Annotated in this window: 45 protein-coding genes, 4 tRNA genes and 1 pseudogene (1 of these 50 running past the window's edge); 42 read left to right on the forward strand and 8 right to left on the reverse strand. The window is 40.6% G+C overall.

Translation table 11 applies throughout. The features are described 5' to 3' along the window. Positions 1–767 precede the first annotated feature (767 nt). The 5 genes from WDB87_RS07330 to ihfA all read left to right on the forward strand — a co-directional run bounded on the left by WDB87_RS07330 (position 768) and on the right by ihfA (position 6301). Positions 768–1823: a DUF2066 domain-containing protein gene (locus tag WDB87_RS07330; protein WP_337849473.1), complete on the forward strand. Its 1056-nt coding sequence runs from the start codon at positions 768–770 to the stop codon at positions 1821–1823. Beyond that, positions 1823–2533, forward strand: a complete 711-nt coding sequence (gene hda, locus WDB87_RS07335; protein WP_198401346.1) for a DnaA regulatory inactivator Hda — start codon at positions 1823–1825, stop codon at positions 2531–2533. The genes WDB87_RS07330 and hda overlap by 1 nt, the downstream gene beginning before the upstream one ends. 82 nt (positions 2534–2615) lie before the next feature. Further along, entirely contained in the window at positions 2616–3596 is a 981-nt protein-coding gene (gene pheS / locus WDB87_RS07340; RefSeq protein WP_286246835.1) for a phenylalanine--tRNA ligase subunit alpha, read from the forward strand. 15 nt (positions 3597–3611) lie between these two features. Continuing rightward, on the forward strand, positions 3612–5999 hold the full coding sequence (gene pheT, locus WDB87_RS07345; protein WP_337849474.1) for a phenylalanine--tRNA ligase subunit beta: 2388 nt from the start codon (positions 3612–3614) through the stop codon (positions 5997–5999). A gap of 2 nt (positions 6000–6001) precedes the next feature. After that, positions 6002–6301: an integration host factor subunit alpha gene (gene ihfA, locus WDB87_RS07350; protein WP_002960690.1), complete on the forward strand. Its 300-nt coding sequence runs from the start codon at positions 6002–6004 to the stop codon at positions 6299–6301. 113 nt (positions 6302–6414) lie between these two features. On the opposite strand, the gene WDB87_RS07355 is transcribed toward ihfA, so the two are convergent. Further along, positions 6415–7215 carry a DUF2989 domain-containing protein gene (locus WDB87_RS07355; RefSeq protein WP_286246884.1) on the reverse strand — a complete coding sequence of 267 codons (801 nt, stop codon included), beginning with the start codon at positions 7213–7215 and terminating at the stop codon, positions 6415–6417. Positions 7216–7389: 174 nt separating this feature from the next. On the opposite strand from WDB87_RS07355, the gene WDB87_RS07360 reads away from it, so the two are divergent. From WDB87_RS07360 to ccoG, 10 genes are all read left to right on the forward strand, one after another. Next, on the forward strand, positions 7390–8832 hold the full coding sequence (locus WDB87_RS07360) for a glyceraldehyde-3-phosphate dehydrogenase (RefSeq protein WP_286246886.1): 1443 nt from the start codon (positions 7390–7392) through the stop codon (positions 8830–8832). Between the two features lie 200 nt (positions 8833–9032). Beyond that, positions 9033–10160, forward strand: a complete 1128-nt coding sequence (locus WDB87_RS07365; protein ID WP_337849475.1) for a M14 family metallopeptidase — start codon at positions 9033–9035, stop codon at positions 10158–10160. 158 nt (positions 10161–10318) lie between these two features. Next, the gene (locus WDB87_RS07370) at positions 10319–11986 is read left to right on the forward strand and encodes an alanine/glycine:cation symporter family protein (protein WP_337849476.1); all 1668 of its coding nucleotides are present in this window, start codon (positions 10319–10321) and stop codon (positions 11984–11986) included. A 59-nt stretch (positions 11987–12045) separates the two neighbouring features. Beyond that, positions 12046–12372, forward strand: coding sequence for a hypothetical protein (locus WDB87_RS07375; protein WP_286247686.1), 327 nt, complete (start codon positions 12046–12048; stop codon positions 12370–12372). Between the two features lies 1 nt (position 12373). Then, positions 12374–12655, forward strand: coding sequence for a YeaC family protein (locus WDB87_RS07380; protein ID WP_004587239.1), 282 nt, complete (start codon positions 12374–12376; stop codon positions 12653–12655). After that, positions 12645–15326 carry a DUF349 domain-containing protein gene (locus WDB87_RS07385; protein WP_337849477.1) on the forward strand — a complete coding sequence of 894 codons (2682 nt, stop codon included), beginning with the start codon at positions 12645–12647 and terminating at the stop codon, positions 15324–15326. The genes WDB87_RS07380 and WDB87_RS07385 overlap by 11 nt, the downstream gene beginning before the upstream one ends. Before the next feature lie 93 nt (positions 15327–15419). After that, on the forward strand, positions 15420–15977 hold the full coding sequence (locus WDB87_RS07390) for a DUF1439 domain-containing protein (RefSeq protein WP_286246896.1): 558 nt from the start codon (positions 15420–15422) through the stop codon (positions 15975–15977). A 115-nt stretch (positions 15978–16092) separates the two neighbouring features. After that, entirely contained in the window at positions 16093–17412 is a 1320-nt protein-coding gene (locus WDB87_RS07395) for an ABC1 kinase family protein (RefSeq protein ID WP_337849478.1), read from the forward strand. Between the two features lie 57 nt (positions 17413–17469). Further along, the gene (locus tag WDB87_RS07400; RefSeq protein ID WP_286246899.1) at positions 17470–18888 is read left to right on the forward strand and encodes a sigma-54 interaction domain-containing protein; all 1419 of its coding nucleotides are present in this window, start codon (positions 17470–17472) and stop codon (positions 18886–18888) included. Between the two features lie 144 nt (positions 18889–19032). Further along, positions 19033–20415 (forward strand): cytochrome c oxidase accessory protein CcoG, encoded by a 1383-nt coding sequence (gene ccoG / locus WDB87_RS07405; protein ID WP_337849479.1) that lies wholly within the window; start codon positions 19033–19035, stop codon positions 20413–20415. 180 nt (positions 20416–20595) lie between these two features. Here the strand turns inward: ccoG and WDB87_RS07410 are convergent, their stop codons facing one another. From WDB87_RS07410 to WDB87_RS07420, 3 genes are all read right to left on the reverse strand, one after another. Then, entirely contained in the window at positions 20596–21006 is a 411-nt protein-coding gene (locus WDB87_RS07410) for a hypothetical protein (protein ID WP_337849480.1), read from the reverse strand. A gap of 183 nt (positions 21007–21189) precedes the next feature. Continuing rightward, positions 21190–22104: a M14 family metallopeptidase gene (locus WDB87_RS07415; RefSeq protein ID WP_337849481.1), complete on the reverse strand. Its 915-nt coding sequence runs from the start codon at positions 22102–22104 to the stop codon at positions 21190–21192. Positions 22105–22167: 63 nt separating this feature from the next. Beyond that, complete coding sequence (locus tag WDB87_RS07420; RefSeq protein WP_286246906.1) at positions 22168–22752, reverse strand: hypothetical protein; 585 nt, start codon at positions 22750–22752, stop codon at positions 22168–22170. Between the two features lie 297 nt (positions 22753–23049). On the opposite strand from WDB87_RS07420, the gene WDB87_RS07425 reads away from it, so the two are divergent. The 3 genes from WDB87_RS07425 (at position 23050) to WDB87_RS07435 (ending at position 27683) form a co-directional block, all read left to right on the forward strand. After that, positions 23050–25539 (forward strand): UvrD-helicase domain-containing protein, encoded by a 2490-nt coding sequence (locus WDB87_RS07425; protein WP_337849482.1) that lies wholly within the window; start codon positions 23050–23052, stop codon positions 25537–25539. A gap of 78 nt (positions 25540–25617) precedes the next feature. After that, positions 25618–27285 (forward strand): cyanophycinase, encoded by a 1668-nt coding sequence (locus tag WDB87_RS07430; RefSeq protein ID WP_337849483.1) that lies wholly within the window; start codon positions 25618–25620, stop codon positions 27283–27285. Positions 27286–27434: 149 nt separating this feature from the next. Further along, a complete protein-coding gene (locus WDB87_RS07435) occupies positions 27435–27683 on the forward strand; it encodes a hypothetical protein (protein WP_286246911.1) in 249 nt (82 codons plus the stop codon). A gap of 57 nt (positions 27684–27740) precedes the next feature. Here the strand turns inward: WDB87_RS07435 and WDB87_RS07440 are convergent, their stop codons facing one another. The 3 genes from WDB87_RS07440 to WDB87_RS07450 form a co-directional block, all read right to left on the reverse strand. After that, positions 27741–28064 carry a hypothetical protein gene (locus tag WDB87_RS07440; protein ID WP_337849484.1) on the reverse strand — a complete coding sequence of 108 codons (324 nt, stop codon included), beginning with the start codon at positions 28062–28064 and terminating at the stop codon, positions 27741–27743. Positions 28065–28154: 90 nt separating this feature from the next. Beyond that, positions 28155–28231 (reverse strand) — tRNA-Pro (locus WDB87_RS07445). A gap of 136 nt (positions 28232–28367) precedes the next feature. Next, positions 28368–28991 (reverse strand): arylesterase, encoded by a 624-nt coding sequence (locus WDB87_RS07450; protein WP_337849485.1) that lies wholly within the window; start codon positions 28989–28991, stop codon positions 28368–28370. Between WDB87_RS07450 and WDB87_RS07455 the strand changes: the two genes are divergently transcribed. The 24 genes and pseudogenes from WDB87_RS07455 to WDB87_RS07570 all read left to right on the forward strand — a co-directional run bounded on the left by WDB87_RS07455 (position 28992) and on the right by WDB87_RS07570 (position 56903). After that, a complete protein-coding gene (locus WDB87_RS07455) occupies positions 28992–29705 on the forward strand; it encodes an ABC transporter ATP-binding protein (protein WP_337849605.1) in 714 nt (237 codons plus the stop codon). Next, entirely contained in the window at positions 29695–32196 is a 2502-nt protein-coding gene (locus tag WDB87_RS07460) for an ABC transporter permease (protein WP_337849486.1), read from the forward strand. The genes WDB87_RS07455 and WDB87_RS07460 overlap by 11 nt, the downstream gene beginning before the upstream one ends. Before the next feature lie 128 nt (positions 32197–32324). Then, on the forward strand, positions 32325–32849 hold the full coding sequence (gene ruvC, locus WDB87_RS07465) for a crossover junction endodeoxyribonuclease RuvC (RefSeq protein ID WP_055018724.1): 525 nt from the start codon (positions 32325–32327) through the stop codon (positions 32847–32849). A 2-nt stretch (positions 32850–32851) separates the two neighbouring features. After that, positions 32852–33469, forward strand: coding sequence for a Holliday junction branch migration protein RuvA (gene ruvA / locus WDB87_RS07470; protein ID WP_337849487.1), 618 nt, complete (start codon positions 32852–32854; stop codon positions 33467–33469). Positions 33470–33476: 7 nt separating this feature from the next. Further along, the gene (gene ruvB / locus WDB87_RS07475; RefSeq protein WP_286246945.1) at positions 33477–34484 is read left to right on the forward strand and encodes a Holliday junction branch migration DNA helicase RuvB; all 1008 of its coding nucleotides are present in this window, start codon (positions 33477–33479) and stop codon (positions 34482–34484) included. A gap of 1315 nt (positions 34485–35799) precedes the next feature. Beyond that, positions 35800–36504 (forward strand): protein TolQ, encoded by a 705-nt coding sequence (gene tolQ / locus WDB87_RS07480; protein WP_004587273.1) that lies wholly within the window; start codon positions 35800–35802, stop codon positions 36502–36504. Then, positions 36491–36922, forward strand: coding sequence for a protein TolR (gene tolR, locus WDB87_RS07485; RefSeq protein ID WP_004587274.1), 432 nt, complete (start codon positions 36491–36493; stop codon positions 36920–36922). Before tolQ ends, tolR begins: the two co-directional genes overlap by 14 nt. 4 nt (positions 36923–36926) lie before the next feature. Further along, a complete protein-coding gene (gene tolA / locus WDB87_RS07490) occupies positions 36927–37853 on the forward strand; it encodes a cell envelope integrity protein TolA (RefSeq protein WP_286246948.1) in 927 nt (308 codons plus the stop codon). A gap of 9 nt (positions 37854–37862) precedes the next feature. Next, positions 37863–39221 carry a Tol-Pal system beta propeller repeat protein TolB gene (gene tolB, locus WDB87_RS07495; protein ID WP_337849488.1) on the forward strand — a complete coding sequence of 453 codons (1359 nt, stop codon included), beginning with the start codon at positions 37863–37865 and terminating at the stop codon, positions 39219–39221. A gap of 36 nt (positions 39222–39257) precedes the next feature. After that, positions 39258–39800, forward strand: coding sequence for a peptidoglycan-associated lipoprotein Pal (pal, locus tag WDB87_RS07500; RefSeq protein ID WP_004587277.1), 543 nt, complete (start codon positions 39258–39260; stop codon positions 39798–39800). 13 nt (positions 39801–39813) lie between these two features. After that, on the forward strand, positions 39814–40563 hold the full coding sequence (ybgF, locus tag WDB87_RS07505) for a tol-pal system protein YbgF (protein WP_337849489.1): 750 nt from the start codon (positions 39814–39816) through the stop codon (positions 40561–40563). Between the two features lie 219 nt (positions 40564–40782). Then, positions 40783–40858 (forward strand) — tRNA-Lys (locus tag WDB87_RS07510). Between the two features lie 73 nt (positions 40859–40931). Further along, positions 40932–41007, forward strand: a tRNA-Lys gene (locus WDB87_RS07515). A gap of 150 nt (positions 41008–41157) precedes the next feature. Continuing rightward, on the forward strand, positions 41158–42198 hold the full coding sequence (gene nadA, locus WDB87_RS07520) for a quinolinate synthase NadA (RefSeq protein ID WP_337849490.1): 1041 nt from the start codon (positions 41158–41160) through the stop codon (positions 42196–42198). Between the two features lie 166 nt (positions 42199–42364). Continuing rightward, positions 42365–42454, forward strand: a tRNA-Ser gene (locus tag WDB87_RS07525). A 191-nt stretch (positions 42455–42645) separates the two neighbouring features. After that, positions 42646–43782, forward strand: coding sequence for a CRISPR-associated ring nuclease Csm6 (gene csm6, locus WDB87_RS07530; protein ID WP_337849491.1), 1137 nt, complete (start codon positions 42646–42648; stop codon positions 43780–43782). Positions 43783–43852: 70 nt separating this feature from the next. Beyond that, entirely contained in the window at positions 43853–47296 is a 3444-nt protein-coding gene (locus WDB87_RS07535; RefSeq protein ID WP_337849492.1) for a type I restriction endonuclease subunit R, read from the forward strand. Continuing rightward, complete coding sequence (locus WDB87_RS07540; protein ID WP_337849493.1) at positions 47297–47962, forward strand: virulence RhuM family protein; 666 nt, start codon at positions 47297–47299, stop codon at positions 47960–47962. Positions 47963–48085: 123 nt separating this feature from the next. Beyond that, positions 48086–48181, forward strand: a pseudogene (locus WDB87_RS07545) (hypothetical protein); the annotation flags it as partial. A 282-nt stretch (positions 48182–48463) separates the two neighbouring features. Next, positions 48464–50047 carry a type I restriction-modification system subunit M gene (locus WDB87_RS07550; protein ID WP_337849494.1) on the forward strand — a complete coding sequence of 528 codons (1584 nt, stop codon included), beginning with the start codon at positions 48464–48466 and terminating at the stop codon, positions 50045–50047. Further along, positions 50044–51246 carry a restriction endonuclease subunit S gene (locus WDB87_RS07555; RefSeq protein WP_337849495.1) on the forward strand — a complete coding sequence of 401 codons (1203 nt, stop codon included), beginning with the start codon at positions 50044–50046 and terminating at the stop codon, positions 51244–51246. The genes WDB87_RS07550 and WDB87_RS07555 overlap by 4 nt, the downstream gene beginning before the upstream one ends. Positions 51247–51282: 36 nt before the next feature. Beyond that, positions 51283–53400: a hypothetical protein gene (locus tag WDB87_RS07560; protein ID WP_337849496.1), complete on the forward strand. Its 2118-nt coding sequence runs from the start codon at positions 51283–51285 to the stop codon at positions 53398–53400. Further along, positions 53393–56206 carry a DEAD/DEAH box helicase gene (locus WDB87_RS07565; RefSeq protein ID WP_337849497.1) on the forward strand — a complete coding sequence of 938 codons (2814 nt, stop codon included), beginning with the start codon at positions 53393–53395 and terminating at the stop codon, positions 56204–56206. Before WDB87_RS07560 ends, WDB87_RS07565 begins: the two co-directional genes overlap by 8 nt. A gap of 4 nt (positions 56207–56210) precedes the next feature. Beyond that, positions 56211–56903: an amino acid adenylation gene (locus tag WDB87_RS07570; protein WP_337849498.1), complete on the forward strand. Its 693-nt coding sequence runs from the start codon at positions 56211–56213 to the stop codon at positions 56901–56903. 158 nt (positions 56904–57061) lie between these two features. Here the strand turns inward: WDB87_RS07570 and WDB87_RS07575 are convergent, their stop codons facing one another. Continuing rightward, positions 57062–57671, reverse strand: the 3' portion of a protein-coding gene (locus WDB87_RS07575) for an ABC transporter substrate-binding protein (RefSeq protein ID WP_337849499.1). The gene runs 458 nt beyond the window's last position; only the last 610 of its 1068 coding nucleotides appear in the window; the start codon falls outside the window, past its right edge — the gene reads right to left on this strand; it ends in the stop codon at positions 57062–57064.

A 57671-nucleotide genomic window follows, 5' to 3' on the forward strand; every position in this document is an offset into this window, starting at 1 on the left:
TGTGAAAGTAGGACATTGCCAGGCTCCAAATACGAGAAAGCCGCTTCAGAAATGAAGCGGCTTTTTTGCGTCTGTAAGAAAGTGAAAATATTAGCTATCAGCCGTCAGCTGCACAGCGTCAACCTGTACTTCGTTGCCTGGGTTGAGTATCACGAAACCCACGGGTAAAAGAACGCGACGACCACCTCAGTGCCCAGTGAATCCCATTGAAAAACATTAAGAGTACTTTGCTATGTGGCTCACTACCGCTGTGGGCACCACGACATTCTACTGCGTAGCGCACCGACTCTAAATACACGAAAGCCGTTTCATTTCGAAGCGGCTTTTTTACGTCTTCATACAAGCGAAATTCGCACACATAATACATTCACTTCTAAACCTATCATGTAGGTCGGGCGAGCAAAGCGACACCCGGCGCTAAAAATCATCGATAATAATTATAGTGTTCTTATTTCACGAGTTGGGTTATCAGATTTTATTCACACAGTCTCCCCCACTTTGGTAGCGTGGGCTGAATATCACTAAACTCTAGGATAAAGCACACTACATAATCATAATATTGCTTTTAAAGTTTATTGTGTGCGTTCTGTATATTCGCCTAGCCAATGAATATCCCCTTTGTATATTACTAAGAGGCAGTTTGTTTCTGTATTTAAGTTTTAAAATAAACGTATTTATTCAAAATAACTAGATTACAAATATAATTTTGCTTTGTTACTGGCTTTGATTTAGGATCAAAACAGTTTAAAACCAAGAACTAATAACCAGTGTATAGATTATTAATTAGTGCCATATCATTTATATTTTGTTTCTCTGTGTCGGCAGTTGAAGTAACTGATCTGTATCAAGATATATTAAAAGTCGATGATAAAAGTCGAGACACGCGTTTAGCCGCTAGCCGCAAAGCATTACTCAATGTGTTAGTAAAGGTAAGCGGGGATGAATCCGCAGATCAAAATAAGCTTGCTCAGCAGCGCACCAAAAACATTTCTGATTACATGCTCAAGTTTGAATACGATGAAAAAGCAAACGGACAGCTTCATCTCGTTGTTAAGTTTGAAGCGCGTAAAATCAATGAATTAATTAAAGAATTAAATTTACCTCTTTGGGGTGTTCAACGCCCATTAGTTGCTATTTGGTTAGGTATTGAGGATAACTGGCGCAGAGAGCTTGTTACACAAGAGAGTTATCCCCAGTTAGAGCAGCTTATATACGATAAAGCCGGACGACGTGGTTTACCTGTTGTAGTGCCACTATTAGATTTACAAGACCGACGTTTGGTTGGCATTCCTGAGGTATGGGGTAATTTTTCGGAGCCTGTTGAAGAGGCGTCGCGCCGTTATAGTGCCGAGCGCAGCATTACAGCACGCATGTATCAAGCTCCCGACAGCGAAACTTGGATTTTAGACTGGCGTTTTACTAATGATGATTTATTTGATTCAAACCGTCTTGAAGGTGATAAACAACAAATAGTAGGTCAGATGATAGACAGCTTAGCGTTGGGTTTAGCCAATGAATACGCAATCGACCCTAACGCGTATTATGAGCAGGCTGCGGCTACGCTTACCTTAAAGGGTACTCAAAGCTTTGTCGACATTGAACTTGCCAAACGTCGCCTACAAAGTTTGAGTGTAGTGACGCAAGCAACCATAATGCGCAAAACCCCAGAATTTGTCGAATTTAAGCTTAACCACACCGGTAGTGTAGGAGATCTTAAAAAGGGCCTTGGGCTTGATAGTGCATTTAGAGATTATGTAGACCCACGCGCATTTTACCATGTTGTAGACAAAAACAGTCTTGAGTATCAATGGGTCGGTGAGTAATGCTAAGCGCTGAGCCTATGCAAATGGCACTACCTGTTACATTGCCTGACGATGAAACATTTGCATCTTACTTTGGTGGGGAAGACTCTTTAGAGGTAAATCACCTTAAAGCGAGTTTTTCAAAGCTTGCCAACAAATTTCAATACACCTATTTGTGTGGCTTAGGCGATTCTGGTAAATCTCACTTATTGTACGCTACTTGTATACAAGCCCAAGAACGGGGCTTGTCAAACATGCTTTTGTCTATGCGTGAAGTTATCGATTTTGGCCCTATGGTGTTAGATGGCTTAGAAGCACTTGACGTATTATGCATTGATGATGTGCACTTAGTCGCTGGCAATGATGCCTGGGAAAAAGCCCTTTTTAACTTTTTTAATCGCTTTAATGAGCCCGGAAAAATGTTAGTGGTTACGGCGGATTTGCTCCCTGATATGCTTAATATCAGTTTGCCCGACTTAGAGTCTCGGCTAAAGTGGGGAACCACCTTTCAAATTCGATCTATGAGTGATGATGATAAAGCACAAGCGCTTGTTAAGCGAGCTCATATGCGTGGGCTTGAACTAAGTGATGAATGCGCACGCTTTTTATTGACTCGCTTAAGTCGTGATATGCGTGCTTTATTAGACGTATTAGACAAATTAGATCACGCATCAATGGCCGCACAACGAAAATTAACAATTCCCTTCATAAAATCAACGTTAAAGCTGTAGTAGGTCTAGAATCTAGACCCTGCTTTCAGTTATCATTAGTCAACAAAATTGTAATCACCTTCTGTGAAAGATCAGGTATCGAATGAACTTAGAAAATATTTTAGCGCAAGCACTTGAGGCAGTTGCCAGTGCCAGTGAAATCGCGCAACTAGAAGAGATCAGGGTTAATTACCTTGGTAAAAAAGGCGAAATCACAAGCTTACTTAAAACACTGGGTAAAATTGCTCCTGAAGAACGCAAAGAAGCAGGCCAAGTAATTAACCAAGCTAAGCAAGATGTACAAGTAGCAATTAATGAAAAGCGTGAGCTTTTAGCAAGTAAAGCGCTTGAAGAAAAGCTAGCTGCTGAAACAATTGATGTAACTTTACCAGGGCGCGTAATGCCTACAGGTGGCCTTCATCCGGTAACACGCACAATTGAGCGTATTGAAAGCTTTTTTGGCGAGCTAGGCTTTGCTGTTAAATCAGGCCCAGAAGTAGAAGATGATTTTCATAACTTTGATGCGTTAAATATTCCTGAGCATCACCCAGCGCGTGCTGATCACGATACCTTTTATTTTAATCCTAAGTTAGTACTGCGTACCCAAACAAGTGGTGTGCAAATTCGTACTATGGAAACAGAGCAACCGCCACTGCGAATTATTTCGCCAGGTCGAGTATATCGTAACGACTACGACCAAACGCATACTCCGATGTTTCATCAGGTAGAAGGTTTAATGGTTGATACTGATGTAAGCTTCACAGAGCTTAAGGGTATTTTACACGACTTCTTACGTAACTTTTTTGAAGAAGATATGGAAATTCGTTTCCGTCCTTCATTCTTCCCATTTACAGAGCCTTCAGCTGAAGTAGATGTTATGGGTAAAGACGGTAAATGGCTCGAAGTATTAGGTTGTGGCATGGTTCACCCTAACGTACTTAAGTCAGTAGGCATTGACCCAGAAAAATACACCGGTTTTGCTTTTGGTATGGGCGTAGAGCGCTTAACCATGCTGCGCTATGGCGTAAACGACTTACGTGCATTTTTTGAAAATGACTTAAAATTCCTAAACCAGTTCCGTTAAGAGTGAAAATATAAAATGAAATTTAGTGAAAAGTGGTTAAGAGAGTGGGTAAATCCTGCTATTGATACGCAAGCTCTTTCGGAACAGCTTTCTATGGCTGGCCTTGAGGTTGACGCAGTTGAGAGCGCGGCAGCGGATTTCAATGGCGTAGTAGTTGGTGAAGTTGTTGAGTGCGCACAGCACCCAGATGCAGATAAACTTCGCGTTACTAAAATCAATGTAGGTGGCGATGAGCTACTTGATATTGTGTGTGGTGCGCCAAACTGCCGCCAAGGCATTAAAGTAGCTGTTGCAACTGTTGGTGCTGTTTTACCGGGCGACTTTAAAATCAAAAAAGCCAAATTGCGCGGTCAGCCATCACACGGCATGCTGTGTGCTTTTGTTGAGCTAGGTATTAGTGAAGAAGGCGACGGTATCATGGAGCTACCAAGTGATGCGCCAATTGGTGCAGATCTTCGTGAATACTTAGGCCTTGATGACAGCATTATTGATGTTGACTTAACGCCAAACCGTGGTGACTGTTTAGGTATAAAAGGCCTTGCTCGTGAAGTAGGTGTTTTAAACAGCATTGATGTAAATGTATTAGCTATTCCAGCAGTTACTCCAGCAATTGACGATAAAGTATCCATTGAGCTGGTGAACGAAGAAGCATGTCCTCGCTACCTTGGTCGAGTGATAAAGGGTATTAGCCTTGATGCAGAAACACCGCTTTGGATGGTTGAAAAGCTTCGCCGTAGTGGTATTCGCTCAATTGATCCTGTTGTTGATGTTACTAACTATGTATTACTAGAGCTTGGCCATCCAATGCATGCATTCGATTTAAGTGCAATTGAAGGTGGTATTAAAGTTCGTAATGCCCATGCAGGCGAAGAGCTAGTATTACTTGATGGTAATACTGCAAAACTGAACGAATCAACACTTGTGATAGCCGATCATAATAAAGCACTTGCGATTGCAGGTATTTTTGGTGGCGAGCAATCAGGTGTAACAGAAAAAACGTCTGATATTTTATTAGAAAGCGCGTTTTTTAACCCGGTCGCGATTGCAGGTCAAGCCCGTAGTTACGGTCTACATACCGATGCATCACACCGCTATGAGCGTGGGGTAGATTTTGCTCTTCAACATGATGCAATGGAGCGTGCAACTGCTTTATTACTTGATATTGTTGGCGGCGAAGCAGGACCTGTTGTAGAAGCGGTGGCTGCTGATAAACTGCCAAAAGTGACAGAAGTACGCCTCCGTCGTGCGCGTTTAGACCGTGTAATTGGTCATCATATTGATGATGCTAAAGTGACTGATATTCTAACTCGTTTAGGGTTAGACGTTAAGTTTGAAAACGACAGCTGGAGTGCTGATATTCCAAGCTACCGTTTTGATATTTCTATTGAAGAAGACTTAGTTGAAGAAGTTGCGCGTGTTTATGGTTACAACAGTATCCCAAATGTTGCCCCTACTGCAAAGTTAAAAATGACTACGCATGATGAGTCTACAATTGCACTTAGCAAGTTTCGCAATGTATTAGTGACACGTGGCTACCAAGAAGCAATTACGTACAGCTTTGTAGACCCTAAAGCACAAGCAATTATACACCCGCAAAGTACACCGCTTATACTGCCGCACCCAATTTCAATTGAAATGTCGGCTATGCGTGTAAGCTTAATGCCAGGGCTTTTAGCATCGGTTGCGTATAATCAAAATCGTCAACAACCACGTATTCGTTTATTTGAGCATGGTCTTAAATTTATCAGCGATGACAGCGCAGAAAATGGCCTGCAGCAAGTGCCTGTTATTGGCGGTGTGATCACCGGCCTTGCACACGGCGAGCATTGGGTTGAGCAAAAACGTAACGTTGATTTTTACGACTTAAAAGGTGATGTTGAAGCCTTATTAGCAATCACCAACGATACAAGCCGTTTTGAAATTAAAGCAGAGCAGTCAGACGGTTTACACCCGGGCCAATCAGCGGTAATTTATGTTGATGGTAAAAAGGTAGGATTTTTTGGTGCTCTTCATCCTCAGGTGCAAAAATCGTTAGATATCAATAACGCAACTTTTGTATTTGAAATTGAAATGTCTGCAATAGAAAAAAGAAATTTACCGCAAGCTGTAGGGGTTTCAAAATTCCCTTCAAATCGCCGCGACATCGCGATTTTAGTGGCTGACAGCGTTAATTCAGGTGATATTTTAAGCACAATAGAAAAAGTTGGCGGAAATCAATTGGTTGACCTAAACTTATTCGATGTGTATAAGGGCAAAGGTATTGAGCCAAATTATAAGAGTTTGGCGATTGCTCTAACACTGCAGGCGGTTGATAGAACACTCGAAGAGAAAGATATCAATCTGGTAGTTGATAACGTGGTGGCCACATTGGCCGAAAAGTTTAATGCATCGTTGAGGGACTAGATATGGCGCTTACTAAAGCCGACATAGCTGAACACCTATTTGAAAAGCTCGGGATCAATAAAAAAGATGCCAAAGATTTAGTTGAAGCGTTTTTTGAAGAAATCCGCTCAGCGCTTGAAAAAGGCGAGCAGGTTAAGCTCTCTGGATTTGGTAACTTTGATCTTCGTGATAAAAAAGAAAGACCAGGCCGAAACCCGAAAACAGGAGAAGACATTCCTATTTCGGCGCGCCGCGTGGTGACCTTTAGACCAGGTCAAAAGCTTAAAACCCGTGTAGAAGTGGGTACAAGCAAAGCAAAATAAAAAAGGGCAGCGTAAGCTGCCTTTTTTATTTAAAAACCATTTGGCGACACGTTTAACCCCGCAAAATGATTAAGAATTATTGCGGGCTGAGATAATGCCAGGGTTTTGCTTACCTAAAATTCTCGTGGCGATACAAACTCACCGTTTTGTATTTGCTCATACGTTTGTTGAGCAAGGGAATCGAGTGCGTCTAAATTTTTACCATCGCTCATAAGTTGATGCTCAATTGGTAATAAATCTATATTCTCAATACCAGCGCTTTGCGCCACTTTCGAAAAAATATAAGCGTGTTTATATTTATCGTGCTTATAAAACAAGCTGATTAACGAGGCATACACTTCAGGGTTTGGCTGTTGGCCTGGTTTATTTAGCTCAAGCGTTTTGTAAAGCAAATCAATCGTTTTTTCATCATCAAATTTAATGTAATAAGAAGCGAGGTAAAACTGCATCTCTGCACTACTTGTTACGCTTTCATCATTTTCTAATGCAAGTAACCGTGTTAGTGCACTTTGTTCATTATTACGTGACCAATGATAGTAAAGCAAACCAGGGTGGTTTGTGTTTTTTGTGTCTTGATAAAGTCGTGTCATTTCTTTAAGGCTTGTAAGTTGGCCTTCTATGCGCGAGGTCGTTTTAGACTTTAGCTTAATATGTTCTATTTTTGCGGCTAAAGTAATACATTGATTATACGACTCAAACCCTTTAAGTAATTGGTATTTGTTTTCATCTGTGGGTTTTTTATATTCAATATAGCGTTTTAAAATAACCTCAGAGCGTTCATTCTTACAATGACTATCTTTATTTAAATCACTGCAAAAGCCAGGTGTTTCTTTACATACCTGAGCGAGAGTCAGTGGTTCTTCGCATCCTGTTAACGCTAGCATTGTTAGTATTACGCTTGCTCTTAAAACCATCCCTTAACCTCAAATGAATATATACATTACTATTCTAGCGCAATCATTTGTGCGCTAACAGTAGAGAATAACTTTAGATTAACTTAGAATAGCCCTGCCTGGAGTGCATTACTCTCAAAATCTAATGCATTTTTAAAGGCTATCCGTTCAAAATGATTAAATTAGGTAAATAAAATGACCTCATCTCACGAATTAGAATATACAAATAGTTGGCAAGAGCGCCAAGATTACGCCGAAAGCATGCAACCTATTATTGGTAAGCTTTATCGTAACCGTGGCATAGAAATCGCTGTATATGGCCGTCCTCTCGTTAATGCCAGTACTATCGATATTATCAAATCACATAAAACTGTAGCGCAATTCGAAGGCACTAAATTACGCTTACGTGAAAGCTTTCCGTTTTTAGAAGCGATTAGCAAAATGGAGCTAAATTCAGCTCGTATTGATATTGGTAAACTTGCTTATAGCTACTTGTACGGTGAGGCTGCTAATGGCCGCACAGTTGATGAATTTGTAAAAGACGAATTAGCCGAAATTGCAGACTCACCAGCCAAAGAGCCGCGTGATGTTGTATTGTATGGCTTTGGTCGTATAGGGCGTTTATTGGCGCGCTTATTAATCGAAAAATCAGGTCCTTATGCCGACTTACGCCTACGCGCAATTGTGGTACGTGGTGGTAAAGAAGGCGACCTTGAAAAACGTGCAAGCTTGCTGCGTCGCGATTCAATTCATGGCCCATTTAATGGCTCAATTACTATTGATAAAGAGCGTAATGCAATTAAAGCGAATGGTAGCTACATCCAAGTGATTTATGCTAACTCGCCAAGCGAGGTTGATTACACCGCTTACGGTATCGAAAATGCACTAGTAGTCGATAACACCGGTATTTGGAAAGACGAGGCAGGCCTTGGCCAGCACTTAGAGTCTAAAGGGGCTGCAAAAGTACTATTAACAGCACCGGCTAAAGGCAATATTAAAAACATTGTTTATGGTGTAAATAACCAAGACATCAAGCCTGAAGATAAAATCGTATGTGCAGCAAGCTGTACCACCAATGCGATTACGCCAACCCTTAAAGCATTAAACGATAAGTTTGGTATTAATAACGGCCACGTAGAAACCGTACACTCTTACACAAACGATCAAAACCTTATTGATAACTACCACAAAGCAGAGCGTCGTGGACGTGCTGCTGCACTTAATATGGTAATTACCGAAACAGGTGCAGCTAAAGCGGTATCTAAAGCGCTTCCTGAGCTTGAAGGTAAGCTAACAGGTAATGCGATTCGTGTGCCTACACCTAATGTATCGCTTGCCATATTAAACTTAAACCTCAATAGCAGCACGTCTGTTGAAGAGCTAAATGCGTTTTTACGTGAAACCGCACTACATTCAGAATTGCGCGACCAAATTGACTACACCGCCTCGACCGAAATCGTATCTACCGATTTAGTTGGTAGCCGCTACGCGGGTGTTGTTGATTCGCAAGCTACAATTGTTGAAGGTAACCGCGTTGTTTTATACGTATGGTACGACAATGAATTTGGCTACAGCTGCCAAGTAGTCCGTTGTATGCGTGATATGGCTGAAGTGGCTTTCCCAAGTTTACCTCGCTAATATAAACGCAATTATATTAAGCCAGCTTTTTTGCTGGCTTTTTTAGTCGCGTTATATTTTTAAAGTGTACCCTGTGTGGTAGGCTTTAATTATTGAGATGTGTACTGCGGTTATCCCGTAATTATGCATTTTACTATTTATAAAATAGTGTCAGTTCTGCAAGTTAAGCAGATAAACTTATTCTACCTTAAGGTTTTTTCATGAAAATCAGCAGCAATTTTGATAGTGGTAACATAAAGGTTATCGAAGCCACCGATCCGCTAAATATTCAATTAGAAATTAACAACGATCACCAGTCTGAATTTTATCAATGGTTTCACTTTCGCTTAGAAACAACACCTTATCAATTGCATAAGTTAAATATTAATAATTTAGACAAATCAGCCTACCCAGATGGATGGGAAGGTTACCAAACGGTTGCATCGTACGATCGTCAAACCTGGTTCCGTGTGCCGTCAAATTACGAAAATGGTACGCTAACGTTTGAGCTAGAGCCCGAGTGCGGTAGCGTTTATTTTGCTTACTTTGCGCCTTACAGCTACGAGCGTCATTTAGATTTATTAGCGTGGGCACAAAGCGAAGAGCTTTGCCAACTACAAACATTAGGCGAAACACTTGATGGCCGTGACATGAGCGTGCTTAAAATTGGTCAGCCTAGCGAAGATAAAAAAACAATCTGGATCACAGCGCGCCAACACCCAGGCGAAACAATGGCAGAATGGTTTGTAGAAGGACTATTACACAAACTGCTTGATGATGAAGACCCTCATGCAGCAGCGCTTTTATCAAAAGCCGTATTTTATGTAGTCCCAAACATGAACCCAGATGGCAGTGTACGGGGTCACCTTCGTACTAATGCAAAAGGCGTTAACTTAAACCGTGAGTGGCAAACACCGAGCATGGAAAATAGCCCAGAAGTGTATTTAGTGCTTAATAAAATGCGCGAAACCGGCCTAGATATGCACTTAGATATTCACGGCGATGAAGCTATTCCTTATAACTTTGTAGCAGGTAGTGAGGGGATTCCAAGCTACGATGACCGCTTAAAAGACTTAGAAGATAGCTTTAAAGCAGCGCTGCTTACTATTACCCCTGAGTTTCAAGATGAACACGGCTACGATAAAGACGAGCCGGGTAAAGCTAATTTAACGGTTGGCTCATCTGCAACCGCAGAAGAATTTAAAGCACTTACTTACACAATTGAGATGCCTTTCAAAGACAATAACGACTTACCAGATCCTGATTACGGCTGGTCAGACCGCCGCTCGTATCAATTTGGCCAAGATACTTTAGCCGCAATCGTAAATGTCGTTGATAAATTAAGATAAATTAGTATAAGGTAAGGGCAACATTAAAATGTTGCCCTTTTTTATTACAAAATTAACAAATAATAAAAGTGCGCAATAGCTTAGTTATCGTATTACCTAGCTCTCAATAAGTAATAAACAATCAACAGTCTCAAATAAAATAATAAGAGGTATTTAGCGTGGATGCATTCGGACAACTTTTAGATAGCCTAGATGGCATGTTAGGGGGGGCTGTTTGGTTTCCCTACGTGCTGTTAGGAGTTGGTCTATTTTTTACTATTTATTTAAAATTCCCACAAATTCGTTATTTCAAACATGCGTGTAAAGTGGTTACCGGTAAGTTTGACAAAAAAGGCACCGAGGGTGACACCACCCACTTTCAAGCGCTTGCTACTGCGCTTTCTGGCACCGTAGGTACGGGTAACATTGGCGGGGTGGCCTTGGCTATTTCTATTGGTGGCCCAGCAGCACTATTTTGGATGTGGATGACGGCATTTTTTGGTATGACCACCAAATTTGTAGAAGTAACGCTTTCGCACAAATACCGCGAAAAAACACAAGATGGCACCATGGCGGGTGGCCCTATGTATTACATGGATAAACGCCTTAACATGAAGTGGCTAGCTATTTTATTTGCCGTTGCCACTGTAATTAGTTCATTTGGTACAGGCAGCTTGCCACAAATTAATAATATTGCGCAGGGTATGGAAGCCACATTTGGTTTTGCCCCTATGGCAACCGGTGCTGTGTTATCTATTTTACTCGCGTTGGTTATTTTAGGCGGTATCAAGCGTATTGCTGCAATTACATCACGTGTAGTGCCAATTATGGCTGTTATTTACATAGTGGGGGCGTTAGGTGTTATTTTTTACAATGTAGAAAACATCGGACCTTCGTTTGCCTCAATTTTTGTTGATGCTTTCACTGGCTCAGCAGCAGCGGGTGGCTTTTTAGGTGCATCTTTTGCGTATGCATTTAACAGAGGCGTAAATCGTGGTTTGTTCTCAAATGAAGCCGGTCAAGGTTCAGCACCCATTGCTCACGCATCAGCAAAAGCAGATGAACCAGTTTCAGAAGGTATGGTATCTATTTTAGAGCCGTTTATCGATACAATCATCATTTGTACATTAACAGGCTTAGTTATTTTATCGTCAGGTGTGTGGAACGAAAAATTCGAAACGCATTTTGAGCGTTCATCAATGAGTATTATTAAAGGTGACTACTCAGAAACTAACAAAGCGCAGCGCCAAGAGCTATACAACTACCTAAATGGTAACGATAGCAAGGTAGAGCTATTTAACGGTAATATTGATGTGGTTAACGGCGAGCCAACAAGTAATGGTTTTACCGTATTACATTCTCGCTCAATTGGTGAAGACATACGTTTTGGCATTACCGAAAAACATAAATACACAGGTATTGTTGAGGTGAAAAACGGCATGCCAACCGACGACAGCATAAGTTTAATTGGTAAATCGTTGGTGCATTCAGCAGAGCTAACAACCAAAGCGTTTACACGAGGCTTTTTTGGCGATAGTGGCCAATACATCGTATCGATAGGTTTATTGTTATTCGCATTTTCTACTGCCATTGCATGGTCGTACTACGGTGACCGTGCCATGATTTACTTACTTGGTAATCGCTCGGTTATGCCGTATCGCGTATTTTACGTTGCGGCGTTCTTTTGGGCGTCGTTTGCCGATACCACTTTAGTATGGAAATTAGCAGCCGTTGCAATTGTCGTTATGACCTTGCCTAACTTATTTGGCATTATGTTATTGCGTAAAGAGATGAAGCAATCTGTAGATGACTACTGGGTTAAATTCAAAAAAGACAACGAGCAATAAAACAAGTACAATAAAAGGCGCCGCAAGGCGCTTTTTTTATGCGTAGTATGGAGAGTAGTATGGCGATTATTCATTGCCCCAAGTGTGCAAAATCAATTTCAGATAAACATCAGCAGTGCCCGCATTGCAATAGTAACATTGGCGCACTTAATTCTGAGCAGGTACAACAGCTTCAGCGCGAACAGCGAATTAAAAAACAGCAAATGTTTATGAACCATTCTTTCTTGGCGCTCATACTATTTTTAGGTGGCTTTTTTTGCTTGTACTTTTTGCAGCCCGCAAAAGAAACCCTTGAGTGGTACGCTTATACAGTCGCAATTGGTGTTGGCTGTATTTGGTACTTAGTAAACCGCGTTATTTTAGTGACTCTAAAAAAGAAAAGATGACATGAATATTGACAACCTTGTACAAAATATCACCCCAGAATTATTTGAGCGTTTACAGTACGGAGCTTCAACGGGTAAGTGGCCCGATGGTACGCCGCTCTCTGATGAGCAAAAGCAACAAACGGTGCAACTTGTTATGCTTTACCAAGCTAAAATAGCGCAATCGAACGAGCAATTTACCATTGGCGCTAATGGCGAAATGATCCAAAAGACAAAAGCACAACTACAAAAAGAATTTAAATCAGAAAACGAAATAGCTAGGTTTAGTGAACATGATCTTTAAACACCTTTTTACACCTAAGTGGAAACACCCAAAGCAACAAGTTCGTCTAGACGCAATTGAAAAGCTTGATGTAGAGCGCGACGCATCCATTTTAAGCACATTAGCACTGGAAGATAATTCAGCCGAAATACGCCGCAAAGCACTGCAAAAAGTAAATAATTTAGCACTGTGGTGGAAAGCCTATAAACAAGATCAGGCTCTTAAAGAAGTAGCCGAAATACAAATTTCGAACGCGGTGCTAAACAACGAAAGTGCATTAAGCACACAAATTAAAAGTGAGTATATAGACCGTTTTGCACCGGTTAAAACGCTAGAAAAGCTCGCCTTTGCAGAAAAAGAACTACAAGTGCGCGTTAAACTTTTAAAACGTTTAGCGAACCCTAAATTAATTGAAAAAGCGTTTAAAGAAGGCAGCGAAGAGCTTCAAAGTCAACTTGTAGAACTAGCTATAACGCACCAACTTATTAAGTCGTTAGTAAAGCATGCTAAAGGCGATGCAAAGCTTAAGCTTGAGCAACATATTGAAAACGAACGTTTAGCAATTGAAATGCCAGCTAAGGTAGAGAGTGCCACCCGTGTAATTTTAGCCAAATTAAACGCCCTACGTGATAAAAACGATTACGCCATAGTTAATCCACAAGCAGGCGATTTAATGGCGCAGTGGCAAGCGCTTGAGCTTAAATGGTTAAGCGAAGATCACGTTAAAGAACTAGATAAAAAATATATCAGTATTACAGATAAACTCGATACGCATATTGCGACACTTAAAGCTCAACACGAGCAAGAGCAGCTGCGCTTAGCAGAGCAACAGCGCCAATTATTAGCCTTAGCAACACTTGAAGCGTTGAGCGAAGAAATAGAAAACGCATTGCAACTAGGTTTAGAAACGCCAGAACAAATTCAGCAAGATTGGTTAGAAGCTAAAGTAGCGCAAGCTAAGCAAACGTTAACCGACGCACAACACGGCGATAACGCACAAACTAAGCACGTTATTACAAAGCTTGAAAAGCTATTCAATCAGGTGGTAAAACTACCAGAGCTTAGTAGCGCAATTGCGAAATTTAAAATTGCGTTTGATGAGCTCAAAGCCATTGAGCCTGCGCAACAGCTAGCCGATTACGACGATGTTTTAACACGTTTTAATAATACATTTAAACAAACTCGCAGCCATTTAAATGTGCTTGATGGGGCATTGCAGGAAAACTCTAAATCGCAATTAAACGCATATAAAAAACAGTTTTTAGCGCAAATAAGTGAGCTGACAAAGCCACTTGAAAAAAATCAAAGCACAGCTAAGCGTAAAGCACGTGATGTAAAACGCCTTATAGAGCAAGGCCGCTTTAATGTTGCCTTTGGTGTATTTAAAGGCTTTGAAGAGTTGTTTGATAAATTAACACCGCAATTTCAGCAACCACTGGTAAACTTAAAAGCTGATTTAGAAGCACAACTTGCAGAAGCTAAAGATTGGCAAAAATATGCAGCAGCACCAAAACGCGAAGCTTTACTTGAAGAGGTGGCAGCATTAGTTGACCAACCGTGTGACGACCCTCAACAGCGTGCTGAGCAAGTTAAAGCGTTTCGTAAGCGTTGGAACGAGCTAGGTCGCTTAGATACAGATCAAGAAAAAAAACAAGGTGAGCAGTTTGATAGCAACATAGAGCTATTATTTGCACCGTGTCGTAGCTATTTTGCCGAGCAAGAAGTGGCGCGCGAAGCGGCAAAAGCCCAGCGTGAAGTACTGATAAACGATATGCAAGCACTAAGCGAGCAAGACACCGCTATTGAAAGCTTTGATTGGAAGCAGTTTGAAAGCCAATACAACCGTTTAAATAAAGCGTGGCGTAACGTAGGGAAAGTTGACCCTAAAACATACCGCGTATTAAACGAAAGCTTTAAAACACAGCAGCAGAGCGTTCTTGCTATATTAAATGCATACCATAAAGGTAACGCAGCACAAAAAAATGCCTTAGTGGAGCGCGCCTCTGCGCTGTCGCAAAGTGAAGATTTAGCGGCGGCATGCCAAGAGTTAAAGCAATTACAACAGCAATGGCAAAGTATAGGTTTTGCAGGTTTAAAAGCCGAAAATGCGCTGTGGCAAAAGTTTCGCCAATATAACGATGAAACCTTTAGCAAACGTAGCAGTGAGTTTGAGCAGCAAAAGCTGGCTCAAAACGAAACAGATAAACAAGCTGCAATAGAACTGGCAGAGCTAGAAAGTGCTCTTGAGCAAGTAAATCAAAAAGCCCAATTGCATGATCTTGAAACCAAAGTCAAAGGCTACGCACAATATAAATCGCTTGCGTCAAAAGTGGCAGCATTATTAAGTGCTATTGACGAAAAGCTCGCTTTACTTACAAGCCAAGCGCAGCATGCGCAATTTGAAGCGCTGATCACTGCTCTTGAAAACAACGATGTAGTGCCGAGCCAGTTTCAAGCACCGTTAACGACGTCGCTTAGTAGTGAGCAGCTGATTACAAGAATGGAAATTCTTGCTAATGTAAGCTCGCAAAACGCAGCGCTGAGAATGGCTGAGCAAGTTGCCATGCTTGATGATAAACACCGCGGTGAGCATGCTGATTTAAACTATTATTTAAAGCAGTTATTAGCGCTCAGTAAGGGTTCAGTTGAGCCTGACACACTAGCTAAAATTAAAACGATTTTTACAGCATAATATGTAATTAACTTGAACTAAATACAGGTGTTACATGATAAAAGCCGCTGTTTTAGCGGCTTTTTTATAATACCAACGAGGATAAAGGTTAGCATGAGAATTTTAATACTGTTTTTAACCACACTACTTTTAAGCGCATGTAATTCTACACAAGGCGTGTCAGTTTACTCATTTACCAGCTCAGAAGTAGAAAGTGTGCTGGGTAAACAGTTGCCCAAATTAAGTGAAAAAGTGAGCTTAATGGGGCTGCCGGTGCAGTTTGATGTGAACGATTTAAGTGTAAATATAGGTCCTGATAACCGCGACGTCGTAGTACTTGGCGCAGACTCAACTGCAGAAGTAAACGCATTCGCACTAAAATACCCAGTACGCTTAACGCTACAAATTGAGGGTAGCCCGTTTTACGACAGTGAAAAAAAAGCCGTGTTTTTACGTAATGTTAAACTTCTAGATTCGAGCGTGGATGCAGGTGGCTTTAAAGGTAATTTAGCGGCGCTTGATAATGAAGCGATGGATGTTATAAACGCATTTTTAGCAGTAAATCCTGTTTATACATTAAATATGGACGACCCTAAAATGATGCTGCTAAGTAAGTTACCGCTTGATATGAAAGTGGTTGAAGGGGCAATTAAACTGGTACCACGCCTTTAATGACCAGCACACTGCTTACGTTAGTTTTATTATCCAAACATATGGTTAAATAGATCGAGCCCAGTAAAATGTACGTATTAATTAGCCTGTTTCTCAGGCTAATTAGGTGTTTATAATGGCAGCTTCGCGCAGTGTACCTACCTCAAGACTCTCTCGATTTGCAAAGCTTGGCTCCTTAGCCAGTGGTGTTGCAACCAACATGCTTATAGATGGCACTAAAAGTGCGCTTTCGGGTAATGGTTGGAATAATAAAGCTTTACTCTTACAACCTAAAAACATAGAAAAACTAGCTGTTCAGCTTGCACACCTTCGTGGTGCTGCCATGAAACTAGGGCAATTATTGTCTATGGATGCTGGCGAGCTATTAAGTCCTGAGCTTACTCAATTACTTGCATTGCTTCGCGCTGATGCAAACCCAATGCCGCACAATCAATTAGTTAAGGTACTTAAAAGTGAATGGGGGGATGACTGGCTTAATCGTTTTTCGCATATTGAACTTAGGCCATTTGCAACGGCTTCTATTGGCCAAGTGCACTTAGCTTATCAAGAAAATGGTGAAAAGCTGGCGGTGAAAATTCAATACCCAGGTATTGCGCAAAGTGTGCATAGCGATGTAGACAATGTTATTGCACTATTAAACATTGCGCGGTTAATCCCTAAAGAGCTTGATATACAGCCACTAATTAATGAGGCTAAAGCGCAGCTACTTGCCGAGGCTGATTATGAACGCGAAGCACACTACCTTAAAAGAGTCGGTGAGTTGCTAAGCCAGCACGTTAATTTTAAAGTGCCTAAAGTATTTGGTGTTCATAACACACAACGTATCTTGGCAATGGAGTATGTGCAAGCAACACCTATAGAAATGCTCAGCAATTTACCCCAAGGCGAGCAAAATAATATTGCAGCGAGTCTCATAGATTTATTTTTTAAAGAGATGTTTGAGTTTAAGCTAATTCAAACCGATCCTAACTTTGCTAATTTTCATTATCAGATCCAGAGTAAGCAAATTGTGTTATTTGATTTTGGGGCAACCCGAGAGATCTCGAGTAAGTTGAGCAAGGCTTACCTGTCACTATTTATTGCAGGCACTGAAAACAATAGGGCGGGCGTGTTAGCCGCCGCAACTCAGATAGGTTACTTTAAAGATGATATTGTAGATCGTTATAAAAATCATGTTATTGACTTATTTTTAATGGCGTGTGAGCCGCTAAGAACCACTGGCGAGTTTGATTTTAAAAACAGCCCTTTAGCAACGAATATTAAAAATGCGGGGCTTGAATTGAGTGCACAGTCGCAGCAATGGCATACACCGCCGGTTGATGCGTTGTTTATTCACCGTAAGCTAACTGGGCTTTATTTAATTGCGGCAAAGTTAAACGCAAAAATAGATATTAACGCTTTGTTTAAGCCATATATTAAAGGCCACTTTATTTAACTGTTTGGCGCGTCACTTTGTGGCATAATAATCGTGATATTTCGCGAGGATGATGCAATGATAAAACAATTTTTAAATGACCCCAAACTTTTACTTAATGCGGTAGGAGAGGGCATTTACGGCTTTGATTTATCGGGCAATGCGGTGTTTGTAAACCCAGCAGCTGAACGCATGACCGGCTGGAAAGCCGATGAGTTATTGGGTAAAAAAATACATCAGTATCATCATCACAGTCACGCCGATGGCTCTCCTTATCCAGCCGATGAATGCCAAATATATTGCACCATGTTTGATGGTAAACGCCGCGAGGTTAAAAACGAAGTATTCTGGCGTAAAGACGGCACCTCGTTTGCAGTAGAATACACATCAACCCCCGTTTACAGGCAGGGTGAGTTAATTGGTGCAGTCGCGGTATTTCGCGATATATCGGCGCAGCAGCAAACCCAAAACGAGCTTAAGCAAGCGCTTGAGCAAGTTAAGCATTTGAGTGAGCAGCTGCAAGATGAAAATAACTACCTAATTGCAGAGCTTAACGAAGACTGGCAAGACTCAGGCTTAGTTGGCCAAAGCCATGTTTTTCAAGCTATGTTGGCGCAAATTAAACTCGTTAGCGAAACCGACAGCACAGTATTAATTTTAGGTGAAAATGGAACCGGCAAAGAGCTGGTGGCGCGTAACTTACACCGGTTAAGTAAGCGCAGTAATCAAGCTTTTATAAAAGTGAACTGCGCAGCGTTTACGCCAAGCTTGTTGGAGTCTGAATTATTTGGCCACGAGCGTGGTGCGTTTACCGGTGCAAACGAGCGGCGTAAAGGCCGCTTTGAACTGGCCGACAAAGGCACGCTGTTTTTAGACGAAGTTGCTGAGCTGCCATTAGAAGCGCAAAGTAAATTGCTACGGGTATTACAAGAGCAAGAGTTTGAACGGGTTGGCGGCAGTACTACGCTTAAGGTAAATATTAGAGTATTGGCAGCAACCAATCGCGACTTATGGCAAATGGTGCAAAAAGGCACCTTTCGAATTGATTTATATTACCGCCTTAATGTGTTTCCTATTAAAGTGCCAGCGCTTAAAGAGCGCAAAGAAGACATTCCTTATTTATGCACCAATTTAATTACTCAACTAAATAAACGCTTAGCAAAGCAAATAAAAGGGGTGAGTAAAAAAGCGATTAGCCAACTACAAGCTTATGATTGGCCTGGTAATATTCGCGAGTTACAAAACGTATTAGAGCGCGAAGCTATTTTAACTAAACATACAGTCCTTAAACTGAGCCAGCCATTGCATGGCGATGAAAGCACAGCTGTAAATACATCACTTACGCTTGCAGAGGCGCAAAAACAGCACATTATTGCGGTGCTTGAATTATCACAGTGGCAAATATCGGGCGATAAAGGCGCCGCTTGTAAATTAGGCCTGCCCGAGAGCACTTTGCGCTCAAAAATGCGCAAACTAGGAATAAGCAAAAATACGTGATATATCGCGCCATTCGTTAAATATCGCGAATTTATTTTGTCTTATTTTTATAAATTCATTTAATATCAATGATTTAAATAAAGTTTCAGCTTGGTCTGAAAGTTGCAAAAGTAGCATTGATACCGTCACTATTAAGTAGCTACTATGAAGTTTGATATTAAAGAAGAAGATATGATCATCAAGCCCTATAACACACCAGGGCCTATTTATATTCGTGAGCAAAAGGGCTTTTACCAACAAATACGCCGTAGCCTTGGCTGGTTACTTATGCTTATGTTTATTGCCATTCCGTGGATTCAATACAAAGGTGAACAAGCTGTACTACTTGATGTAGCCACGCAAAAGTTTACTATTTTTGGTTTAACCTTACTGCCACAAGACTTTATGATTTTAGCACTGCTATTTATGGTAGGCGCGTTTGCTTTGTTTTTTGTCACGAATTGGCTTGGCCGCGTGTGGTGTGGGTATACCTGCCCGCAAACAATCTGGATGTTAATGTTTAGTTGGGTTGAGCAACGTATAGAAGGTACGCGTAATCAGCGTATAAAGTTAGATAAATCGCCATGGAGTGCACTAAAGTGGCGTAAAAAAATAACCAAACACGCTGCGTGGCTTGTTATATCGCTGCTTACTGCAACGTCGTTTATGGCGTATTTTATTCCCGCTAAAAGTTTATACCTTGAAATGTTTACCTTACAGTGGTCGGGCATTACCAACTTTTGGGTGTTTTTATTTGCATTTTGTACTTATGGAAATGCCGGCTTTTTACGCGAAAAAATGTGTAACGTGGCATGCCCGTATTCTCGCTTCCAATCAGTGATGTTTGATAAAGATACATTAATCGTGAGCTACGATGCTAAGCGCGGCGAAAACCGTGGCCCGCGTAAACGTAAAGCAGACCCTAAAGCACTTAATTTAGGCGACTGTGTTGATTGTAACTTGTGTGTAGAGGTATGCCCTGCAGGCATAGATATACGCAACGGCTTGCAATACGAGTGTATAAATTGTGGCTTATGTATTGATGCCTGTGATGACACCATGGATAAATTTGGCTACCAAAAAGGGTTAATTAAATACGCCAGCGAAAAACAGCTAGAAGGTAAAAAAACCAACCCATTTAGGCTTAAATTAGTGGGGTATGGGGTATTAACAGGAGTATTAATTATTTCTATGGTTGCGTGGGTATTGCAGCGAACGCCAATAGAGGCATCGGTACTGCGCGATAGAAATGCCTTATACCGTGTAAATTATGAAGGCTTGGTAGAAAACCCATACACACTCACTATTATTAATAAAACTCAGCAGCCGTTGCACTATGGCGTAGTCATTGAAGGCTTAACTGTAGCTACGCTTAGCGCGCCAAGCTCTATTTTGGTGCAGCCAGGAATGATGAAAAAAATTCCGGTTACAGTCACCGCCGATGGCTACGATATTGCCAAAAAAGTAACGCCAGTGAGTTTTGTTATTACCGCCATAGAAAACCCTGATATAGCAATTACTAAAGCAAGTCAGTTTTATAAAAACTAGGGCGTGTTGATAGCACGGCAAAAAATTCGCTATTTAGTTGGTCTCGGCAATTACTCCTGCATTGCTCTACCTTTACCATCCACATAGTTGTAAGTGAGAGTTTTTTAACGCAGACAGTGACACGTTTAGCCCCTAAAATGATTAAGTATTATTGCGGATTGGTACAAGGCTTGAGCTAATTTAGCTCAAGCCATTGTTTAAATGCGAAGAAATAAAGCGTTTTGCTTCATCAAGGTTATTAAACAAACATTCTTCAAAGTTAACCTCGCGTTTGGCGTTTTGCAATATTCGCTGCATTTGGCTTATAGCGATAGGAGATGTGAGGACAAATGCACTTATTAAGCAGTTAGTTTGTTGCATATGTGTGCTTATGGCGACCATTTCTTGCTCTGCATCGGGTGTAGCTGCAAGTACACACGATGAGTCGCTTATGTAACCCCATTGCTTACCTTCAAATTCAGCCACGGTATCAAAAAGGGCGGATTTAAAGTTGGCCAATAGCTCTAGGTCTAAATTTCCGCTAAATTGGGCAATCACTATATTGCCCTCAACGGATAAAGTGACCTCTGCATGCTTATTTTTAAACTTCATTGCAGACTCCTAATTTAAATTAGTTTATAACTTATACCAATTCACTTAATTAAGTGCTCTAATTTGAAGCTAAAAAAACGTGTTGATAAATATAGTCGTAAATGAAATTTTTTTTAACGTTTGTAGCGACACGTTGACCCCGTAAAATGATTAACTAGTATTGCAAATTGGTATTAAAAGCCACTAAAGTGACTTTAAATAATTTAACGCACCAGTAATAACAGCTACTTGTGCGTGAGTACATTGCTCATCTGAAGCACTTGGGCTATCAGGGTACACTTCGGTTGTAGTGACATAAGGAGCATTAGTAAAGCCCATGCACAAGCCCAATTCCCGTGCTGCGTAATTTATAACGCCAAATTGCTCCTGCGGTACACCAATTAATTGATTGTTCTCGTCACTTGGTGCAATGTGCGTCACTTTCTCAACACTATTTAAAATGGCTTTTTGAAAATCAGGTGCTGGTTTTTCGCTATCTGCCACTAAATAAAATCCGTCAGGTATATTCCAGTTGGTGTTAATTTTACCATCGCGGGCTGCTAATGCCGGTCTGAACTCGCTGTTGTCTGTATCGGTGGTTTCGTGCAAATCTATATGTGCAACTATTTGAGTATTAAGTGAGGCTACATATTTCATAATAGCTGCAGACTCTTGGGCTGGGCTGTTATCGTAAAAAGAGCGATTTGGGTCTATAGCGTCTGGATTCCAGCGGTTTATGGTTTCAAAACCCCAGGGGCTAATGCATGGGGCAATAATAAAGTTAAAATTATTTATATATTCTTGAGCGTCAGTTTGAGCAAATGCCAGCGCACCCATAACACCGCTTGTTTCGTAACCATGCACACCTCCAGTAATTAACACGGTAGGGCGATCACTTTGCCAATTTTTACTTTTAAATAAATAAAGTGCAAAGCTAAGCGGCGAATAGCTTAGCTCGCCATACTGCTCTACATCTAAACACTCATTAGGCTGGTTAATTTTACTTACTACAAGTTGGTTATAGTCGCGCTTTTTTTGCTGAAGTTGTAACCATGCTGCTTTATCACAGTCGTCCCATGGTTTATTAGGAGTACCGATAGGGTATAAAGTGTCGCTCATTGTGTGCCTTAAACTTGTCGCTTATAAAGGCGCTAGCTTATCGCTGCAATTACAAGGCTGCAACTAAAAATGCTCGGTTACATCTGCTGTGTTTTCGTACAAGGTGGCGTTTTCGCGTTTATGTTTTTCGAATAAATATTCACGTAATGCTTCTTTGCCACTTTTAATACTGACAATTTTGGCCGCATAACCTAAATTAGTTTTACGTACTAAATCTACAAGTAGGGTGACTTTTTTCTTATTAGGTAGTTTAAACGTAATGTGTTGAGCATGGGTAAGGCTGTAACGGTGATCGCGTGGTTTTAATAGTACGCCACTACTAGAGAGCGAAAGCACATAAAAGCGCTCGCTTTGTAAATGCAGATCGGAATAACGCCAGCTTCTGTCTACACCTTCGGTATCAATTACCTCAGGCGCACTCAGTACAGGGTTTAAGTAGCCGTCATCATTGAGCTTAAACTCAAGCGGAAACCACAACTGATAATGGCCTACCTCTGCTAACATGGTTAACTTAGCGTGAGACAATAAACCTTTAAGTGTATCAGGTAAGGTAGTTCTTAAGCTAAGCTGCGAGTTATCGTTTGTATTGTCCTTGCTACTGCCTACAACAGACGAAATAAAACTTAACTCTTCCTTAGTTAAATCCATATTATTTCTCGTTTAATAAAAGCTTCACATTAAACCAATAGTGCAATTTGTTCAATATTCAAACGTAAAGTTTAAGCAAATTTAAACACCTGTTTAGAGTAAATACTTAAGGCCTGTTTATTATTTTAGGAGGAATTTACCGCAGTATAAACACCCAATTCACCCAGTAATATGGCTTTTTATAAGGCTTATTTGTACTTGCTTTGGCTAACCAGGCTGCCACTTTTAAAGCGCGGCGCGCCTTGGAGTTTAAACTGTGATAAAATTTGTTTTTAATTTTAGTTTATTCAAGGTTTTATGGCGCAGTTTATTGCCACTCCAAGCTGGTTAGGACGTTTTTTTACGCGTATTAGCACCGTTACTATTAAGCAAAATTCACTTGTTATACATTGTAAAAATAATACCTCACGCGCCTATTTAATTAGCGACTTTACTAATTTTACCCAATTTAAAAAAGGCCTATTTAGCGGGAAAATAACCCTCAACCATAGTACAAAAACGGTAATTAGCCTTTTAAATAAACAGCAGGCTCAAACGCTTAGTGAGCAGCTAAACAGCGAGTTTGCCAATCACCTAGAAGAAAAAGTGAATACAGCAAAAACGCTTGTAAAACGTTATGCAACAAATGAGTATCTTCGTGACTCAAATGTGCCGTTACTTAAATCGGCGGTGTTTTCATTGGCACACCGGTACAACGCTTTGCCAGCACTGTGGCAGCAGCATTTATCGGCCATTAATATTAAATTTTTAACGATTTTAAGTAGCTCACCAACAGTAGCGCACGCCACAGAGCAGTTGCGTAAAAGTTATGAGCAAAAAACACTTACGGCAAGAGCCGATTTTTATAATGTGGTTGAAGCAAATCCGCTTACACGCGAGCAGCGCCTTGGCGTTATACGCAATAACGATAAAAATTTGGTGTTAGCGGCCGCAGGCACAGGTAAAACATCGGTAATGGTTGCAAAGGCTCTAGATTTAATAGTTCATGAAGGTGTAAAGCCCGAGCAAATACTGATACTCGCTTATAATAAAAATGCGGCAAACGAGTTAACTGAGCGCTTTAATTTAAGGGCGCAGCACGCAAATTTAAAGGTTACGCCGCCTACTATTTTAACGTTTCATGCGCTGGGGCTTAAGCTACTTAAAAACGACAATAAAGCACTTAGCTTATCGCCATTTGCAAGTGACGCTATGGCGCTTAATAAATGGTTTACTCAGTGGCTTAGCAACACTTTAAAAACAGACCCTCGTTTTTGTAAAACCTTTGTTGAGACCCTATATGAACCTACTGATAGCCTCAATGCCGTAACTAAAACCGCCATAAAAGCACAAACCTATCACACACTATCGGGGTTAAAAGTAAGCAGTTATCAGCTCTTATTAATTGCTAATTGGCTATATATGTATGGTATTGAACACACTTACCAAAATGATGACACCGCCGATTTTTTCTTGCCTCAGTACAACATTTATTTGGTACATTTTGCGACAGATAGGCAAGGAAATTCAGCTCAGCACATTATTAAATCGCACAATAGTGGACATATTAAATCAGTACGGGCGCACCATAAAAAACATGGTCAAACCTTGGTGCAAACATTTCATTATAACTGGCAAAATGGTCAGCTTGAGCAGCGCTTAAAAGCACAACTACAAAAACATAAAGTGAACATTAACCCTGTAGACAACCACGCAGTGTACGAGCGTTTATCTGCAACAGGGCTGTTAAAGCAAAATGTAAATAAGTACTTAAACTGCCTAAGCGCAATAAGGGGAGAACAGCTATCTGACTCTCAAATAGCAGCGCGAATAGCTAAAAGTGGCATTATAAATCATAAACGTTATACAACATTGCTGGTGGCAATGCAGCGTGCATACAATGAAAAATTAAAAGAGCAAGACGCTATAGATTTTGACGGCATGATTGCAAGCGCAACTCAGGCGATTAAATTGGGGGAGGTAAGTGTACCTTGGCGCCATATTTTAGTTGATGAATTTCAAGATATTTCATGCGCACGCATGGCGTTTTTAAATACGTTAATACATTATGGCCCGCAACCTTGTTTTACTGCGGTTGGCGATGATTGGCAGTCTATTTATCGGTTTTCAGGCGGTAATTTGGCGCTCACCACGCAGTTTAACGATTTAATAGGCAGTCACACACTCACGGTATTACAAAAAACGTTTAGATATAACAACAGTATTAGTGAGGTAGCGGGGCGCTTTGTAATGCAAAACCCTGAACAATATAAAAAGCACATCACTACGCATACGCAAGTAAGTAGCCCTCAAGTTGTGCTTATGGACGATTTACACCAAGGTAAAAAGTCAGTAGCGTTAAAAGTGCAGCAAACCATAGCCACAATTAATAAAAATAATAGCACGGCCAGTATTGCCGTATTGAGCCGTTATCGGTTTATGCTTAATGAGGTAGAGCAGCACTTAGCAGATAATAACTACGCTAACCCACTACATTTTTGGACACTGCATGGTTCAAAAGGTCTCGAAGCCGATTACTGTATTATAATAGGTTTTGAGCAAGGAAAGTTAGGTTTTCCAAGCAATAACCCTGGTAATTTACTTGTTGAAGCATTGTTGCCCGCACAAGATACCTTTATCCATTCAGAGGAGCGACGTTTATTATACGTAGGGATCACGCGCGCAAAGCATAAAAGCTATTTAATTGCTCCGCCATCTGGGTGTTCTGAATTCATTAGCGAGCTAATAAATGACAATTACCCTATTCATGTAGCCTCTAGTTTGTTTGCAAAACAGAGTAAACAGTAAAATAAATAAGGTTAATGGTTAAATGTAAGAGTATTAACTGCGAAAAGTGCACATCACCTTTTTTACTACCGGGTAAACTTGCTTAATACACTAATGCCATGTGTAGCAATCATTGAGCACCCACATTTACTATTTAGCCCGCCATTACATGCTGTTAAACTTAACGCCTATTTAGATTACTTCGAGAGCGTTATGCGTACTTGTGCTTTTTTGACTAAGCGAATGAGCTTTGTATTTATTTTATTTACTTTATTTTCATTTAAGGGAGCTGCACAGCAAGATCAAACCCTTATTTTAGCCGGAAGTACACTTAATGGTTGTAGTAAAAAAACGACGCTAGGTTGCAGTACTCAAAATAAATCTGTGTTTAGTGTAACCAACGATAACATTGCGCAAATAAAACTAAATTGGCCTACTAACAATACGACTAACCAAACAAACGTATTAAGTATCTTACGTACGCTTAGTAGCAAAAATGAAAAGGCAATGTCTAAAAGTGAGTTACTTTGGCAATGGCGAGATATAAACAACGAGCAACTCAACGACCTTACAAAGCAAGAATTTAATTTTGTATTTGATATGCTCGAACAACCCCACTCACAAGCGAGTTTAAAAGCTGAGCCACAAAGCAACGATTTATTGCAATTTATAACGGGTAGCTTAAAAGTCGCTAACCCAACGCCCACATTATTAATAATCAGTGCAGCACAACGAGATCCATACGCTCAAGTAGAGGCGCTTAAAACGCTTTTACCAAAAGGTATAACCAGTCAATGGTTGCCGCTAACACCTGCACTTGCTAAAGCAATTACTAACAATACCTGTAGTGATTTACCGGCGCTACGCCATTCACAAATGAACCTGTATAATCGCAGTAATGTACACCCAGAGCTTACAAAGGCTGAGCAAACTCTTTGTAATAATGGGATTGAGGCGTTAGTTAATTTAATAAACACAAGCACCGGTGTTTTATTTAGCGACGGTACGGCTAAAAATGCATTAAAAGCACTGTATGATGAAAATAGTACTGCTTACCCTTGGACGAACGCGCTTAAAACTCGCCCTGTTATTGTAGGGCTAGGTGCAGGAAGCAAAATACAAAGTGAAAAAGTCTATCTCTCACAGCACCAAAGCGAAGCGGTATTAAATGCAAAGCTTGCCCCACAGCCTAATGCACTTAACGGGTTAAATACGTTTACCTATGGACCCATATTCACCCGTTTTAGTGAGCAAAATCAAACGCTAAACCTAGCCAATACATTAAATACCGCAAAGCAAAAAAACGGTGATATTAAGCACGGTTTTGGTATTGATGAAAACACAGCCCTTGTCGTTATTAAATCCAACAAAGGAAATTTAATGACCGTAATAGGGCAAAGTGGCGTTGCGCATTTAAGTACCCAGCAAAAAGCAAGCAGCTATAACTACTCGTATTGGCCTGCTCGCAGTGTAATAGATATTACTAATGCTGGGTTTGAACTTGGCGAGCGTACCATTAGCCAAGCATTAGCACCTGTTAAAATACCCCCTTTACCGGTGCAGCGTTTTGCCAATATTTTAACCGATTCAAAACTACGCTCGCTTACGCAAGCTATGTGTTTAAGCCAAGAGCAAAGTGCGGTAGGGCAACAAGATGACCTTTTAATAAACTTAACTGCAACAAACAATACGCATTATTACCGCGTTAATACACAGTCATTTGGTTGCGCTGTAAGTAATATGTCACTCAAGTTTGAGCGCTTTTAATATTAAGCGCTTCACACATAGCCCAAATATAAAGGTTTAAGTTTAGTGAAATGGGTTTTAAAATAACGCCAATTAAATTTATACCTATGCGCTTAGCTCGATGGTTAAGCGCATAAGTATTAACGAGCAGATTTTACAAAGAGCAATTTATGAATAACGAGCACGACATAATCGACAACCTAGCAGAGTTAGAGAACTTTTTAGTTATGGTAGAAAACGGCGGCCTAGGTTTAAAAGGGGTGGCTGGTGTAGGTATGGCCACAAGTAATAAAGACGGCAGCCACTTTGTTGCAGTATTTGACGACAAACAACAGTTATTACTGGCGCGTGGCATAACAGCCGAGGTATTTGAAAATGGTAAAGACATGGTGCGTAACGGCGTAGGGCGTACACACTAATAAGACTAAAAAGCGCCGTATGGCGCTTTTAACCGCTTAAAACTAACTCTAAAATATTTAAAGCCTGTCGACTTGCTTTGAACTAATACTGGTCACAATATTATTTTCAAAACGGATCAATACAATGTACATCCCACCAATTGAGCCTTTTAGCTTATAAGTAAACTCTTCTGTTTTAACTAATTTGTCGCCATTACCAATATCAACAGCTTCATTAAGCACATCTTTATAAAGTGGTGCGCCCGCCACAGCTACAATGTCGGATTTAGTTTTACCTACACTCAGTAGGTTTCCGTTTTTGAGCCGAAAACTACCATGAGCAAACGCAAAGCTTGAAATAAAAAGAGATAAAACCAGAGTAAACACAATACGCTTTTTCATAAGTCATCCTTAAACACATAGTATTTAATGCTAGGTATACAAGGTAATACAGAAAAATAACAGTGAAAAAGAAATAAAGAGGAGGTTAAATGGTCGGTATGGCAGGATTTGAACCTGCGACCCCTGACACCCCATGACAGTGCGCTACCAAGCTGCGCTACATACCGACGTTGTTTGCAATAGTACGTATATTTTATTAAAAATCAATAAGTGATTGTTTGTTTGCGTGTTTATTGTGCAAATGAGCTAAAAAACTTTTTAGTTAAGGGCGTATAGCCCTCAACCACCAAAGAACAACACAGCTTAATCTTTATTTAGCCATTGATTGATCGAGTCGTACATTTCATCACGTATCAGCGGTTGGGCTTCTTTATTGGGATGTAATTGATCTCTTTGCATTAAGTTTGGCTTATCTGCCACATTAAGCATAAAAAAGTTGAGTAAATGAGCATTTGTTTTTTCACTTACTTGTGTAAAACTGTCGGTGAATATTTTGCTGTAACGGGGACCGTAGTTTGGTGGAATGTATATTTCCATTAACGATACCATAGCATTTGCTGCTTGGCTTTTTTCGATTAAATCCGTTAAGTTGGCCTGCATTTTTGTTACCGGAAAACCACGCAAACCATCATTAGCACCAAGCTCAATAAGTACATGGCTTGGTTGGTATTGCTCGAGTAAGGCATCTAGCCTACGTAAAGCGCCACCGGTAGTTTCGCCACTAATACTGGCATTAATTAGCTCTATATTACGCTGCTCTGCATCGTATTTATCTTGTAACAATTTAACCCAGCCTTGCTCTTGTTTAAGGCCATAGGCTGCACTTAAACTGTCTCCAAGTATTAAAATCGTGTTGTCGGCTGCCGCACTAAGTGGTTTGATAACTAAAAATAAAACGAATACAAAACGTAGGATTGAATGAGTCATATGTCAGCGCTTTCTCAATTAAATATTATTCAAGTAAATGGTTTGTCTAAAGTAGTTTCTACCTTCGAAGGTGAGTTGCCCATCCTCAGCGACATCAGCTTTAATGTCAAGCATGGCGAGTCAGTTGCTATTGTTGGCACCTCTGGCTCAGGAAAATCCACGTTATTAAGTTTATTAGCGGGGCTAGATACCGCCAGCAGTGGTGAAATTACCCTTGATGGCGAGCCGCTACATAAATTAGATGAAGAGCAACGCGCGGCACTGCGTGCTGAAAAAGTTGGTTTTGTATTTCAATCTTTTATGTTGGTACAAAGCTTAACCGCGCTTGAAAACGTGATGCTGCCGGCAGAGCTTGCAGGCGAAAGCGATGCTAAAGAGCAAGCCCTCGCATTATTAGAGAAAGTGGGGCTGAGTCATCGTATTGATCATTACCCATCGCAACTCTCTGGTGGTGAGCAGCAGCGTGTCGCCATTGCTCGCGCTTTTATTGGCACCCCTAAAATTTTATTTGCCGATGAGCCTTCTGCAAATTTAGACAGTAAAAATGGCAAAATGGTGGAGTCGTTATTGTTTGAATTAAACCAGCAGCACGGCACCACACTCATTTTAGTAACCCACGATGAAGCACTTGCGCAAAAGTGTCAGCATATTGTACAAATTGAAGCAGGGCAGTTAGTTAAAAACTCAAAAGAGGACATAGCGAATGTGGGCTAAGTTAGCACTTAAATTATTTGCCCGTGAATTTCGCCGGGGCGAGCTCACGGTTATTAGTGCCGCTATTGCGCTTGCGGTACTGACAGTGCTTACACTGTCTATGGTGACTGAGCGTATTGGGCAGAGCATTGCGCAAAAAAGTAGTGCGTTTATTGCCGCTGACAGAGTGTTGGCCAGCGCCCACAAGTTAGATACGGCGTTTATTAGTAAAGCAAAACAAGAAAACTTACAAACTGCGCAAATGGTCTACTTTGATACCATGTTATTTGCCAACGACGAGATGCAGTTTACCTCGGTAAAAGCAGCGTCTAACGAATACCCATTAAAAGGCGAATTAAAAGTTAAATCATCGTTGCTTGGCGAAACGCAAGTAGCACAGGGCGGGCCAAAGCCGGGTAATGTGTGGCTCAGTGAATCGGTTTTTTACAGCTTGAATATTGATATTGGTAGCCAAGTAGAGCTAGGTGCTGCCGTATTTAATGTAGAAAAAGTGGTAGTTGAAGAGCCAGATGCCCCTTTTAATGTATTTTCGAGTAGTCGCAGAGTACTCATAAATATTGCTGATGTTGCAAAAACAGAGGTTATTCAACCTGGCAGCCGAGTGAACTACCGCCAACTTTACGCAGGTGATGAAGCCGACATAACGCGGTTTTATGAATGGTTAAAGCCGCAAATGGCTGAAAACCAACGTTGGTATGGCGTAAAAGATAGGCAATCGCCTATATCAAATAGCTTAAACCGTGCAGAAAGCTTTTTATTACTAGCCGGTTTGCTGGGCATTATTTTGGCTACGGTCGCTATTGCTGTGTCGGCAAAGCGTTATTGTGAGCGCCAATACGACCCCGTAGCAATGATGAAAACACTCGGCGGAAGTCGTGCCTTAATTCGTAAAATATATTTTATGCACTTACTAATGGTGTGTGCTTTAGCGGTTATTGTGGGCTTAGCTATAGGCTACGGCTTGCAAGAAATTGCCACTGGTTATTTAGCAAAAAGCATGGATATGAGCTTACCAGCAGCGGGTTTTAAACCTTGGGTGGTGGCCATTAGCACAGGCGTTATATGTGCAGTTATGTTCTCTATTAAGCCACTGCTTGATTTATTTGATATTCCACCCCTTAGAGTTTTGCGCCGTAACTTAGGCGATAGACTAGCTGTAAGCCGTGTGCACTTAGGTTTAAGTGCGCTTACGGTGTTTTTATTAATGTGGTTATTTAGTAATAACATTAAAATAACACTGATTTTGTTTGTCTCTACACTTGCTTTGATTGCGGTTTTGTTTGTTATTTCAAAATTAATATTTGGTGGTGGCCGTAAATTAGGCTTAAAGCCAGGCAACAGCTGGTCATTAGCTATTGCCTCTATTCAAAAGCGGGCAAACGTAAATGCGGTGCAGCTTATTAGCTTTTCGTTGGCGATAAAATTGCTGTTGTTTTTGATTGTACTTAAAAACGACATGATCTCAGATTGGCAGTCTCAATTACCCGCCGATGCCCCTAATGCATTTTTAGTTAATATTACGCAAAACGAGCTTGAGCCTGTAAATAATTACCTCGCAGAAAACGATATTTTAGTATCTGATTTTTACCCAACCATTCGCGGGCGCGTAAATGCGGTAAATGGTGAGCTTGTTGCGCGTAAAGTGTCGTTGCAAGATAACGAGAAAAAAGATGAAGAAGCACGTTCTGGCATTGGCAGAGAGCTTAACCTAACGTGGCTTGATGATGTGCCAGCTCAAAACGAAATTGTGCAAGGGCAGTGGTTTGGCGAAGGCGCAGTGGCTGAGGCTTCGGTTGAGGAATCAATGCTTGAGCGCCTAGATGTAGAAATTGGCGACACGCTAACATTTTTAATTGGTGCGCAATCTTTTGACGCTAAAATAACTAGCGTACGTAAAGTAAACTGGGCTACGCTAAAACCTAACTTTTTTATTATTTTAAGCCCCGACGTGCTAAAAGATTTTCCGGCAACCTATATTTCATCAGTACGTATAGAGCCTGAGCAAAAGAAAGCGTTTAGCCAGTTACTGCGCACGTATCCAACCATTACCGCCATCGATGTAGATAACTTTGTAAAGCAAATTCAATCAACCATTGAGCAGGTGTCGCTAGCTATTGGATTTGTGCTTGCTATTGTGGTGTTGTGTGGTGCATTAGTGCTTATATCGCAGGTGCAAGCTAGCCTTGGTGAGCGAATGCAAGAAATAGTAATACTACGCACTTTAGGCGCTAAAGGGCGGTTAATAAAAAATGCGACCCTTTATGAGTTTTTACTATTAGGTGGTTTAGCTGGGTTTGTAGCTGCTTTATTTAGTGATGTGGCTTTGCTAATAGTTCAGCAGCAAATGTTTGACTTAGCCGGTAAATTGCACCCTGAAATATGGCTAATAGGGCCAGTTTCAGGCGGGGTGTTTGTTGCTACGCTTGGCTACTTTATGATTGCTCGTAAACTTAAACAAAATACCCAAGGCTTAGTACGTGCTTTAGCATAAGCTTTACTTTTAACACTAAACGCCCGTACTAAGTTACGGGCGTTTTTGTTTTTACGTGCCACTGGTAATTTATACAGTACTCTGGCATTATTACCGTTATTGAAAAATAACAATAATGAGTGTGCTGTTTGGCCATTATTTTAGGGATAGACCCAGGTTCACGTTTAACGGGTTATGGAGTAGTTGCTCACCAAGGTGCTAAATTTACCTATTTAGGCAGCGGGTGCATTAAATTAGCCGAGCACGAGTTTCCCATACGATTAAAAATGATCTACCAAGGGATCACACAAATAATAGAGCAGTTCTCACCCGAAACCTTTGCCATAGAAAAAGTATTTATGGCGCACAACCCGGATGCCGCGCTAAAGCTAGGTCAAGCCCGAGGAGCCGCTATCGTGGGAGCCTCTATGGCCGAACTACCCGTATTTGAATACTCAGCACGGCAAATTAAGCAAGCCGTGGTTGGTAATGGCGGCGCCGATAAGTCGCAAGTGCAACACATGGTAAAAAATATTTTAAAATTACCTGGCACACCACAAGCCGATGCGGCCGATGCGCTTGCCATTGCAATTTGCCATGCTCACTCAGAACAAAATTTAATTAAACTAGCGGGTAGCGCAAGTAAAACCGTTAGAGGACGTTTAAGGAAATAAATATGATTGGCCGTTTAAATGGCATTTTAGTTGAAAAGCAGCCGCCCGAAATTTTATTAGAAGTAAGCGGTGTAGGCTACGAAGTACAAATGCCCATGACCTGTTTTTACGACTTACCCAATATTGGCGAAAACACTATAGTGTATACACACTTTGTAGTACGCGAAGACGCACAATTACTATTTGGCTTTAATAATAAAACCGAGCGAGCGCTGTTTAGAGAGTTGTTAAAAGCAAATGGCGTGGGGCCTAAACTCGGCTTAGCTATTTTGTCGGGCATGTCGGCGCAACAATTTGTAAGTTGCGTAAACAACGAAGACGCCACAACACTGGTTAAATTGCCGGGTGTGGGTAAAAAAACTGCTGAACGTTTAGTGCTCGAAATGAAAGATCGCTTAAAAGATTGGGGTAATGATTTATTTACGCCATTTAGCGATAACGCCGTGATAGAGCCTGCCACTGATGCAACAATTGCCAATAATGCCGCAGACGATGCCGTATCGGCACTTGTCGCGCTTGGTTATAAATTGCCACAGGCGCAAAAAGCAGTAAAATCGGTAAGTAAACCCGATATGTCTACTGAGGTTCTTATTAAAGAATCTTTAAAATCAATGTTGTGAGTAACCCATGATTGAAGCTGATCGTTTAATTGACGCGAGCGAAAAAACCAACGAAGACACCATAGACCGCGCAATAAGGCCCAAGCTTTTAGCCGACTACAAAGGTCAGCCGCATGTTAAGCAGCAAATGGAAATATTTATAGAGGCTGCCCGTAGCCGTGGTGAAGCGCTCGATCATCTATTAATATTTGGCCCGCCGGGCTTAGGTAAAACCACGCTTGCTAATATTGTTGCCAATGAGCTTAATGTAAGTATTAAAACCACTTCAGGCCCAGTACTTGAAAAAGCCGGCGACCTTGCTGCACTGCTTACCAACCTTGAAGAAGGCGATGTGCTGTTTATCGATGAAATACACAGACTCAGCCCGCAAGTTGAAGAAATACTTTACCCCGCAATGGAAGATTATCAACTTGATATTATGATTGGGGAAGGCCCCGCAGCACGCTCTATTAAATTAGACTTACCGCCATTTACACTTATTGGCGCAACAACACGTGCAGGGTCACTTACCTCACCGCTTAGAGACCGTTTTGGCATAGTGCAGCGCTTAGAGTTTTATTCTATTGCTGATTTATCATATATAGTAGGGCGCTCCGCGCATTATTTAGATTTACAAATGTGCGATGATGGTGCCACCGAAATTGCAAAGCGCTCGCGAGGCACACCGCGTATAGCTAACCGCCTATTGCGCCGGGTGCGCGATTACACACAAGTAAAATCTGATGGCACCGTCAATGCCTCGGTTGCCGAGCAGGCGTTAGATATGATTGACGTAGATAAAAGTGGGTTTGATTACATGGACCGTAAATACTTACTTGCCATAATCGAAAAATTCATGGGTGGGCCTGTAGGACTTGATAACTTAGCCGCAGCAATAGGCGAAGAAAAAGAAACCATTGAAGATGTTATTGAACCGTTTTTAATCCAACAAGGTTTTATACAACGTACACCGCGCGGGCGAATAGTGTCAGACAATGCATACCACCACTTTGGTTTGCTCCCTAAACAAAACTAACCTATTTACCCAGCCTATAGCTGCAAAGCTATAGGCAACCCTCCTATTTAATCAGGGCGTGTTGAGCTGTGATGGTTGAATTTGCAGCAGTGTGTTTGGTTTTTAGGCAAGGCAGAGCCTATGAAGTGTGGTTATTCCCCATAAATAGGCGATAACGCAGCATAAATGCCAAACATGCGCTGCCCTTCGGGTTCTGCCTAGGGGCGATAAACTCTTTGTTGTCTACATGGATGTAGGTAAGGGGCGTGAGCAGGACGCGGAAGCTTTGCTCGGTTTTTACTTATTCTTACATGGATGTAAGTCATTAGAATAACGCAGGAGCAGTTATCGAGCCCACTAGGTTACAAACCTCGCGCCGCGATTTAATCGCCCCTAGATTGAACAAATTTCAACCCGCAAAGGTCAACACGCCCTAGTAACAAATATATTAGTTAGTTAACTTTCATTCAGCTTGTTGCAAATGTAATCAAAAAATTAAAATCATTTTGTAATTCACCTAACGTTAAGACTGGCGTGGCTATGCTGCGTACCAATAAAGATATTACGGCAGATGTTTGCTATTTTTTACAACCTTAAAATCCGGTTTTTTACATTAAACCTCAGTTAGCATGGTAGTAAAATTTAAGCAAAAAAAAGCCCGCATATAATGCGGGCAAACAACAAGTTGAAGGAAGTAATCCAGGGAACTACGTTTTACTTAATCAGGTTTTATCCAAAAAGAGTAAAACAATGTAATACGATTAAAAATCCTATTACTAAGAACTTGGCTTAATGAAACATGTTTCATTCAATGCGTCAGCTCGGTATAGAAGAATGATACGGAATAAGCATTTTTTGTTCAAACTAGAAAATTTAAAATTTCAGATAAGAAAAACTAATCTGATGAATTTTTTTGTTGTTCATAACTTGCGCGTTAATTATTCGTTAATATTATAAGTGGCTGAAAATTAATAAATAACTGGTCTGAGCTGTATTGTTGCAGTATTAGTTATATTAGTACATACAGAATGGTATGAATTACTTTTGCGTGCTTATGCAATTTTTATGAATAAACGGTGCATTTTATTAAGTTTACTGCGTATATTTACGCACTTTTATAGTATTTAGTTGTGTTTTACTAAACGCGATAGTCGCGTTTTAGAAACAAACAAGCGATTAAGCGTATGTTTAACGTTTTTTGTTGCCAATTCATAGCAATATCGTTGTCAGTAAACCCTTGACTCGATACACTAGATGCAACTTATGGCCGTTACAATGGTCTTATTTACACAAAATAACCAAATTGACGTTTTTTGAAATTATTTAGGAGTTTAACGTGGGATCAGGGCTTAATTTTTTAGATCTAATTCTAGAAGCCAGTTTGCTTGTGCAGTTAGTAATGCTAGCGCTAGTAGCAATGTCTGTTATGTCATGGGCAATTATTTTTCAACGTAAAAAAGCAATAAGCGACGCCTTGTCTGATGCAAAAAAATTCGAACAAAAATTTTGGTCAGGTATCGACTTAAGTAAACTATACAACGAAATTTCGTCACGTAGCGGCCAATCTCATGGTATTGAAGCGTTGTTTACATCAGGCTTTAAAGAGTTTGCACGCCATAAAAAGAACACCTTTCAAAGTGCTGGCATAGTAATGGAAGGTACGCATCGCTCAATGCGTGTGGCCCTGTCGCGTGAAATCGAAAAACTAGAATCGAGCTTATCGTTTTTAGCGACAGTGGGCTCAATTAGCCCATATATCGGCTTATTCGGTACGGTGTGGGGTATTATGAATGCCTTTATCGCGCTGGGTGAAGTGAAGCAAGCCACATTACAAATGGTAGCACCGGGTATTGCTGAGGCACTTATTGCAACGGCAATGGGTTTATTTGCGGCAATTCCAGCTGTTATTGCGTACAACCGCTTTGCCAATAAAGTTGAAAAGCTAGAATCACACTACATCAACTTTATGGAAGAGTTTGCCAATATTTTACACCGTCAAGCAGCTACCCAAATAGAGGCTAAAGCGAATGTATCAGCGTAAAAAGCGCCGTCCGGTCGCAGAAATTAATGTAGTACCTTACATTGATGTAATGTTGGTATTACTAATAATATTTATGGCAACAGCACCGCTTATTACTCACGGTGTGAAAGTTGATTTACCAAAAATGGAAGAGTCGGACTTAGTTGATACTAAAGACACGCCACCCATTATTGCCTCTATCGACTCTGCGGGTAAGTACTATGTAAGCATAGGTACCGACCCTGAAGAGCCAATGGAAGCACTTGATGTGGCCGCGGTTATTAAGTTGCAGCTAATGAAAAACCCTGATGTACCAGTCATGATTAAAGGCTCGGGTAAGGTATCGTACCAAGAAGTATTGTTATTAATGGACTTTTTAAAGAATGCTGGCGTACCATCTGTGGGTTTAATGACAGAATCCTTTGAGGGGACACAGTAGTAACATGAATAGTTCTATAATCAAGTCAGTACTTTTACATTTAGGTTTAGGAGGCTTTTTGTGGGCAACGGCAAACATACATGCTCCGGCGCCTAAAGTGATGGAAGTGACGCTTAATTCGGCTATTCCTGAGCCTGATAATGCGGTTTCGGCGGTCACCGTTGATCAAAAACAAGTTGAGCAAAAAATTGCTGAATTGCAAAAAAAAGAAGACGACAAAAAGCGCGCTGAAGATAAACGCATTCGTGACCTAGAGCGCAGAGCGGCTAATGCGCGTAAACAGCGTGAAGCCGAAGCCCGTAATATTAAAAAACTAGAGCAACAGCGCAAAGCAAAAGAGAAAGAAAAAGCACAAGCTGAGGCTGAAGCTAAAAAAGCGCGTGAAATTGAACAAAAAGAGCGTGCTAAAGCAAAACAAGCCGAAAAACAAAAGCAAGAGGCTGAAAACGCCGCTAAAGCTGCTGCAGATAAACGTAAAGCAGAAGAAGAGGCACTTAAAAAGGCCGAAGCTGAGCGTAAACAGCGTGAAGCAGAAGCAAAAGAGCGTGCAAAGGAAGCCGAGCGTAAACGTCAGCAAGCGCTGCAAGAGCAAATGTTACAAGAACAACTTGCTAAAGAGCAGGCTGCACGTAGTAAAATACGCCAACAGCAAGTAGTAAGCGAAGTTGATAAGTACCGTGCTTTAATTATGGCGCGCATTCAGCAAAACTTACTGATTGATGAAAAAATGAAAAACCAACAGTGTCGAGTAAATATTCGTCTTGGATTTAATGGTTTAGTAACGCAAGTTAAATCGTTAGGGGGTGATAAGCTAGTGTGTGAAGCTGCACTTAGAGCTGTGCGCATGGCCGATACATTACCTGTATCTAAAGACAAAGACGTATTTGAGCAACTTAAGAATATTAATTTAACAATCAAGCCAGAATTTTAAAGGAATGATATGTTCAGCAAAATTAAAATAGCCTTTGTAGTTATATTATTAGGATTTCAAGGTGTAGCGAATGCGGCACTTGAAATTGTAATAACAGAAGGTGTAGACGGCGCACGTCCTATTGCCATAGTGCCTTTTAAATACAACGGTGTTGGCCCAATTCCACAAAAATTGAGCGATGTTATTGCTGCCGATTTAATGCGCAGTGGTAAGTTTAAACCGATAGATGTAGCACAAATGCCACAGCTTCCTAATAAAGATAGCGACATTGACTATGCAGCATGGGTAAACCAAGGTGTAGAAGCAGTTGTGGTAGGCGAAGTAGAGCAACAAACTGATGGGCGCTACTTAGTACGCTACGAATTAGTAGATGTAATTCGTGGGCAAATTACCGGTGGCCAAACTCAGATGATGAGCAGCGGTAAACTTGTAAAAAGCCAAGACCATATTTTAGAAGCGCGCGAAAGTGTGATTAGTGAAAGTGGCTTTCGCCGTTACTCGCACCGCATAAGCGATGTAGTATATGAAAAGCTAACCGGTGAAAAAGGCGCGTTTTTAACTAAAATTGCCTATGTAATTGTTCGTGAAGATCAACCAAAACCTTACCAGCTAGTGGTTGCTGACTACGATGGTTTTAACGAGCAGGTGTTATTGCGCTCAAAAGAGCCGTTAATGTCGCCAGCATGGTCGCCAGATGGCACTAAGCTTGCGTATGTAACATTTGAAAACCGCCAAAGCCAAATTTACATTCAAGACCTATACTCAGGAAAGCGTGAGCTGATCACAAGTTACCGTGGTATTAATGGTGCACCGCAGTTTTCTCCTGATGGTAAAAAAATGTTATTGGTGCTTTCTAAAGACAAAACAGGTGCAACCGAAGTTTACGTTTTAGATTTAGCAACACGTAAAGAAACACGCCTTACACGCCACCGTAGTATAGATACTGAACCATCTTGGTATCCAAATGGCCAGGATATTGTGTTTACATCTGAAAGGGGTGGTAATGCCCAGATTTATAAGTTAAATTTAAGAACTGGTAGGTCACAACGATTGACCTTCGACGGCGATATGAACCTAGCGGGTTCTATAACGCCAGACAGTAAAGAATTAGTGATGGTTAACCGTACCAACGGGCAGTACCATCTTGCTAAGAAAGAGCTGGCTACGGGCGCGTTTCAAGTATTAACGCGAACTCGCCTTGATGAATCACCGAGCATAGCGCCAAACGGCTCGATGATCATATATAGCACGCTTCATAATAATAAACAGGTACTCGCGCTGGTATCGATGGACGGTCGCTTTAAAGCACGTTTACCCGTGCTAGACGGACAAGTAAAGGCACCAGCTTGGTCGCCATATTTACAGTAATATTTGCTGGTTTACTCAAAAATAGGAATCTACTCAATGCAACTTAACAAAGTACTTAAAGGCCTGCTAATCGCTGTGCCAGTAATGACATTAGCCGCTTGTAGCTCATCTTCAGATATTGATGAAGGCGCAGCTAACCAATCAAACCAAAGTGCAGTTGAGCAATCAACAAACACGGATACAGTTGAAGTAGCAACAATTTCACCTGAACAACAAGCAGAAGAGCAACTTCGTCAAAAGTATGAAGCGCTTCGTCAAGAGCAAATTATTTACTTTGACTTCGACAAAGCAACTGTTGAGAACAAGTACGCAGAATTACTTCGTGCACATGCTGAGTTTTTAGTTCAAAACCCTTCAGTAAAAGTATTAATTGAAGGTCACGCTGATGAGCGCGGTACGCCAGAGTACAACATTGCACTAGGTGAGCACCGTGGCCAAGCTGTAGAAAAATACCTACAAAGCTTAGGTGTTTCTGCTAGCCAAATGTCAGTAGTTAGCTACGGTGAAGAGAAACCAATGGTTAAATCTCGCACTGAGTCAGCTTTCGCTAAAAACCGCCGTGCGGTACTAGTTTACTAAGATAAGAGATATTATGAAGCCGAAAATTATTTTGGCAGCCATGATATTGAGCGGGAGCACCCAAGTTTTGGCTGCTCCCGCTCCTGTTTCAGAAGCTGCAAGTTCACAGTCGAGCATAGAGAAGCGTTTAGCGTCACTAGAAAACATGATGCAGTCGCGAAACTTATTACAAGTTGAATTACAGCAACAACTTAATCTACTTCAAGATGAAGTAAGTCAAATTCGCGGTGTTACTGAAGAGCAAAGTTATAAACTTGAAAAAGTACTTCAGCGCCAGCGTGAGCTTTATCAAGAAATAGAAAACCGCGTAAGCCAAGCGTATACACAACCCGCTGCTGCGCCTGCAACCGATTACACGCAATCGAGTGATGCACAAACCTATAGCAGTGACTTATCTGAAAACGAAGCGTATGAGCGTGCAGTGGCGCTAATAATGAAAGATAAACGCTACGACCAAGCTATTCCTGAGTTTCAAACATTTTTAACAACCTATCCTAATTCTGTGTATGCCTCTAATGCACATTATTGGCTTGGGCAGTTGCTGACCATCAAAAATGATGGTGTAAAAGCAAGTGAGCATTTTAAAGTGGTGGTTAATGAGTTTCCTAACTCAAATAAACGACCAGATGCCATGTTAAAATTAGGCACGCTTTTACAAGAGCAAGGCCGAAACCAAGAGGCACAAAAAATATTGGGTGATCTAATTAACCAATATCCAAGTACAACTGCTGCAAAACTTGCAACCGAGCGTTTAGCTAATTAGGACGCATTTAAGCGGTGTATTTAAAGCTCAAACTACATAGAAATACTCGGCGAATCTTGTATTTGCATGTAGTTTGAGCACAAACGCTTTAATTTTGCTCACCTAGGCATAAAAACTGAAAAAAAGAGACATTTTCGGTTGCACTCATTTTATAAATAAGTATTATAAGCGCCCGCAGCAAACGAATGGTTACCCCACTCAAAATGCGGCAAAAAGAGCGGGTCATTAGCTCAGTTGGTAGAGCAGTGGACTTTTAATCCATTGGTCGATGGTTCAAGTCCATCATGACCCACCATTCTTTATTAAGATAAAGATTGGTTCAATCGGCGGATTTACGCAGCATATCAATTCTACAAAGAATTCAGAGCGGGTCATTAGCTCAGTTGGTAGAGCAGTGGACTTTTAATCCATTGGTCGATGGTTCAAGTCCATCATGACCCACCACTTCTTAAAAATCTCAACATTCCCCTTATTTTATTTAAATCAGTTTGTTATTTTTATTTATAAACAGCATGCCCACATAGCTGTTATTTGCCCGTGTATTCTCGTATAATTTGCTGTAATTAATGCACTGTAGATGAAGTGGTCGAGAACATGAGTCTAGCTCAAACTATTATGCCTGAAGGTTATATCTTTCCTCCTAAGCCAGCTCCGTTAACTAAAGACGAGCAAGGCGAATATAAAGCACGTATTAAACAACTACTGCAAGATAAAAATGCAGTGCTGGTAGCCCATTACTACACAGATCCTGAAATTCAGGCACTTGCCGAAGAAACAGGGGGCTGTGTTGCCGACTCATTAGAAATGGCACGTTTTGGTGCTCGCCACGATGCAGATATGATCATCGTTGCAGGCGTACGTTTTATGGGTGAAACCGCTAAAATTTTAACGCCAAACAAAACCGTTGTTATGCCAACGCTAGAAGCAACCTGTTCATTAGATATTGGTTGCCCTATTGATGAGTTTTCAGCGTTTTGCGATCAGCACCCTGATCGTAAAGTGGTGGTATATGCAAACACCTCTACAGCGGTTAAAGCCCGTGCAGATTGGATTGTAACCTCATCGTGCGCACTTGAAATAGTAGAGCACTTAGATGAACAAGGTGAAAAAATTATTTGGGGCCCAGATAAACACCTTGGTAGCTACATTCAAAAAAATACCGGCGCCGATATGATCATGTGGAATGGCGCATGTATCGTACACGATGAATTTAAAACAAAAGCGCTTAAAGATATGAAAGCCCTACACCCAGACGCAGGTGTATTGGTTCACCCAGAGTCGCCAGCTGAAATAGTGGCACTGGCAGATGCGGTTGGCTCAACAAGCCAGCTAATTAAAGCTGCGCAAACAATGGATAACGAAAAGTTTATTGTAGCGACAGACCGCGGTATTTTTTACAAAATGCAGCAGCTATGCCCTGAAAAGGAGTTTTTTGCAGCCCCAACTGCTGGTGAAGGCGCGTCTTGTAAAAGTTGTGCACACTGCCCGTGGATGGCAATGAATGGCTTAAAAGCGATTGAAGAAGCCCTAACAGACCCTCGCGGTAAAGAAGTGTTTGTAGATATGGACTTACGCGAAGGCGCGCTCAAGTCACTTAATCGCATGTTAGACTTTACAGCCAACATGGCAAAGTAAACATCACTCTGTATAAAAACGGCTAATCCTACTGGGTTAGCCGTTTTTTTATGTCTAAAGTAAATTGCTGATTGATTATTAGGCACTTAACAGCACAAATTTAAAAATGCCTTGCACCTATGTAACCTATTTCATACTATAACGCGCTGTTGCAATGCAACACTGTGGAGAGATGGCTGAGTGGCTGAAGGCGCACGCCTGGAAAGTGTGTTTAGGTTAATCCCTAACGAGGGTTCGAATCCCTCTCTCTCCACCATTATTCAATATCAGGACGCTTTTTAGCGTCCTTTTTTGTGCCCTAAATTAAACTTATTTTTGCAAGTATTCGGGCGTTTTAATCACTTCACTTTATTTCATTTTATTTCACTTAATCCACTGAGCTCAAACAAGTTTCATTAACTATGTAATTTATGTATTATGCAGATTCCTCATACAAAAGGATCGTTGATGAAGAATGTACTACTAATAGTTACCGGTGCAAGCCCACAAGTATTAACCGAAACTCTTTTTGCGCTTTATCAGCAGAGTAAGCCAATGCCTGAAGAGGTGTTTGTTATTACAACAAAAAGCACCAAGACTATACTCACCGATGGATTATTTAAGCAAGGTCATTTAGCTAAACTTTTAGCAGATTACCAACTTCCTAATATTGAACTCCCCGATGAAAACATATGGCTTATAGAAGACGATAAAGGCCAACCTATTAATGATGCTAAATCTGAAATAGAACAAACCTACATGGCAGATTTTATTACGCGTAAAGTGTTTGAACTCACCAATACAAACGATATTAGTATTCATGCATCTATAGCGGGTGGGCGCAAAACAATGGCGTTTTATTTAGGTTATGCCATGTCGTTGTTAGGGCGCGAGCAAGATTCGCTCAGTCATGTATTTGTTAATGATGAATTTGAATTTGTAAAAGACTTTTACTATCCAACACCATATAGCCAAGTTATTGAAGGTAAAAATGGCAAGCAGGTTGATTGTATTAATGCAAAGGTAACCCTTGCCGAGATCCCATTTGTACGAATGCGACAATCTATCGACGAAACACTCATTGCCAACATGCAAAGTGCATCGTTTAGCCAAACAGTGGCAAGCTTAAACTCAGCCCATAAAAAAGATTTAACCCTAGAGGTAAACACAAAAGCAAAAACACTCACTTTTGCGGGTATCGAAATTAAACTTACCGCAAAAGAAACCGCCTTTTATTTATGGTTAAACCAATACAACCAAAGTGAACATAAACAGTTAGTAGTGGGTCGTGATTTTGAAGAGTCTTTGCGTTACAGCAAAGAATACCTCATGCTTTTACAGCAAAATAGCAGTGATTTACGTATATTCCGCGATACGTTTGGCATAGAGCCCGAAGATTTTAGAGATGGTTTGCACAGTAATTTAAAGGTAATGGAAAAAACCTTTGTGCAGCAAACGCGTAGTCGCATAAATAGTAAAATAAATAAGGTGCTACCCAACGAGCTTGCTAAAAAAATAGCGATTGAGTCTAGTAACCAAAGCTTTGAAACAAGCTACTGGTTAAGTGCAGTAATACACAATATAAAAATAAATATAACGGCTTAATATTCGCAAGCTTGCAAACGCATAAAAATAATAACGCATGGTAAATTAGTTGATAAGGAAGTAATCAGGAATGAAGCAATCAATGAACTTTGAACATATTCAATCTAAGTGGCCAGAGCTACACCAGTTAGCCGCTTTTGCAGAAGACTATGCGATTACCGATCCACAAAGCGCATTAGTAAAATTACGTTGCTTTGCTGAAAAAGTAGTAGGCTACTTATATAAAGAACTTAGTTTACCTGTTTTACCCACTTCTAATATTTTTGATAAACTTACCGCCGACGACTTTACCAGTGCAGTCCCGCGTTTAATTACCGATAAGCTCCACGCCATACGTAAAAGCGGCAACCAAGCGGCTCACGAAGGCAAAGTAGATCAACAACAAGCTATTTGGATATTAAAAGAAAGCTACTTTGTAGCCTCGTACTTATTTATGGCGTATGCCAATGGCACGCAACAAGAGTGCCCAGAGTTTAGAGCGCCTGAGCAAACACAGCCAACTAACCAAAGTGATGCTGAGTTTGCTAAAAAGAACAAACAACTCACCAAACAATTAGCCGAAAACCAAGCCCGTTTAAAACGCGCACTTGACGAACTAGAAGCCGCAGAGCTTGCACAAAAACAAGCGCAGCAGCAAGCAGCAAAACTAAAACAAACGATTGATGCAGAAAAGCTTACTCAGGTTAAAACCCGAAATGAGCAAATTGTTAACTCAAGCTTTAACTTTAACGAACACGAAACACGCAAACGTATTATCGATTTAGACCTACGTAATGCAGGTTGGAACGTTGCACTTGATGACAAGTCAACAGAAGACGTTGGCAAAGAGGTAAAAGTAACCGACCAGCCTACAACCACAGGCGTAGGCTACGTTGATTACGTATTATGGGATGACGACGGCAAACCACTTGCGGTAATAGAGGCAAAACGCACCCGCGAAAACATCGAAAAAGGCCGCCAGCAAGCAACGCTTTATGCCAACGCGCTCGAAAAGCAATATGGGCAACGGCCCGTGATTTTTTACTCTAACGGCTGGGATATAAAAATACTTGACGACGCGCAAGGCTATAATAGCCGAGGTTTATACGGTTACTATTCAAAAGATTCCCTGCAATACCTAATAAAGCAACGTACGCTTAAAAAAGATTTAAATAAAACGCCAATAGATACGGCTGTGGCTGGGCGTTTGTATCAAATGGAAACCATAACACGTGTATGCGAGCGTTTTAGCGATAAACACCGCAAAGCGCTTATTGTGCAAGCCACCGGCACTGGTAAAACACGCGTATCTATTGCCCTTGCAAAACGCCTGCTCGATGCCGGTTGGGCTAAGCGGGTACTGTTTTTATGTGACCGAAAAGAGCTGCGTAAACAAGCGGGTAACGCCTTTACCGAACACACCAAAGAGCCAGTGCATATTGTAGGTAAAAGCGCTAAAAACACTGCAGCGAGTGCGCGGGTATTTATAGCAACCTACCCAGGCATGCTGCGCATAATGAACAAGTACGATGTAGGTCATTTTGATCTAATAGTAGCCGACGAATCACACCGCTCAATTTATAATATTTATGGTGATATTTTTAAATACTTTGACGCACTCGAAGTAGGCTTAACCGCCACACCGGTAGAAATGGTATCGCGCTCAACGTGTGATTTGTTTGGTTGCGATTACAAGCTACCCACAGCCAATTACCCACTTGAAGACGCGATAGAACAAGGCAACTTAGTGCCTTACAAAATTGTAAGTTACACCACTCAGTTTTTGCGCGAAGGCATTAAAAAAGACAACCTGACCGATGAGCAAATAGCCCAATTAGAAGAGCAAGGCATTGACCCTAACGAGCTCGACTTTGACGCAAAACAAATAGACGAAGCCATTAAAAATAAAGACACCAACAGACTAATACTGCGTAACTTAATGGAAAAAGGCCTGCGCGATAAAGACGGCCAGCTCCCAGGTAAAACAATTATATTTGCCCGTAACATAGCCCACGCAGAGTTAATGGCACAATTGTTTAGCGAGCTTTACCCGCAACACGGTGCTAATTTTTGCCGCGTTATTCACTCAAAGTACGAACGTGCTGAAGAGCTAATAGACGACTTTAAATCAAGCGACGAAAACAGTATGCGTATAGCGGTATCGGTCGATATGCTCGACACCGGCATAGACGTACCTGAATGCGTAAACCTTGTTTTTGCAAAACCCATAAAATCAAAAGTAAAGTTTTGGCAAATGATTGGCCGTGGCACACGCCTATGCGAAAACCTATATGGCCCAGGGCAGCACAAAACGCACTTTTTAATATTCGACCACTGGGCAAACTTTGAATACTTTGACGAAAACCCAGAAGAAGAAGACGTAAAACAAACAAAATCGTTACTGCAAAAGCTATTTGAAACACGGGTAACCCTTGCACAAACGGCACTTAAAAAAGCCGATATGGATGTGTTTGATCAAACTATTAAATTAATTCACGACGATATTTGTTTATTGCCAATGGAATCAATATCAGTGCGCGACAACTGGCAAGTGGTTGAGGGCTTTAAAGACCTAAAACGCCTAAACCAGTTTATTCCTAATGATGTACAAACGTTACTTGCTCAAGTAGCGCCGCTTATGCAATGGCGTAACATCATGGGGCAAAGTGAAGCGTACAAATTTGATTCTGAGCTAACCACTATTCAAACTCTGTTACTTACCGACGCCAGCCAAATCGATTTAGCTAAACAAAGTATAATGAACAAGGTTGAATCGCTACAAATGCATTTAAATGAAGTGCGTAGCAAAGCACCAGCCATAGCAGAAATACAAACCGAACAATATTGGCAGTATTTAACCCATGCAGCGCTTGAGCAAAGCCGCATTAATTTGCGCAGTATTATTCACCTACGTAATAAAAGCGTGAAGCCGCCAACAAGTGATTTTGTGCTCGACATAAAAGAAGACGCAAACCAAATTAAAGAGGCTGATAGGCTTACAAAAATAGTCTCTATTGATTACCAAATATATCGCCAAGAGGTTGAAAAAACACTCACCCCGTTATTTGAAACCGACAGCGTACTTAAAAAAATACGTAATGGCGAACAAGTAACCGAAGCCGACTTAGCGCAATTAAGCTCGTTAGTACATACGCAAAACCCAAGTGTTGATTTAAATACATTAAAAGAGTTTTTTCCCGAATCAACCGCGACGCTTGATAAAATATTGCGTACCATAGTCGGCATGGATAAAAACGCCATAGAGCAGAGCTTTACGACCTTTGTGCAGCAAATACACACCCATGTAAATGCCAAGCAACAGCGCTTTATTGGTATGTTAAAAAACCACCTAATTCGCCACGGCTCTATTGAAATAACCCAGCTTTACGATGCACCTTTTACACAAATACACGACATGGGGCTAGATGGCGTATTTAGCCAGCAACAAGCCGACGTAATAGAGCAATTTATTAAGCAGTTTGATGTACAATTGGGTGATAAAAACCAAACGGTAGATAAAGAAGTGATAGTGTAAATGGCTAATCAAGTAGAAGTTTATCAATCTGATGACGGTGCGTTGCAATTATCTGTTTCATTAAAGAACGAATCAGTATGGCTCACTCAAGCAGATATGGCAGTACTGTTTGATAAAAACAAGCGTACAGTGTCTGAACATATTCGTAATATTTTTAAAGATGAAGAGTTAATTGAAGAGGCAGTTGTCCGGAATTTCCGGACAACTGCCTCAGATGGCAAAAGTTATACTGTAAGCCATTATAATCTCGACGTTATTATTTCTGTGGGTTATCGCGTTAAATCTAAAAATGGGGTGCGCTTTCGCCAGTGGGCAACTAAAACGTTAAAGCAGCATTTATTAAAAGGCTACACCTTAAATCAAGAGCGATTAGCACAAAACGCAACAGAGCTAGATAACGCATTACAACTCGTTAAACGTATTGCTGTTTTGCCACAAAACAGTGAGTTTGGTGCAGGGCTAGTAGATATAATTGCTAGTTACACGCAAACCTTTTTATGGCTACAACAGTACGATGAAGGACTACTTAACTCACCAAAAGGGGAGTTAGGCGGCGCACTTACACCGCTTAATGATGCAAAAGCCGCTATTGCTCAGCTTAAGCAAAACCTTATAAACAAAGGTGAAGCCCTAAGCTATTTGCACAAGAGCGTAACAGCGGCCTAGGTGCAATTTGGGGCGCATTAGAGCAGAGTGTTTTTGGTGAGCCTGCCTACCCAAGTATAGAAAGTAAAGCGGCTCATTTATTATATTTTGTTGTAAAAAAACCACCCATTTAGTGATGGCAATAAACGCACCGCAGCATTTTTATTTGTTGATTTTTTAAATCGTAATCAACGCCTGCTAAACGAGTATTACCAACCCGTAATAAACGACACAGGCTAAGCGGCAATAACCTTATTAGTAGCAGAGTCAAACCCTAAAGAAAAAGACACCATTATTCGCTTAATCGAAATTTATTAAGCCAAAATTAAATAGCACAAAACGTAGGTCGGATAAGCAAAGCGCCATCCGACGGTGTTGGATAAGCAAAGCGCCATCCGACGATGTTGGATAAGGCAAAGCGCCATCCGACGATGTTGGATAAGCCTGAACGGCATCCAACAATGCCATATAAAAAATTAATTAACACAATGAGCGCAATAAGCCGCTCACACTAGGAAAGCTATGATCACCGGACCTTTAAAAAGTAAAATCGACAAACTATGGGAAGAATTTTGGACAGGCGGAATAACTAACCCGCTGACCGTAGTAGAGCAAATTACCTTTTTAATGTACGCCCGTATGCTCGACATGAACGAGCAAGCCGACGAAAAACGCAGCGCCCGTACTAAACAGCCATTTAACCGCCGCTTTAGCGACAGTGAACAACACATTCGTTGGCAAAACCTGCGCCATTTAGGCGCAGAAGAGTTATACAAACTGGTTAAAGATGAGCTGTTCCCGTACTTTTCAAAAACCTCAGATGATGTATCGCCAGAAGGCGCGATATTTAACGAGTTTATGAAAGACGCGCAATTAATGATTCAAAAGCAAAGCTTATTGGTAAAAGCCGTTGAAATGGTTAACGACCTACCACTTGAAAACGCCGACACCAAAGGCGATTTATACGAATACTTGCTTAGCAAACTCACTACAGCAGGCATTAACGGCCAATTTAGAACCCCGCGCCATATTATACGCGCCATGGTCGAAATGATGGACCCAAGCGTTACCAGCCAAATTTGTGACCCATCAACCGGCACCGGTGGCTTTTTGTCGGTAAGTTACGAATACCTATTACAAAAATACACCTCAGTCGAGGGCATCGATCGCGAGTCAGTGCTTGACGTAAATGGCAATATACAGCTTGATGACAGCGGCAAACCGCTTGAAAACTTACTGTATTCAGGCGACTTAATTACCCCAGAGCAGCGCACCCACATAGATACAAACATGTTCAACGGCTTTGACTTTGACGCCACCATGCTGCGCGTAGCCGCCATGAACTTAGTAATGCACGGCATTAAACAACCGGGCATTCATTATCAAGATACCCTAAGCCAAAACTTTAAAGAGCACTACCCGCAAAAGGCCAAAGAAGGCTTTGACATAATACTCGCCAACCCGCCATTTAAAGGCAGCCTAGACGAAGAAGACGTGTGTCCAGAGTTATTACGCAAAGTAAAAACTAAAAAAACCGAGTTGCTGTTTGTTGCCCTTATTGAGCGCATGCTAAAAATAGGCGGTCAATCTGCCACTATTGTGCCCGATGGCGTACTCTTTGGTTCATCAAAAGCACACGTACAACTGCGCCAATTATTGGTAGACAACAACCAGCTAGAAGCCGTAATTTCACTGCCAAGTGGCGTGTTTAAACCCTATGCCGGTGTATCAACCGCCATACTCATATTTACCAAAGGCGGCAGCACCGACCACGTATGGTTTTACGATGTACAAGCCGATGGTTTTAGCCTAGACGATAAACGCACCCCAATTAAAGACAACGATTTACCCGACTTAGTAGCACAGTACAAGCAATACGTAGGTCGGAAAAGCGCATTAAATACATGGCAAGACAAAACCCAAAAAGCGTTCCTAGTCAGTAAAGATGAAATCATCGATAATAAATACGACCTGTCAATCAACCGCTACAAAGAGGTGGTATACGAGGAAGAAAGCTACGATCCGCCAAAAGAAATTTTAGGTAAATTAGTATCATTAGAAAATGAAATACTGTCTGATTTAAAAGAGCTGGAGGGAATGCTGTGAGCTGGCCGTTGGTAGATTTTCAAGACGTTGTTTTTTTTCAAGAAGGGCCAGGTGTAAGAAAATGGCAATTTCGTAGTGAGGGTATCAAATTAATTAATGTTAAAAATATCGTTAATGAAAACCTATGCATCAAAAATTCAGATAAATATTTAGATGAAACAGAAGTGAATGATAAATATAGCCACTTTCTTTGTGATGAAGGTGACTTGGTAATGGCTAGTTCTGGCGCAACATGGGGTAAAACTGCTTGGGTTTCTAAAGCTGACTTACCTCTTTGTATGAACACAAGTATGATTCGGTTTAAATCTTTAGACTCGAAAAAACTTTGTAAATATTATCTTCGAAGATATTTACAAACAGATCTGTTTAAGAACCAGATGAATCGTTTGATTACAGGCTCAGCTCAACCGAATTTTGGACCAAGTCATCTAAAGCAAATTAAAATCCCACTACCACCACTAGACGAGCAAAAACGCATTGCCGCAATTTTAGATAAAGCCGACAGCGTGCGCCGCAAACGCCAACAAACCATCAACCTCGCCGACGACTTCCTCCGCAGCGTATTCCTAGACATGTTCGGCGATCCCGCCATCAACCCTAAAGGGTGGGAAGTTAAGAGTCTTGGTGAAATGATAGTAAAAGGCCCAACTAATGGGCTTTATAAACCTGCAAGCGACTATGGAAGTGGAGCGAGGATATTAAGAATTGATGGATTTTATGATGGTGTACTATCTGACCAATCAAAATTAAAGCGTGTAAAAATTACTGATGCTGAAATGGAAAAATTTGGCCTTTCAGAAAGAAGTATTGTCATTAACCGAGTAAATAGCAAAGAGTACTTAGGAAAGTGTGGCTTTGCCCAACATATTGAAGAATCAACCGTATTTGAATCCAACATGATGAACTTTAAAGTTGATGAAACAAAGCTAAACCCTAGATTCCTAGTGCAACAGCTGCAAATGCCAAATATTAAAATGCAAATTGCGACTTGTTCAAAAGATGCGGTGAATCAATCAAGTATCAATCAGAACGATGTAAAATCATTTGAAATTATCGTTCCAACTATTGAACTTCAAAATGAATATGAGAATGTTTGTAAAAGGTTTTTAGCCTCCAAGTTAAATTATGATGATTCTTCAAATTTGAATAGCGAATTGTTTAACTCACTAAGCCAAAAAGCCTTTGCAGGCGAGCTTTAGGTAATTAATAACACAACAAATTAACAAGGATGTTAAATGACCCAAGGTAAATTAAATAAAAACATAACTGAAACCCAGCTTTTAAAACAAGCCGCTGACTTAGTCGAAAAAGCAGATGTTAAAGGCGCAATTAAGTTATTAGAGCACTGGCAGCAGGAAATGCCATTTTCGCTTAAGGTACTTAATAGCCTGACGCCACTTTATTATAAAGTGGGAGACTTTGATCGTGCGGGTAAAATATCGTTTAACACACTTAGCAAACACACAGCGGACGAGGCTAAAAATGACGCTGATTTACCTGTTCAGGCTGATTTGTCATTTTTGGCTGAGCAAGAAACTAGCTTAACCGAAGCCGAATATACCTTTGATGATGAAACACCCCCACAGTCAGCGCAAAGAAAGGTACTGAGCTTAAAACCGCATAAAGCGCCAGAGGCCACAAATAAAGTAACGATTAAACATAAAGTTAAGCGTGTTTTTAAGTCGCTTAAAACTAAGTTGTTTAATAAAGAAGCGAAAATTGCTGACGATACTAGTAGTAAAACCGAACACTCAGAGCCAGAAACAAGCTTAAAACCTGTATTACACGCTAATGAGATAAAAGAAGCTGCAGCTCCCAAGCAAATAGTAAGTTTAAATAAAAGTACCCAAAAGACAGCAATACAAAGTGTTACCAGCCACCACACCGAGCAAGTCACTCGTGTAAAACCGTCTCATAAATCAAGCCCCCCCGAAGATGCTGACTTAGCAAGGCAGATATTAAGTTTAAATAAAAATACTCAGCAGCGAGTTAAGCAAGGCGATAATGTAAATAACTCTGAGCCGGCCAGTGTGCAACCCAGCTTGAAATATGCTGCTAATAAACCCTCTTCTGATAATGAGCAGACGCAAGAAAATAAACCAAAACGTGCTGTTTTAACTTTAAAGGGTAAAGGCACATCGCCACCTGCAGATACTCAGCAAATACCTAAAATAGTTGTTAAATCAAAAATTAAAGGCCTTGATTACAAGGGGGGGGCAGCGCTGCATGAAGAAACTAAACGTGAGAGTTTAAACGCTTTAAAAGAAGATGCAGTTAAGCCATTACAGCCTGATACTAGTGAGCTGCAAGGCATATTACAACATGCCAAACAGTCGGCTACTGATGAAATGAGTAGTCAAAATAAAGAAGAAGAGCAACCAGTAAAAGCACCTGCTTTTACTGAGGCTATGAATACGGTTTTACTTGCGAAAAGCAATGTTAATTTGATTAGTGATGAACCTAGTGAGCTTAAAGGTAACGATCTAATTGAAGATGACCTAGAGATTGAAAGGTTTGGTGATTTAGCTGACTTTGATGAAAGTATTGAAGTAGAGGCTGGTAGTTTTGATACATTTAGAGATGATCTTTATGGGTTATGGGATGACTCATTTGATGATGAAGTTGAAGACTTAACAGATAATGGCGTACTCGATAATACATTTACTCAAGAAGATCGCGCTGTAGCAGAGGCTGCAGACCTAATAACTGTTTTTGATTGGGAGCGCAGTGCTTTGCCTTTTTTAACCGAGGTACTTTGTATAAAAGGATGGGTTAATGCAAAAAGGGCATTAGAGCGAGAAGTTGCAGCAGGTGCAACGCTAGATGAGTTAATGCTTGCATTCGAAGTTAAAAATTTATGGCTAGATTCCCCTCGATATTGGATTGCTTTTTCTAAAGCTTATGTATCTGGCGAGTCAACGGATGCAATATATCGACACTTTAGCTGGAGACAGGCACTTCGTTTAATTAGGACTTTTACTGATTTGCCAAGCTTTGAAGAAGTATATGATTTATTAGAACAGGAATTTGACTATTGGTACGACCATAAAATTCTTAGATTGTGTTTTCCTGCTTTTATAAAATATTTATTTAATTATCGGTTAAATGAAAGAAATATTACTTCCTCTATAGGTGGTTTTAGTAAGGCACAAGACTATGAGCATGTTGATGAGCTTTGGGCGAGTCAAACCCATTCTGAAGAGATGCAAAAATTAAATGAGTATGGTGTAGATTTATTCGCTAAAAATGCGCCACCAAGTTACTACACCTCTGATACATATACCCGAGAGTATTTACTAGATTATTTTAGAAGCTTCTTGCCTGAAGATGAAAAGGATAAAAACTATGAATAAATATAATGGACTAAAGCCCGTAAAGCGTTGTTGGGTTAGGCATGAAAAGTTGGGTGATGGATTAGTGCAGCAAGTAATGGAAGGTTTAGATGGGATTACTTTAAAAATCCATTGGTCAGCGCTGAGGCGTCAAACATTAGAATTACTTTCATCAGTTGTCTCTGGCTTTAAGGTTGGTATGGAAGTACAGCACGTTCCTGTTTCGAATAGTGAAAAGTCTTTAGGAGAAGGTGTTGTTCTTAAAACACAGGAAATTGCAGGCTTTCATCAAGTATTAGTGAATTTTTCAAACACAGGCACAACGCGGTGGCTGCCTTTTGAAAGACTAGCCTGGATAAAAGGAGTCAAACACCGCTTTTGCACACAAGATTTTGGTGATGAGGCTTCACCTGAAAAATTTAGATTAAAAGTACTGGCGCACGCTATTGAAAATTGGAATGAGAATACCGGTTCTTTATCCCGTATGAACATCGATCCTTTACCCCATCAAGTGCACTTAGTGCATCGCATTTTAGCGTCGGGTCACTCTAACTGGTTAATTGCCGATGACGTAGGTTTAGGTAAAACAATTGAAACTGGCATGTTACTCAAAGCACTTGAGCAGCGAGGTCAAGCTGATAGAGTTTTATTAATTACTCCTGCTGGCTTAACAGCTCAATGGAAAGATGAGCTACATCATAAATTTGGGTTGAGTGAGTTTAGGATTTATGGCGATAACTTTTCTATTGAAGATACGCGTGAATGGGGGATGTATAAACATGTTATTGGCTCAATTGATAAGTTTAAAGATGATAGACATTTAGATAAATTACTCAGAGCTGATGATTGGGACTTAGTTATATTTGACGAAGCGCATAGGTTAAGTAGACGGCAGTATGGATTACAGTTTGATGTATCCCATAGGTTTCAATTAGCAAATCTTTTACGATCAAAAACAAGGGATATGCTGTTATTAAGTGCAACGCCCCACCAAGGTAAACCAGATAAGTTTCAAAGTTTATTAATGTTACTTAATCCAGATAAAAAAGAAGAAATACAGACTCTTTCCTTAAACCCTGAAATCCTCTCAGAAATGATGATTAGAAATAATAAATCTGATGTAACTGACATTGAAGGGAATTTTATTTTTAAAGGTAAAACGACTAGAGCAATTAGAGTTCCTCATGATGACTCAATGAGGGCATTTGACGAGTCGCTTCAGTCATATCTAAGAAAGGGTTATTTAACTGCTAATGAAATGGGGCAAACCGGTTATGCGATTGGCTTTGTTATGACTGTTTATAGAAAACTTGCTGCTTCGAGTGCAAAGGCTATTAACAAAGCACTTAGGAATCGAAAATTGCGCCTAATTGAAGCATCAAAGCCATTTGATGATAGTGAGTTTTTTGAAGATGAACGCTATTTGGGCGAAGTAGAAGAAAATGAAGTTTTGAGTTTAAAAAATAAAGAGTTCTTTGCAGGTGAGCTTGAACAACTCGATGTATTAATTGCAGAAAGCGAAGAAGTGCTGCAATGTGATCCTAAACTAAAAGAATTTACTGATACTTTAATACCTTCAATTTTAGCCAGTAATAGGGCTGAGAAAGTTTTAATCTTCACAGAGTACCGCTCAACCCAAGAATATTTAAAAAATGCTTTAGAGCAGTGTTTGGGAATGGGATGTGTCGGCTTAATTAATGGATCTATGAAACATAATGACCGAAGAAGTGCCATAGAAAGGTTTGAAGGTGAAGGTCAATTTTTAATCTCGACTGAGGCAGGCGGTGAAGGTATTAACCTTCAAGAAAAATGCCACATTATGATCAATTACGATTTACCTTGGAACCCAATGCGGTTAGTGCAAAGAATAGGTCGGCTTTATCGATATGGACAAAAACATCGTGTTGTGGTTTTTAACTTGTATTCGCCTGAGTCTATGGATGATCAAATAATGGAATTAATGCAAGAAAGAATAGAGCAAGTAGTTGGCGACTTATCAACGTTGAGCGGAGAATATAACGAACGGTTGGGCGAAGATATAATGGGTGAAATTGCAGACCTTGTTGATGTTGAGAGTATTTTAGAGGATGCGATTGGAGATGGTATTACACGAACGCGTGATCGTATTGAAGAGGCGTTAAATAAAGCAAAAAGTTCAGCATCTAAACAGCGTGAATTATTTGAGCACGCCGCAGGGTATGACCCAAATGAGATGAAAGAGGAGCTAAATATAACCTCTGAGCACGTGCAGTCTTTTACGGTGGGTATGTTTGAATATTTAGATGTTGAAATAGTCGATACAACACATAAAAATTTAATATGGAATATAAAGTTACCTGAAGAATTCGCTGCGGAATTAGGGGTAAGAAAGACACGGTGGGAAATTACTTTTGATAGAGCCTTGTACGCAAGGCGTGGTAATTGTGAAATGATGGATTTAGATAATTTTATTTTTAAATATTTATTAAAAAAAGCTAAATCATATGAATTTGGTGGCTTAACCGCAGCTGTAAAAGGTCTAGAAAATATCGATGGTGCAATACTTTGCTCATATTTGAAATGGCAAAATACAGTTGGCTTAAGACAAAGGCAGGAGCTTGTTGCTACGCATTTAAATGCTAATAGTGATATTGAAATTAATCCACAAGCGTTTTGTGATTGGCTCAAAACACCGGCAAGTTATTCTGCACTTGAGGTAAGCGATACGACTAGTAAAGTGGCATATACCAAACTTGAAAAAGTAGCGTTTGGCATTTTAGCTAAAAAAGCAAACAGGCTACTACACCCAGAAGGGGTTCAAGATCTAGCTGCTGGTAAATTTGGTTAACTTTATGAAATTTCAACTTTGCGCCTCAAACGCACTTAATAAATACTTAAAAGCTGATTTACCTCGCTTGCCACATGAACTCGGTAAACAAGCGGGGGTAAATACCCTCATAAGCGATAAAAATTGCTTTAATTGGCAATTACAGATTATTGATAACAGCTATAAATCTCGTGAAAAAACAATCATTGTTTGTGAGGCCAATAGCCGTTTTACGTTTTTTATACCGGTTAGTTTAAAGCTATCGCAAGAAGAGTTAACGCAGTGCCTACAATATGAGTGGCAATTAATGATGGCAGAAACGCTTGAGGTTTATCAGCTAATACCACGCAGCGACATAACGGTGCTGTTGAGTGATTTATCTAAAATAGAGTTTTCTCCGCATTGGGTTAAAAATACCGATTTAAGTATAAGTGGCCATATTAGCGACGCCGCACTTTGGGTTACCCAAACACTAAAGGAAGAGGGGTTGTATGATTTACCTAAAGATCTAGCCATTGAGTTAGCTATTTATTTAAACACCCAACCTAAACGTATTACTAATAAAACAACTGGCCGCAAGGAGAAGTTTATACCCATAGAGCGTTTATTAAGTTACTGCCAATCGCTTGTCACTGACCAAAAATATGATGACGGCCCATCAAACGAAATAACAGATACCAGTAATATCATTAATTTTAGTGATTATAAAAAAGATTAAAGCCAGCTAGATTAAATTTTTGTATTGCATTACAAAAATAAAGCAGTACTAACAAACGCCTAATTATTAGTTAAATTCTTTAGGAACCCTGTAGGGAGCGAAAAGTCTTAGACTTAAATATTAACAATTAGCCAGACGTACTTTTTAAGCCCATTGGCTTATTGGTACTCAAATAACGCGTTTTCCCATTCTTGAATGATTATTTGGCGCTTCATCTGATCGTCTATCACTAATATTTCTATGCCGAGGGGGACAGGGCGCAGCTGACCTTCTGATATATCAAGTAAGTGTTTTTGTTTAGTTCTTACTTCGTTATTTATTGGTTCAAAGTTAGTAAAATTAGCCATGTCTGTTTGCCCTTGTACAGACACTAAATAATCAATAAATAGTTGTGCGCCAATAACATTTTTTGCGTGTTTAGGAATTATGGCGCTGCGCATAATAACCGAGGTGTAGTCTTTAGGTTGCACTACAATAATATTAGGGTGCTGCGCCGCCCAGGTGCGCGCATAAGAGCTTAATATGTTATAGCCAACAGTGAGCTCACCCGTTGAAAGGGCCTTGAGTATGTCGGCGCTGCGTCTAAATACACGCGTACTGTGATAGCCAAACGATTCAAGCATTCGGCCATAGCTGGAGCTTTGCTCGCGGTCATGAGCCCACAGCAAATAGCCTATACCCACCTGAGTAATATCGTAAATGCCAATTCGGCCTTTAATTTTGTCACTACGCCTACGTATGAGTTCAAGTAATTCGTTGCGGCTACTT

It is taken from the genome of Pseudoalteromonas sp. C12FD-1, from assembly GCF_037414265.1.
Taxonomy (GTDB): domain Bacteria; phylum Pseudomonadota; class Gammaproteobacteria; order Enterobacterales; family Alteromonadaceae; genus Pseudoalteromonas.

Excerpts from the sequence above, each read along its gene's own strand:
- WDB87_RS07385 (WP_337849477.1), top strand. The coding sequence starts at position 12,645 with ATGATCTTTAAACACCTTTTTACACCTAAGTGGAAACACCCAAAGCAA.
- WDB87_RS07410 (WP_337849480.1), bottom strand. The coding sequence starts at position 21,006 with ATGAAGTTTAAAAATAAGCATGCAGAGGTCACTTTATCCGTTGAGGGC.
- WDB87_RS07355 (WP_286246884.1), bottom strand. The coding sequence starts at position 7,215 with ATGGTTTTAAGAGCAAGCGTAATACTAACAATGCTAGCGTTAACAGGA.
- WDB87_RS07565 (WP_337849497.1), top strand. The coding sequence starts at position 53,393 with ATGAATAAATATAATGGACTAAAGCCCGTAAAGCGTTGTTGGGTTAGG.
- WDB87_RS07455 (WP_337849605.1), top strand. The coding sequence starts at position 28,992 with ATGTCAGCGCTTTCTCAATTAAATATTATTCAAGTAAATGGTTTGTCT.
- WDB87_RS07395 (WP_337849478.1), top strand. The coding sequence starts at position 16,093 with ATGGCAGCTTCGCGCAGTGTACCTACCTCAAGACTCTCTCGATTTGCA.
- ybgF (WP_337849489.1), top strand. The coding sequence starts at position 39,814 with ATGAAGCCGAAAATTATTTTGGCAGCCATGATATTGAGCGGGAGCACC.
- tolB (WP_337849488.1), top strand. The coding sequence starts at position 37,863 with ATGTTCAGCAAAATTAAAATAGCCTTTGTAGTTATATTATTAGGATTT.
- pheT (WP_337849474.1), top strand. The coding sequence starts at position 3,612 with ATGAAATTTAGTGAAAAGTGGTTAAGAGAGTGGGTAAATCCTGCTATT.
- hda (WP_198401346.1), top strand. The coding sequence starts at position 1,823 with ATGCTAAGCGCTGAGCCTATGCAAATGGCACTACCTGTTACATTGCCT.
- WDB87_RS07365 (WP_337849475.1), top strand. The coding sequence starts at position 9,033 with ATGAAAATCAGCAGCAATTTTGATAGTGGTAACATAAAGGTTATCGAA.
- WDB87_RS07460 (WP_337849486.1), top strand. The coding sequence starts at position 29,695 with ATGTGGGCTAAGTTAGCACTTAAATTATTTGCCCGTGAATTTCGCCGG.
- WDB87_RS07440 (WP_337849484.1), bottom strand. The coding sequence starts at position 28,064 with ATGAAAAAGCGTATTGTGTTTACTCTGGTTTTATCTCTTTTTATTTCA.
- WDB87_RS07570 (WP_337849498.1), top strand. The coding sequence starts at position 56,211 with ATGAAATTTCAACTTTGCGCCTCAAACGCACTTAATAAATACTTAAAA.
- WDB87_RS07425 (WP_337849482.1), top strand. The coding sequence starts at position 23,050 with ATGGCGCAGTTTATTGCCACTCCAAGCTGGTTAGGACGTTTTTTTACG.
- WDB87_RS07560 (WP_337849496.1), top strand. The coding sequence starts at position 51,283 with ATGACCCAAGGTAAATTAAATAAAAACATAACTGAAACCCAGCTTTTA.
- nadA (WP_337849490.1), top strand. The coding sequence starts at position 41,158 with ATGAGTCTAGCTCAAACTATTATGCCTGAAGGTTATATCTTTCCTCCT.
- tolA (WP_286246948.1), top strand. The coding sequence starts at position 36,927 with ATGAATAGTTCTATAATCAAGTCAGTACTTTTACATTTAGGTTTAGGA.
- tolR (WP_004587274.1), top strand. The coding sequence starts at position 36,491 with ATGTATCAGCGTAAAAAGCGCCGTCCGGTCGCAGAAATTAATGTAGTA.
- WDB87_RS07380 (WP_004587239.1), top strand. The coding sequence starts at position 12,374 with ATGAATATTGACAACCTTGTACAAAATATCACCCCAGAATTATTTGAG.
- ccoG (WP_337849479.1), top strand. The coding sequence starts at position 19,033 with ATGAAGTTTGATATTAAAGAAGAAGATATGATCATCAAGCCCTATAAC.
- csm6 (WP_337849491.1), top strand. The coding sequence starts at position 42,646 with ATGAAGAATGTACTACTAATAGTTACCGGTGCAAGCCCACAAGTATTA.
- WDB87_RS07360 (WP_286246886.1), top strand. The coding sequence starts at position 7,390 with ATGACCTCATCTCACGAATTAGAATATACAAATAGTTGGCAAGAGCGC.
- ruvA (WP_337849487.1), top strand. The coding sequence starts at position 32,852 with ATGATTGGCCGTTTAAATGGCATTTTAGTTGAAAAGCAGCCGCCCGAA.
- pheS (WP_286246835.1), top strand. The coding sequence starts at position 2,616 with ATGAACTTAGAAAATATTTTAGCGCAAGCACTTGAGGCAGTTGCCAGT.
- WDB87_RS07535 (WP_337849492.1), top strand. The coding sequence starts at position 43,853 with ATGAAGCAATCAATGAACTTTGAACATATTCAATCTAAGTGGCCAGAG.
- WDB87_RS07420 (WP_286246906.1), bottom strand. The coding sequence starts at position 22,752 with ATGGATTTAACTAAGGAAGAGTTAAGTTTTATTTCGTCTGTTGTAGGC.
- ihfA (WP_002960690.1), top strand. The coding sequence starts at position 6,002 with ATGGCGCTTACTAAAGCCGACATAGCTGAACACCTATTTGAAAAGCTC.
- WDB87_RS07415 (WP_337849481.1), bottom strand. The coding sequence starts at position 22,104 with ATGAGCGACACTTTATACCCTATCGGTACTCCTAATAAACCATGGGAC.
- WDB87_RS07400 (WP_286246899.1), top strand. The coding sequence starts at position 17,470 with ATGATAAAACAATTTTTAAATGACCCCAAACTTTTACTTAATGCGGTA.
- WDB87_RS07540 (WP_337849493.1), top strand. The coding sequence starts at position 47,297 with ATGGCTAATCAAGTAGAAGTTTATCAATCTGATGACGGTGCGTTGCAA.
- WDB87_RS07450 (WP_337849485.1), bottom strand. The coding sequence starts at position 28,991 with ATGACTCATTCAATCCTACGTTTTGTATTCGTTTTATTTTTAGTTATC.
- WDB87_RS07390 (WP_286246896.1), top strand. The coding sequence starts at position 15,420 with ATGAGAATTTTAATACTGTTTTTAACCACACTACTTTTAAGCGCATGT.
- pal (WP_004587277.1), top strand. The coding sequence starts at position 39,258 with ATGCAACTTAACAAAGTACTTAAAGGCCTGCTAATCGCTGTGCCAGTA.
- ruvB (WP_286246945.1), top strand. The coding sequence starts at position 33,477 with ATGATTGAAGCTGATCGTTTAATTGACGCGAGCGAAAAAACCAACGAA.
- WDB87_RS07375 (WP_286247686.1), top strand. The coding sequence starts at position 12,046 with ATGGCGATTATTCATTGCCCCAAGTGTGCAAAATCAATTTCAGATAAA.
- WDB87_RS07550 (WP_337849494.1), top strand. The coding sequence starts at position 48,464 with ATGATCACCGGACCTTTAAAAAGTAAAATCGACAAACTATGGGAAGAA.
- WDB87_RS07435 (WP_286246911.1), top strand. The coding sequence starts at position 27,435 with ATGAATAACGAGCACGACATAATCGACAACCTAGCAGAGTTAGAGAAC.